We start from the raw sequence: 57,671 nt of genomic DNA on the forward strand, positions 1-57,671 counted from the left end.
ATCCCGGCTGCTGGGATTGGGGTTTACGAAAACCTTTTTCAAGGTTGATTTGCCTTTGATCAAGGGCGCTGTGTTCACAGGCTGTATTTTGGCTTTTATGGAAATTGTCAAAGAGCTGCCTCTTACTCTGCTTCTTCGGCCTTTTAATTTTGACACATTAGCCACAAAAGCCTACCAATACGCCAGTGACGAACAAATTCACCAAGCCTCCATTCCATCCTTATTCATTATAGCCGTCGGTATGATCTCGGTTTATTTCTATTACTGGTTAGGAGAGAGAAATTCAGAATGACTTTTTTTGAAATGAATGCTGTCTCTTTTCACTATGTCAAAGGCAATGAGAGTGTGCTTGATGATTTCTCTATGCACTTGGAGCAAGGCGAGGTGGTTGGTATCCTCGGTCAAAGCGGTTGCGGGAAAAGCACTCTGCTTAGGCTTATATCCGGGCTGGAGGTACCCTCCTCAGGAAGCATTGTGATCGATGGTAAAACAATGGTAAGCGAACGGTTATTCGTCCAACCTGAAGCCCGCGGCGTCGGGATGGTTTTTCAGGAATATGCCCTATTTCCCCATTTAACTGTAGAGCAAAATATTATGTTCGGGCTGCACCGTTTATCCAGAGCCGAACGCAAGCAGCGGCTGCAGGCAATGCTAGAGCTTGTACACCTGGAGAGCTATGGGAAACGGTATCCGCACGAGCTTAGCGGAGGGCAGCAGCAGCGTGTTGCTTTTGCCCGTGCTTTGGCGCCGGAACCAGCTATACTCCTCATGGATGAGCCTTTCAGTAATTTAGACGCCGGACTGAAGGGGAAAATTCGGGAGGAGCTGCGCCAATTACTGCGAACCGCCAACATGACCTCGATTCTCGTCACCCATGATAAGGAAGATGCGGTTGCCATATGTGATCGGATTGTTCATATGACTAACGCAGAATTAGCGTCCTAGCCTTGGTTCGTGTCGGGTGTGCTGTTTACTTAGTAAAGTTCAAGGGGCTGTCCCAAAAGTCATTTGAGACAACCCCTCCACCATTTTATCCTGAATAGATGGTTGCAAAAGAGCCCTCAATTCCACTTTCATAGTTGAAGGCTTTTTTGCATATTCTTGTGTATTCTTAGTGATGAATAAGATGAGGTCGCTTTCCAGCGCGTACTCAACGCGGGTATCGGGTTCGTGTTTCATGGTTCGGTTACGGCATTGCATGGCAGTCTGGCGCACTCCGAGCAATTATCAGGAAAATGTCAAGTTAGTTACTCCGAAAATAGCGTTCCAAGTCTTATAGCTGGAATTCCTCATGCTAATTCTACGTATTTTGGCTGATATCCACCATTTCACCTCTATTAGAGTTAGTTTTTCCAGTTAGTTTGATTTCAGGTGATATCCACGCTGGATTAGCGTTACAATTTCCATCTATTTTCTTTCCTTCCGCAGCGGCCCCGACAAATCATGGTCTCCTCTAGATTGAAAGCAGCCTTTGAACATCGCTTCTCGCCCCATCACTTAAGTAACATCCAAAAAGCGGCCGGACTCATTTTTGGATTTTCGAATCCCCACTCTGATGGGAATTTCCCTACAAAAAAGACGCTTCCATTTCCGCTTACATGGTGGTTTTGGAGGCGTCTTTGTACATAGTTTGGGACTGATTCATTCACTGATACCCTTTTGGGACAGCCTCTTTTGGCGTATAGGGCCTGAGTAATCATTATTCTTCACTATACAAGGTCAACAAAGTGGGCAGGATCAGGGTTAGGCATGCAAGGACTGCAATTCCGACCGCTCCCCTATAGTTTCTCTGCCGCCACAGTTGCGGGGCGAGGCTTCCGACATAAACGCTGGACCAAAGGGAAATGGCAGCTAATATTCCAAACTTTGCTATTTGTTGAATCATTGCATTTTATCCCCCTCGATAGCGGGTCCAACTTGATCACCATGGCGGCGCATTTTAAAGCTGATTTCCACGTTATAATCAATATCCTTCATATGATCTTTCCACTTAAAAGCATACCATTCCTTTAGTGTGGAAAAAGTTGATTTGAGACGGTTGTTGATGCTGAAACAATCGACTTGCCATTGATGAAGCGTCTTGTTGAGCAGCTTGATCGACTCGGAATGAAGCTGATTTTGTATGGATTGTTCGAGTTTTTTTGTGTTTTCCGGATTTGTATAGTCAACAACTGTTTGAACACCGATCAAATCTCCTTCCATTTTAACGCTAAAGGTTACAGTGACTTTGTCATTCTTTCGGGTTACTTTCATCTGAGCTTTTTTTTGAGCTCTCATATTGATGGTAAGATTCAGTTTGCTTTCTGAAGGATCCCGGAACCCCCACGTCGTTCCAAAAAATTCACCGCGAAGTACATTTAAAATCTTTGTTTCCTCGCCGGTAAGAAACCCTGCCAGAGTACCGTCCTGATAAATGGCACTGCCAAAAAACTCGACAGGAACCTCTCCGGATCTTCGTAAACTCCCTGCGATTTGTTTACCTACTAACGGCTGCTTGGTTTTGGAGTCAGAATGTTCGTTCTCTGTGGACAACTGGGCAGTAACCTTTTTTATATCAGGTCTGGGTGCAGCCAAGATGGTTGTGGCGCCGGTTCCGACGTTTTCAATATCCATGATAAAGTCGTGGAACCGGGAGTTCATCGGTACGATGCCTCCCATATTATGGGGGTCTAATTCCAGTTCAAACCATAAGTTGATATCTTTCTCTGTGGTTGGTTGAATGTGCTGGATAAAGGTTTCCGCTTTCCCGCGCGTCGTAATAACATTTACAGTTCGCCGAAATTCACGATTGCGTACAACCTCTCCCAATATAGGCATCACTCCCTTACGGGCCATACCTTCACCCAAAATAAACGCTTTGGAATGGATAAGGGTTAACCTGCGGGCAACAAAGCTTTGGCTTGCAAGCAGCGCGGTAGCAATATCCGAGCTCTGCTCGGAATGTACAGAAACGATTTTTTTCTGGCTATCATTTGAGCTTTGTCCTCCGCCGTTCGTTTTGGGAACGGCAATGGCGAAAGTGAATATATAATCATTTTTGGGACCAGAATCAACCCCAACGGCAATGATAAAAGCCATATTTTCAGGATCCAGCCGATCCCAGCAGCCAGTCAGCAGAGGCAGCGACACTAGGAGAGCCAATAAAGCTCGGGAAGTACGGATGAACAGGCTCACGGTTGCCTCCACTTTCTGCGCACAGTTCCTGCGAGCCATGTCGCCATCGGAAGGCATACAGAAATGAGGGAACCATAGGTTCGCAGAATATCCCGATCCCACGCGACTGCAGCCATCTCGCTGGCTGGTAATAACGCGAAGCTGTATATGATAATGGAGAGTGGAATGATCAGAGGCTGAGTTCTGGGCAACCTCAGCATTTGCGATAAAGTAGACGCACAGCAATATATGGCTATGGAGAGCTTGATTACGGCACATAAAAGCCAAACGATCAGGAAAAGGCTCTCCACTCGTTGAATCCATCGCCCAAAAATAATAATCCGGCTGATTTCGAACATCGGAACATTTAACCGTGTAGCGGTCGGGTAGGGAACTACGTAAAGATAGACGATGGTTGTACTGAACAGGACTATGGAGCTGATTGCCATGCACCACCAAGCCGCTTTTCCCCACTCTTCCGTTTTCCGCATTCTGGGGACGAGGAAGCCGAGTACAAGCAGCTCTGAAAATAAGGAGCTCTTCACAATTCCCATTGTAAGAACATGGGTTCTGCCGGTGCCCCAAAAAGGTGATAACGCATTCGGCTCCGAATGGGTCATTAATCCGCCGACAAGTGTTATGAACACGCTTGCAATGATTAAACCGATGGTTAACCAGCATAGCCGTCCCATAGCTTCGATACCTGAATAAGCCACTATGGCGGCAGTAATAAGCAGGGAAAGCAAGATAACTTTTAACGGGGTTCTTAACAAAATATCTGAAGTCAACAGCTCCGAGAACTCGCGAAGCACGGTAAACGTGATGATGAAGAAAAGGCTGAAATAAGCCAGATTCACCATGCTGCCCAAATAGGGTCCCCATATCTCTTCAGTCGCAGTAATGAGTGTTGAGCCCTGTGTTCCGTTCCTGAGGACTCCTCTCACTCCCCACCAGATCAACGGACAGAGCAATCCGGCTATGAGAATGATGATCCAAGCAGCTGTGCCCCCATTATCTGTCAACAACCGCTGCAAAGGAAGGAATATCTTCGTAATGATAAAAATTATTCCTATGGAGGCCACTTCACGAACCCCGATGTGATGCGTTCTCACTTTTTCGCCTCCTCTTGTTGGTTGAATGGGGGGGTCATTTTTTCATTGTCGCTTGGCATCTTCTTCTTTCTTTGGGGGTGAATCGAAAAAGGTCGATATTTCTGTTTTAGAATCGGTCCTCTTATGATCGTATCGCTGCTTTGGTGATATGGGGTAATGGGGGATAAGATCGGTACACCCAAAGATTTGTTGGCGACCCATTGAGATAAGAATATAATTGACACTAAGACAATCCCGATCAGACCGAGAAAAGAAGCGCTAATCAAGTAAACAAAACGGAGAATCCGTGTTGCAAACTGCATGTTGTAGTTGGGAATCGTATAAGAAGCCAAAGCCGTAGTGGCCGTGATAATGACCACGATAGGGCTTACAATGTTGGCTTGAACGGCAGCCTGGCCCAGAATTAACGCTCCAACGATTCCGATAGTAGGACCGATGACGCTCGGTATCCGGATGCCAGCCTCACGAATTAGTTCAAACATGGACTCCAGCATTAAAGCCTCCGCCGCTACAGGAAGAGGCACAGCTTCACGAGTACCAGCAATGGCGAGAATGAGCGTTGTTGGAATCATTTCCTGATGATAATTGGCGATCCCGACATAAAGGGCGGGCAGGTACATCGACAAAAAGAACCCGAATGTTCGGATGATACGAAGAAAGGTGCTGTAAGGCCATCTTAAATTAGCGTCTTCCGCTGTTTGCAGGAAGAGAGGAAAATGAGCAGGAACGATCAGTCCATAGGGGGAGTTGTTCACGATGATGCCGATATAGCCCTCCGCAATTTGAGCTGCAAACCGATCGGGTCGTTCTGTGCTCAAAACAGTTGGATATATGGAATTGGGTTGCTCCTCGATCAATTGCTCGATCATTCCGCTATCGCCAATATAATCGATTTGGATGGCTGCTATACGCTTACGAACTTCACCGACAAGCTCGGTATTGGCAATCGATTTTAAATAAACGACAGCAATCTCCGTCCGAGACAGAACTCCTACATATCCCGATTCGAATATAAGATCGGGTGTGAGAAGCCTGCGTCTAATCATAGACAGGTTCGTTTGGATATCCTCCGTAAAGCCCTCTTGTGAACCTCTAACCACGGTTTCGGTTTTGGGACTATCGATGGCTCTTTTCTCCCATCCTTTAACATCAACCATCACCGCTGTGTCTAAACCGTCCACTAGTACGGCTGCCGAACCGATCAAAATATCGTTTACGATATTCTGGAACTTATCATTTGCGCATACCTGACCTTCCGTTAAGATTTCCTCCATAAGCGTATCGGCATCCAGCAATATATCGTCCGATATACTCATCGAAATCAATGGCACGAGTACGGTTCGATTCAAATGCTCCCAATCAACTTGCGAGTTAAGGTAGACTACGGCACCTTGTAAAGACGAGTGACCGATCAAAAACTGACGGATGATGAGTCCGCTGTTTTGAGGATACGAAAAATGCTGTTTGAGCCACTCAATATTGGTATTAAGCTGGGGCGATATAAGGCCGTGGTCCTCAATTAGAGTATCAATCTGTGGCATGCTTTCGGATCCTTCAACTGAAGTTCTATCAATGAGTTTTTCCTCCCAATGCCCCAAGGAAAAAGTTTGCTTGTCCGTTGACAAATCCGCAACAAAATATTTCTTGAGTGCACTCCAATTACCCATTGGTTCAATCTCCTTAGATGCGAGCTTTCAAAAAACAGTTGTATAATATTGCTATATTTATATTGAGCATAGTGTTTACCGTTGCAGAATTTTTATTCTACATTTAAGGAAAAGGGCATGGTTTAGCAAACGCAATTGTTGATGATGCAATAGGTTTGGACATGGCAAAAGCCACCCCGTAGGATGGCTTGACTGGATAAAGAATGGCTCGCTGAACGGCCTTAAATAAGGTTGTGGGTTTCGCATCGTACCGTATCGCTATTTGCTCGCAAAAATCCGCATAGACGAGCGATCCGCTCCATAATTGAACTGGATCTCTTTAAAGCTGGCAGCGGTGAGCATCAGCTCAAATTCATTCTGATAGAACCATCGGAGACGAATAGTATCCTCATGCGTTTCGATCAGCTCTCCATCTTTAAATACCTCATATTTATTGAAATTGGTTTTTAGCTGCTCCCAAAAATCAAGCTCAACTCGCTCACTAAGTCTAATTACAGCCCCATCATCTCTGTTCACCTCGGCCAGCATGCGCCACGCTTCGGGTTGTTCGTTCCTAATGTAGGCCTTGGGAATCGTTAGTGTGAGCAGCAGTTGGCCTCCATCAGCCAAATGCAAGTACAGACGGCTCAAGGCTGTGGTCGAATCCTCGCGGTCTGTGAGCAGATTGAAGGTATTGCCTGGTATGTAAATCGTCTTGTACTTCCGAGGCAGCTCCAGACGCTGCATGGCTTGGTGATAAAGTGCAGGATGTAGACCAAGCCGCTTAGCTTTGCTTGAACAAATATTTAGCATATCCTCAGAGTAATCAACCCCATCGACATCCAGGCCGTCTCGTATTAAAGCATTCAGCAGCCGCCCTGTACCGCACCCAATCTCTACGGCCGGTCCTCTATTATGGATGATGTGCTGCTTATAAAAATCTTGCTCAACTGAATTTCCTGACTCACTGAACCATAAATCGTAATGCTGTGCAACAAACCCCTGAAAGTCCCCATGAGTAACTCTGATCTCATTGCTCATCAACAGCTTCCCGCCTTTTGTATATTAGGATGTGATTCGAAGAACCGGTCCTAGTAGTGGTATAGTTTCAATTATAAGTTATGAATGAGTGATGCGAATAAACTTTTTTTTCATTAAGTGCAGTGTTTCTATGTGGGCGGTTCGTCTATTGTTACGGAGAGGAGGGGGAGGACGATTACAGAGGAATCAGAGTGGATCGAACGAATTATCGCCGGCGATAAGCAAGTGTTCCGCTTGCTGATGGATAAGTACAATTCTTATTTGTTTCATGCCGTTTACTCGGTGCTAAGATCAACTAAAGATGCCGAAGATGTAACACAGGAAGCGCTGCTGAAAATCTATGCGTCTCTCCCCCAATACCAGCACCAGGGGTTGAAAACGTGGATGACCCGTATCGCGGTTAACAAAGCGATAGATCACAAACGGGCGCTGGATCGAAAACGGGAGCAGCTGACTTCAGACATTGAAGAGCTGCTTCCGGCTGATGCCGTCCATACCGTGGAAGAGGAAGTGCTCGATAAGCAGAGAAAGCAGCAGCTCAGGCAATATTTAGATGACATCCCTGCTAATTACCGTGAAGTTGTGGTTGCTTACTATATTGAAGAAAAAAGCTATTTGGAGATAGCGGCGGAACAAGGAGTTACTTTGAAAACCGTTGAGTCGAAGCTGTACCGCGCTAAGCAATGGATTCGCAGACATTGGAAGGAGGAAGAATGGGGATGAAACATTATACGTTAGAGCAATGGGATCTTTATGCTGGTGAGCTGCTCTCGGATGAGGATAGATTAGCTTATGAAACGCATCTCAGCTCATGTGATTCATGTCTTGATTTGTATATGCAAAGCTTGGAGCGGTCTGCCGGTTCGTATCCAGTACTTCAGTCTGCTGATGAATTGGCGGAAGCTGTAATGGGGCGAATAATCTTGGAAGAATCGATGGCATCCTCTGATCCTGCTTCCGTCCCTTCGAAATGGATTGAATCCAGAACAGCTCGCAGATCACCGGCATTTACAAGGCATCCTCTGTTTCACTATGCGATCGCGGCCGCCATTACCTTCATCTTAATGAGCTCGGGAGCTTTTCAGTCCTTGACGGAACGAATAGGCCACTTGGATGCTGCGGCAGAAGCTGTGGAGCAGGAGCCGGATCTAGAGCCGGAACAAACGGTCAAAATAAATGGGCACGCATCCGTTTCCTATAGAATTATGGAAAAAACAATCGTCATGTTAGATTCCATTCAACCCAAACAAGCAAAAGGAGGAGCCCGCTAATGCAAAACAAGAACGCGATAACAGCCCTTCTGTTATCTTTTATTCCAGGCCTGGGCCACTTGTATTTGAACCGCAAAATCAGAGCCTTCCTGTATGGAGCCGGTTTTTTCGGACCCTTAGCGCTCATTTTTTTGATAGGGATATCAGGTAAAATGAATCGTTTAGAGGAGTTTGCCATTTTCCTTTTGTTTGTAGCGTTTGCCATCGCCGCTATCAATCTGATTGATATGGTATTCGGGCTTGTGAAAAGGCGTGAGCCTTCCGGTGAGTTCGTATCGCAGCCGATTTCCCATCCGCAAGAGGCGGCTTACTATGAACCGCAGCATCGCAGCAATGAAAGCGAACGGATTTTTACGGTGCTGCTGTCGTTTATACCGGGGCTCGGTCATTTTCAGCTGGGTTTAATGCAGCGGGGCTTGACCTTTATGATTGCTTTTTTCGGATCAGCCGTGATGATTTTCTTTGTTGCCTTACTGACGCATAAAGATGGATTTTTCGTTTTTCTCGGTGCGTTGCCAATCATTTGGATTTATTGCCTGTTCGACTGCATTCAGCAGCTAAACCGTAAACAGCGGGGGGAATTGCTGACGGATCGAACGATTTTTGAGGATTTTCAAGAAACCCGCGAAGACGGCAAAAAAAATAAGATGATAGCTACCTTTCTATCTATTGTCCCTGGAGCGGGCCACATGTACCTTGGCTTGCAAAAAAGAGGCTTGCAGCTGATGGCCGCCTTTTTGTTCTGCATCTACATTATGGATGTGCTGAGACTTTCCTTTTTCTTATTTCTGATTCCCATTCTGTGGTTTTACAGCTTCTTCGACGCTCTGCAGCAAATTTCAAGGCAGGATCGCGAGGAAGAGCTGAAGGACACTCCGTTTGTAGATTGGCTGGTTAATCATCAAAAATGGGTCGGAATTGTGCTGCTCGGACTGGGTCTGTACTATTTAACAGATGAGGTTGTGCTAACAGCGCTTGATCGATTATTTCCGAAAGAACGTATTTCGATGCTGTTCCATCAATATTTCCAAACATTCGTCGTTTCGGTCATCCTCATAGGGGGCGGTTTACGGCTGCTGCTAGGAAGTAAAAGAAAGAAGGATGAAAGATGAAGAAGTGGCGCGTGGGTACGCTTTCGATGGGAATAACACTGGTGCTGCTGGGGGTGGTTTTGTTTATTTCCCAGTGGAAGGGGCAGCAGACTTTTGATGCGTTTATTACGTGGTGGCCGATCGTTTTTGTATTGCTGGGTTTGGAAATCGTCCTCTATTTATCCTTTTCCAAAAAAGAAAACAGCATCATCTCCTATGATGTAATGAGCATCCTATTCGTCGGCGTGCTTTGTATAGGTTGTCTTGGGTTCACAATGCTCGCTTCAGTCGGTCTGATGGGTGAAGTAAGGTCGATGATAGGGGCGATTGATGAAACGAAGGATTTGCCTGCAGTGAAGGAAACGGTAGCCGAAGGGGTGAAGAAGGTTATCGTACAATCACAGGACCAAACGGTAAAGGTAGATAAATCGCAGGAGCGGTCACTTCAAGTGTTCGGTACTTACCGCAGCCGCACTAACCTGGGCGAGGCAATCCAACCTTTGGAGAAGGAGCAGTTCATAGCTGTACGTACCGTTGGGGATACGATGTATGTGCAAGTTAAGCGGTTGCCCCAAAGGAGGGGTTTCGATTCCTACTACCCGTGGATGACGGTTACCGTTGTTCTTCCGCAGGATGTGCAGACTGAGGTGCGCGGAGCGAATAATCAGATGATTGAATAAGTAAACGATGGAATCGTACGGGGATATCATAATCCGATAACTAAGGAGGTCATGCCTATGAGAACATTCATAGTAGGTATGATAATAGTGATGGTGTTAGGGTTGACGGGATGCTCCAGCCCCATAGAGTTTAATGGAAAAAGCGAGAACTGGAGCGTCACCTGTTCGGTCGACCAATCAGCTAATGTAAAATCATTCTTGATACGATATACCGGTAAAGAAAATCAACCTGTTAAAGATACTAGCTATTCCTTTGTGGATAGCAAAAATTTTAACAATAGCGGCAAAAGCGAAGCTTCATCGGCAACTTTGAAAATTAGCGGGAAGTCTACTATGGATACGCCGTATGTAGATGAAGCCGCGTTTAAGCTGCATATAAAATGGAATGGCAAAGAAGAGACCATAGATTTAGCAAGGGATTAGTCCGAGCTGCTTCTTATGATTTTCCCCGCAGTCTGCGAAAAAACTGCGTCAGCATCGAGCTGCATTCCTCCTGAAGCACTCCGCTTACTACATCCACCCTGTGATTGAACCGCTCCTCTTGAAGCAAATTCATCAATGTTCCTGCACAACCCGCTTTTGGATCTGTCGTGCCATAGATGACTTGGGGAATGCGAGACTGAACTATCGCTCCTGCGCACATAGGGCAGGGCTCCAGCGTCACAAATAGCTGGCAATCCAGCAATCGCCAAGCTTGCAGATAGTCACTAGCCTGTTTAATAGCAATAAGCTCGGCATGAGCCAGTGGATCCAAAGTGGTTTCGCGAAGATTATGGCCGCGTCCAATAATTTGATTGTTCCAAACGACTACTGCGCCGATTGGCACCTCCAGCAGCGCTTCCGCTTTTCGTGCCTCGGCTATGGCTTCGTTCATATAAGGAATATAATCTTGCAAGGTACACCTCTTTTGTTCCGAAAATGGGGTGGAGAACGAACAAGTATTCGTTTTGTTAACATGCTGTGGATAACATTGTGGATAACGCAGTTATTGTTCACATTCCATTATAAAGCTCTGGGGATAAATGAGCAAAGCCCCTCAGTTTATACCAACAGATATCCCCATATGTGGATATAGGTCAAGAAGTAAAGCATCACAGATTTGCTGCTAACCGATAAATTTGCGTTTTACGTTCTCGGTCGGCATCATACAGCTGTCATACTTACCGAACAGCTTATAACGGCGCTTTGCAATCCATCGATATACGGCATCACGGAGGGGTCTGGGAACAGCTGTGAATAAATAGAATAGAGCCCAGTAGCGGCCCAATCGTTTGAAAATGTGCAAAACTGCCGAGGAACGAGTATAGACGACCCCTTTTTCAACCAAAATAACAGAATCCGGAGCTGTATCAGCCGAACGGGTTGAATCGAGCAAGGACTGTGCATAATCAGATTGAATGGGTGAAAACCGAAACACATCGGCTTTATCTTGGCGAATGAGAAACTGCACCCAACCGTTACAAAATCGACACACACCATCAAAAAGAACAATAGAGTAGCTATTCGTATCGGAATGTTCGTGTTTAGGGAATTTTTCGTCGATCATGAGACCACCTTCTATGATTTTTTTAATTTTTAGTTAAAAATTTCTTTGATTTACTATAAATTAATATTTAAATGTGACTTAAATCACGAATTAGATGATTGATTCTCATTGCCCCTAGAGCGTATAATAAAAATATGAAACGTTTAGGTCAATTTACCTAACATGAATGGTATTTTCTAACCAGATTGTTCAAGGCAAACTTGCTGAAAAGCAAGGACGCAAAGCTTAGGGTCTAAGGTCCAACGTCAAGGACTATGACAGCCTGGCCGCCGATTATTTTGTATGACAACGGTGTGCTAAGGCTGTTTCTCTCACGGAGGAGACAGTCTTTTTTTATGCAAGAAAAGCAGCAGCTTAGACACGAATGGATCTTCATCGAAAGAGCTTCGATCAGAAGCTTTTCTAATTGTAACATAGATAAAATAATCGGCGGGAGTGAATAAGATGACTAGATCTGCAGCTGCGAGCCTAAATTATGACTACAAAGATGAGAAGTATAAAAGTCCTGCAGGAATATTGATTCACAGCCGAACCGTTGTTGAAAAAGATGGGTTTGTATCAACCGGACTTCTTACTTATGCTGAAGGTGACATTATCGAAGTGGAAATACCCGAATACAAGGTTTTTAACCTTGGGGATTCTGTGAAAATAACCGTGTACTCACCTGGAGGCATTTATACCTTCTTGTCTACAATAGTGGCAAAGCATAATGGGGCTTTGATCATCATTAACCCTCCTCAAAATCAACGTCGGTTCGTGGAGAAGCGGGAGAGCCCGAGAGTTCAGGTTAACCAAAAAGGCTCATTGCACGCGGTTACCTGGCTTCATACCGATGGAAAACAAAACCTGACGGACACCATAGGTTTAACCGTCCAAAACATAAGTGTTAGCGGGATTGGATTCGCCTTGAACGATGATGACTTCGACCTCAGCAAAGCTTTCGCGATTGAGGTTGAATTGGATTTGGGCTTTAAGCTGCCTGTTGTGGCTGAAATCATACGGCGCGAAACTTTATTTGAAGGTTACTATTATGGCGCGAGGTATGTGGATATGGAATCAGAAAAAGCTACCTCCATCCGTGCATTTGTGTTGAAAATGCAAGTGGAGTCGTATTTTAAAGAGAAGGAATTAAGAGAGCTTAAGCGAGCTTTCAAATAGAGAATATATATAATCACATCCGCCTAAGGGCGGTTTTTTTGTTTTTTTAAGATAAGTTTGAACCGGCGGCTTTACCTTTCATAACCTCTTGCTGCACATTAAAATAATCCTTGTTTGCTATCAAATATTACCTTATTTCTAAGAATCCAAATTTGTTATAATGGTCAAACACTTCTAAATAAAATCGGATGGATAGGAAAGGTGAACCGGATGTACAAGCGCAGCTTGTTTGTCAAATTGCTGGTGTGGACGCTGCTGGCTACGGCGATTCCTTTTATATGCTCCAACCTGATTTCATACCGGTCTACTTCCGCTTCGCTGCAGGAGAACATGATCGAGCTGAACCAGAAAACGATGAACATTGGCATGGAAAATATGAAAAAATATTTGCAGGAGCTCAATCAGCTGTCGGTGTCCTGGTATTATGACCCTAACATGCTCAGCTATCTTTGGCTGGAGAAACCAAGCTTTGATCAGGATACGTATATCGACCGTCAGCTTTCATATTTGTTTTCAAGTCGGTCGGAGATTAAGCTGGTCAATTTCTACAGCGGGATGAGCGGACAGAAATACACCAAATTCAACTATTCCGTATTCAGCGCGGTCCCGAGACAGGTGCTCCCAACTGAACGCAAGGAAGATTGGACGAGCGTGCCCGAATATGAAATGAAGCAGGTGAACGGCGAGCGGTTTTTGACAATTAACAAAAAGATGATCGATTATCCGAAGCCTAACGTACTGGGGCTGCTGTCGATTTATTTTTCCTTGGATGAAATCGAGCGTCTTGGCAGGCAGCTGTTGGATCCGAGTCATGAAACCGTTTTTTTGTTCATGAACAATAACAAGGAGCTTCTTTATACATCCAGCGGTTTGCCGGATATTCGGAATATGCTGGAGGATGAGAAGCCCGATTTGAGAATGACCGGGGAGCGGCAAGGTTACTGGTACGGGCAATTGGATGGGAAAAAGGGCGTATTCATCACGGTAGCTGACCAATATCTCAATGTTCCACTGACGATGATTAAGTTCATTCCTTCGGATTTTATTAATCAGGCTGCTCGGCGGACGTTGGACCAGTCTATGGCGATCCAGATTATTGCGTTCGCTGTTATCATTTTGTTTACGTTCATCTTATCATACTCCACTATCGCACCGATTAAACGGCTTATCCGCAATATGACCCGGGTGGAAATCGGTCAATTCGACGTGGAGCAGTTTAAGACAAGAGAAGACGAGATTGGGATACTAGAACTTCGTTTTCAGACGATGGTACGTAATTTGAAAGATATGATTTTCCGGGAGTATCAGCAGCGCATCGAGATTTCCACAGCTCAGCTCAAAATGCTGCAAGCGCAAATTAACCCCCATTTTCTATACAATACGCTGCAATCTATTGGAACGATCGCGCTCCGCCACAGGGTAGATGAAATTAGCGACAAAATATCGCAGCTCGGGGCGATTTTGAGATACAGTATGGATTTCCATACCGAAACCGTCTATTTGCAAAAGGAAATCGAGCATATCGAGCATTATCTTTCCCTTCAGGAAAGCCGTTTCAAGAGCAAATTGTTTTACAGCATTGAATGCGAGCCGGCTGCGCTGAAGGTGATGGTCCCGAAAATGATTCTTCAGCCTTTAGTGGAAAACAGCATCATTCATGGAATTGAAAACGGGCTGGGTGCGGGGACCGTTCATCTGGACATTCATCTGGACCGCACGCTCACGATACGGATTATCGATAACGGTAAGGGAATGGATTATAACGAAATTGAACAGGTAAAGCTGCGATTTGCCGAACCGCAAGCCTATAAGCAGGATGCCGGTGGTATTGGATTAATTAATGTGCTGCAGCGGCTGCGGCTTAAATATGGCGATTCTTTTACGTGGCAAATTAGCAGCAAGCCCTATGAAAAAACAGAGATTGCTTTCATCATTCCCATTCAGGAGGAATCATAGTAATGAAAGTATTGATTGTAGATGACGAAGCGCATGTAAGAGAAGGAATCGATTTGTCCGTTGATTGGGAGAAGTTTGGCGTTACTGACAGATACATGGCCGAGAATGGCATACAGGCGCTCGAAAGCTTGAAAAATTACAAGCCCGCAGTCATGTTCTGTGATATGAAAATGCCGGTTATGAACGGAATAGAGCTGCTTCAAAAAATTCGTGAGGAAGGGCTCGACACCCACGTGATCGTCATCAGCGGGTATGATGATTTTGAATATACACGGGCTACGATCAAAGCCAATGGCATCGATTATATATTGAAGCCTTTCCGTAGAAAAGACGTTGAGGATGCGCTGCAGAAGGCAGTTCAGGCTTGGAAGGAACAGTCGGAGACAAGGCAGACCGATGCGGAACGGGAATATGTGGTGCGCAAAGCCGATGAGATGCTTGATGAGAAGAAGCTTGCTTCGTATTTCCGCGGTGAAATACAGCTTTCGTCTTCGGTGAGGAGAATTTTTGAGAAATACGGTATGCCCGGGCATGCTCTCAAAATCGCGCTGATCCTTCCGAAAAACCGGATGAGGGTGCTGGATCAGCGCTTTATGATGGATGACGAGCTGTTCTCTTTTGCTTTTCGAAATATTGCTCAATACGCCATTGGCCATCAAACCGGACATTATATATGTAGGCTGGATGACTACCAGTGGCTGCTGCTGCTAAAAGGGGGAGCCTACGGTCCTAGCGAGGCGGATTACAAGTTTTACTTGGAGCGGCTGAAGCGTGCACTGCAGCAAACGCTGAAATTGGAGGTGCTGATCGGGACTGGCGCCGGGGTCTCCGATCTTCCGCGTCTTCCTTCGGTAATTGGCGAAGCAAGAAATGCGTTGTTGAACGGCGATGTACTGTCTGATGAGACGCACACGCCAGGGATAACGTCTGCCGAGCTGCCGGCATTGATGAATCAGCAGTTTTTGCTGCAAAAGGCTATCGAAACGGGCAACAAGCCGTTCGCCACAGATATTCTTAGGAAGCATGTAAACGCTTTAAGACAAAAGGGCAAGCTGCAGCTGAAGGAGCTTCAGGTTTGCACGATGGAGGCTAACTTGCTGCTCGGCCGCTGGAAGCAGCTGGCGCAGGATCAGAAGGGCGATGCGCAGACTCCTTTTTTACCGTTGTGGATCAACGATCTGGATGAGTGGGAGCAGATGCTTATTCATCAAGTTCATTTGGTGATCGATTCCATGAACCCGCATGCATCATCCGGTCGCGGCATAGAGCAAATCAAAGACTATTTGGACAAGTCTTTTCATGAGGATACGTCATTGACATGGTTAGCCGAGCATTTTCATTTCAGTCCGCAGTACATTTCCAAAAGATTTAAGGAAGTGTATCATACGACGATTGTTGCGTATTTGACCGATTTGAAAATGGAAAAAGCGAAGGCGCTCTTGAAGGGTACCGCTCTTTCGATCGCAGACATTGCCAATCAGCTCGGCTACGAGGATGAAAATTACTTCAGCAAGGTGTTCAAAAAACAAGTGGGCCTGTCCCCGTTTCCATACCGCAAGGAGCATGAGATTAAATAATTCCTTTTTTCAGCGAGTATATTCCATGCCTGTAAACGGTTTAATTCTCTACAATACTTGTATAGCAACAACAATTAGAAGCACTTTAGGAGGGTCCCAAATGAAAAAGTGGATGTCGATGACGAGCGTGGCGGTATTGACGGTTTCTATTCTGGCAGGCTGTGCTGGAGGTCAGGAAGCGCCAAAATCAAGCGCGCCAGCGCCGCAAGGCGGGAAAGAAGCGCCGAAGGTTACACTAAAGCTGATTCAAAATAAAGTAGAGGTTACGGAGCAAGTCAAGCAAATGGCAGCCGATTACACCAAGGAAAATCCGAATGTTACGATCGATGCCCAAGTAGTGCGTGATCTGGATACGATGCTGAAAACAAGATTTGCTTCCGGGGATGAGCCGGACATCTTTTTCGCCAAAAGCTACAGCGGCGTTCAAGATTGGAGCGACAGGCTGCTTGATTTGTCCAATGAGCCGTGGATGAGCAAGGTAGACCCATCGGCATTGCCGGGCATGACGGTGAAAGGGAAAAAATTAGGATTTCCTTCTGCCATGGAAGGATATGGGCTTGTTTACAATAAAGACCTTTTCAAAAAAGCGGGCATCGATAAAATTCCGGTGACGATCACCGAACTGAAGCAGGCAAACGAGAAGTTAAAAGCTGCCGGCATTGCTTCTTATGCGGAAGGGTATAAAGAAAATTTCATTTTAGGCCGCAATTTGTTTAATTTACCATTTGCCTATATGCCGGATTCAACAGAAATGATCGCTAAAATTAGCGCTGGAACGGCCAAGGTACAAGATGTTCCTTTGATGAAAAATTTCTTTGAAGTGCTCGATATGACGGTCAAATATGGTAAAGGCGTTGAATCGGTAGGCATCAGCTACGACAACCAGGTCGCAGACTTCTCGTCAGGCAAAACGGCGATGATGCAGCAAGGGGTTTGGACTATCGACTTGATCAAAAAGGTCAATCCGAATCTGAACATCGGGCTGTTCGCGGTTCCGCTTACCGACGATCCGAACGATACGAAGCTTCCGGTAGGCATCCCGGCTTACTATGTCATTAATAAAGATTCCAAGCAAGTGGAGGAAGCGAAAAAATTCCTCGTGTGGCTTCACAAGAACGGCCAGAAGCATTTAGTAGATCAAATGCATTTCATTCCGGGCTTCACGGATTTGAAAGCAACGAACGAATTGGGACCTCTGGCTGCTGATATGAACGTGTATTTGGAGAAAAAACAGACGATTCCATGGTCTTACTTGCTGTGGCCGGCTGGAATGGACGCTCAATTCACGAAACCGCTGCAAGCTTATGTCGGCGGACAGCTGAATAAAGATCAAGCGATCGAAGAAGTACAAAAAATGTGGAATACTGCTGTGAAAAAATAATTGACATTCAATGGATCAGCCAATGCGTCGCTTCCCGACTGTTCCGGAAACGGTGCATTGGCTGATTGTGTGTAACAAAGGAAAGGAGAGCCATCATGTCACGAAGCAAAACAAGAAAAATATGGATATATATTGCCTTTGTCTCTCCGGCCGTCCTTTTTTTCGCCCTGTTTATCATGCTGCCCTTTTTTAGGGCGATTATCTTCTCGTTCCAGGATTGGAACGGAATCAGCCGTGATATCAAGTGGGCCGGATTAAGCAACTACAAGCGTCTGCTGCATGACATCGACCATATAAAATCATTTGTATTTACGATTAAATACGTAGTGGTCAGTACGATTTTGGTCAACTTGGCCGGATTTGCCCTAGCATTTGTGCTTAATATGGCGCTCAAGACGAAAAACGCGTTAAGAACCGTCTTCTTTCTGCCTCATGTTATCGGCTCGCTTATTATCGGTTTTATTTGGCAGTTTATTATTACGCGGGGGTTTCCGCAAATTGCAAGTGTAACGGGCATTTCGATTTTCGAGAAAAACTGGCTCAGCTTACCGGATTATGCGTTCTGGGCGCTTGTTCTGGTGAACGTATGGCACTATGCAGGGTACTTGATGATTATTTATCTTGCAGCGCTTCAAGGTATTCCAAGCGATTTATTGGAAGCAGCGCAAATCGATGGCGCCAACCGTTGGCACAGGCTGCGGTCCATTATTATTCCTCTGATAATGCCGGCGATCACAGTTTGTTTGTTCCTTGCTATTTCTCATGGCTTTAAAGTATTCGATCTAAACTTTGTCCTGACCCACGGGGGACCCTTTGGATCGACGGAATCGCTCGCGCTGCATATTTATTTGGACGCTTTTACGAAAAATGAATATACGTACGCATCGGCCAAGTCCGTTGTGTTTTTCCTCATATTGGCCTCGGTTACAGTCATTCAAGTGTTCTTGCTGAAACGCAAGGAGGTGGAAATGTAATGAAGGATCGTTATGATTCCGGCAAGCTCGTGATCGAGCTGGTGATGATTTTGCTTGGCATTCTATTTTTTATTCCACTGTATTTAACATTCATCAATGCATTTAAAAGGTATGACGAGGTGCTCGCATCGACATCATCGCTGCCAAGCGTCTGGCAGTTCGAAAATTTCACAACGGTGTGGAGTCAGATTCAATTTCCGGGCGTTTTTATGAACTCACTTATTATTACAGTAGGCAGCGTAGTAGGCATATTACTGATTAGTTCGGCTGCTGCTTATCAGCTCGTGCGCAATCCGGGGATATGGAGCAACATCATTTTTATGGTCATCTTATCGTCCTTGGTTATTCCATTTCAAACGATGATGATTCCACTTGTAAAAGTAGCGAAGGATTTTCATCTGATTAACTCACTGCACGGCATGATTATTATGTATCTCGGATTTGGCGTACCGCTCGCATTATTTTTATACCACGGATTTGTAAAAGGAATTCCCGTTGAGTTGGAAGAAGCGGCTACGATTGACGGCTGCGGGACAGTCGGTGTGTTCTTCCGGATTTTGCTGCCACTGCTGGCACCGATTACGACTACGATTGCGATTTTGCATACGTTATGGATATGGAATGACTTCCTGCTGCCGTTTATTATGCTGACGTCCAAAGCGAATCGGACCATTCCTCTCGCAACCTACGTTTATTTCGGGGAATATGCGAACCAATGGAATTTGGCGCTAGCGGCTTTGACGATGGCGATCCTTCCGGTTATTGCTTTTTTCCTGGCTATGCAAAGGTACATTATTCAAGGTATTACGGCCGGTGCTGTAAAAGGCTAAGGCTGGACGGAACCGACAACAGATGGAGGCAACTACATGACAACTTTGAAAATCGGCGTAATCGGCTGTGGCTCGATTGCGAGAAAAAGACATTTACCGGAGTACGCTTTGCTTCCGAACGTGGAAATTGCGGCTGTCTGCGACCCAAATGAAGAGCGGGCTAACGAAATGGCAACCCTGTACGGAGCTGCAGCCTATACGGATTACCGCGAGCTGCTGCGGCACGAAGGCTTGGACGCTGTGAGCGTGTGTACGCCTAATGCGCTGCACGCACCGATCAGTATTGCCGCATTAGAGGCGGGCAAGCACGTATTGTGCGAAAAGCCGATGGCGGTATCGGCTGAGGAAGGGGAAGCGATGATCGCAGCTGCGGAGAAAGCCGGCAAATGGCTTATGATCGGGCATAATCAGCGACTCATGCTGCCTCATAGAAAAGCAAAAGAGATTTTGGCAAGCGGTGTCCTTGGACGTATTCTCACATTCCGCAGTGCGTTTGGCCACGGCGGTCCGGAGACATGGAGCATCGAGGGCGCAGAAGGCTGGTTTTTCAAAAAAGAGCTTGCCTTTATTGGTGCTATGGGCGACCTAGGTGTTCATAAAGCGGATTTGCTCCGGTATTTGCTAGGAGAGGAAATTATCGAGGTAGGCGGGTTTGTCGGTACGCTGCACAAGCAGAACACGGACGTTGACGATAACGCAGTATGCGTGCTCAAAACCGAGAGCGGAGTGATCGGGACGCTTGCAGCTAGCTGGACTTACAAGGCTAAGGAAGACAACAGCACCACATTGTACTGTGAACACGGTATTTTGAGGCTAATCGAAGACACGACCTACAATGTGATTGTTGATCATAATAACGGTGAAAGAACGCTCCACCAAATGGGCAAAGTCGCTACAAACGAAAAGCAGACGGAAAGCGGCATCGTTCGCGAATTTGTCGGGCATATATCAGCGGATGCTAAGCCCACCATTTCCGGTGAAGAAGGCTTGAAGTCGCTCAAGGTCATTCTTGCAGCGCTGAAATCGGCGGAAACCGGGCAAATCGTACAGGTAAAATAACGGCATTACGCTGATGGTAAAAAAATTCCAACTTTTATAAGGGAGCTTGATAACGATGAAAACAAAACCGGTTCTTGGCATAACATTAGGGGATGCAACAGGCATCGGCTCGGAATTAGCGGTCAAAGCGCTGCAAATGGCCGACATTCGCAAGCTGGCGACTTGGGTCATTATTGGCGACGAACGGGTTCTAGGCCAAGGACAATCTATAACAGGCGAAACCCTTCCTTACCGTAAAATTGAAAGCACAGAGCAAATCGATAATGTGGACGATGTATATTTTATCGATTTGAATAACTTGTCTCCGGATGAATATACGCTTGGTCAATTATCGGCCGTATCAGGCAAAGCAACAGGTGAAACGTTGGAGTACGTCGTCAAGCTGGCACAGGATAAGCATTTGGACGGTTTCGTTTTTGCACCGATCAACAAGGGAGCTTTGCACAACGGGGGCTATCATTTCCAGGATGAGCTGCACTTCTTCGCATCGCTTCTGAACTGCAAGGAAGGCTTTAGCGAAATTAACGTAATGGACGATCTGTGGTTTACTCGCGTAACGTCCCACATACCGCTGAAGCAGGTCAGCGATTTCATTAAAAAAGAACGCGTCGGCCGCATTATCCGATTTGCTCACGACACGTTAACGAAGGTCGGCTTTGAAAATCCGCGCATCGTCGTAGCGGCATTAAATCCGCATGCCGGCGACAGCGGTCTGCTTGGAATGGAAGAAATCGAGGAAATTACACCGGCGATTAAGGAAGCTCAGGAGCAAGGCATTAACGTAGATGGACCTTTCCCGGCGGACACCATCTTTTTACGGTTGAATACACAGCCTTTTGATAGCTTGGTCAGCATGTATCATGACCAGGCGCAGACTGGGATGAAGCTGCTCGGCTTTAACAAAGGGGTTACGGTCAGCGGAGGCTTGCCTGTTGTTATTACAACACCGGCACACGGAACGGCTTTTGATATTGCAGGACAAGGCCGTGCTAACCCGGGTGCGATGGAGCATGCCATGAAATTGGCTGTTAAATTGGCGGGATATTGATCCGAAAGGGGATTTCAGCATGAAACTGCCACGGATGGTTCAAGTGCGACAGCATTTTACCGGACCAACGGTTGAAGATATCGAAGAAGAGGTTTGGAAGCAGCTGTCTCTCATCGGTCTGGAATCGAAGGTGATTCCTGGTGCGAGGATCGCATTAACCGCAGGAAGCCGGGGTATCGCGAATATTGCCAAGATCATCAAAGCGACGGTGGCGAAGTTAAAATCGCTTGGCGCCGATCCGTTCATTATCCCTGCCATGGGAAGCCATGGCGGGGCCACGGCGGAAGGTCAGGTAAAGGTGCTTGCGAGTCTCGGAGTCACCGAAGAGTACTGCGGTGCTCCGATTCTCTCGTCGATGGAAGTCGTGCAGATCGGGGAGACGGAGCGGGGCATTCCCGTTTATGTGGATCGTCATGCATCCGAAGGCGATGGCATTATTTTGATCGGACGGGTGAAGGTGCATACGGACTTCAAATCTCCTATCGGAATCGAAAGCGGGATAATGAAAATGTCGGCGATTGGCCTCGGCAAACATAAGCAGGCGCTTGCCATTCACAATTACGGGGTGGAAGGTATCCGCGATTTTATGCCGGAGGTAGCGCGTGTTGTGCTGCAAAAAGCGAACATCCTATGCGGACTTGCCATCGTTGAAAATGCGTATGAGCATACCGCGATGATCGAGGCCATCCCTACGGATCAGATTGAGGAGCGGGAACGCGAAATTCTTAAGTTTTCCGCGTCGTTAATGCCCAAGCTGCCTGTCGATCGGCTCGATGTGCTGCATGTTGATGAGATCGGCAAAAATTTTAGCGGAACCGGCATGGATACGAACATTATCGGCAGAATGCGCATCCTGGGCGTTGAGGAACCGGCGTCTCCGGCCATCAAATACGTCATCGCCGGAGACTTGAGCGAGGAATGCGGGGGCAATGCATTGGGTATAGGCCTTGCCGATTTAACGACCCGCAGACTATTTGAAAAAATCGATTATGTTAAAACAAATGAAAACGTCATTACGAGCACATTCCTTCAACGTGCCATGATTCCGATCATCTTGGAAAATGACCGGGAAGCGATGAGTACAGCGCTTCGCTGCAGCTGGGGGGTCAATCCCGAGCAGGCTCGCGTAATGCGCATATCGAGTACGCTGCATTTGGAGCATCTGTATGTATCGGAAGCACTGCTTCCCGAAATTGAGGCGTTGGGCCATGTAGAAATCGTTGGCGAGTTAGAGGAAATGCAGTTCGATGCGGACGGATTTTTTATATAGATAAGCTTACGAAGCAAGTTTTCTTACGAAAACTCAGATGATGCTTACGATGTTAGTTTTGCTAAAGCAAAACTTTTAGGAGGAATAACCATGGATAAAATTCGGGTCATACAAGTTGGAGCGGGCAGGTTCGGACAATCGTGGATGAAAGTGCTATGCGAATACGAGCAGGTGGAATTGGCGGCTGTCGTCGATGTCGTACCGGATAATCTCGCTACAGCTAAGTCGATTACCAATCTGCCGGACTCCCGGCTGTTCAGCAGTCTGGAAAGTGCCGTTCAAGCGGTGCAGGCGGATATGGCGTTGATCGTCACCCCTCCCCAAACGCATAAGAAAATCGCGATGGATGCGCTTCGGCTAGGCTTGCATGTCGTGCTGGAGAAGCCTTTGACGCATACATTCGATGAAGCCGTCGAGCTGTATGAGGAAAGCAAGAAATACGACAAGCACGTCATGATCAGCCAAAATTACCGCTGGAGACCATGCATCCAAACGTTGAAAAGATTGTTGAAGGAAGAAGTAGTCGGCCGTGTAGGATACATCGAATACGATTTCAGAAAAGTGATCAATGTCGGCGGCTGGCGCAACGAGATGCACGAGATACTGCTGGAAGACATGTCTTTGCATCATTTTGACATTATGAGATACGTACTTGGCAAAGAGCCCGTGGAAGTGTACGCGCAAAGCTTCAAGCCGCATTGGAGCTGGTTTAACGGCAATCCGACGGCTGGAGCGATGATTCAATTCGAAGACGATATCCGCGTTAATTATTTCGGTAGCTGGGTCAACCGGGGCAGAGAAACGACATGGAACGGGAACATCCGGGTGTGCGGAGATCTAGGAGCCATAGAAATGATCGATGATGAAATTTTGATCTGGAAAGAAGGAGAGGGCACAGAGCCTGCTTCCGTGGAGCTGGATGAAGCGCAGTATGGGGACAGAATGTCTTCGCTTCATAACTTTGTTCAATCGATTCGCACGAACACAGCGCCACTCACTACCATTACAGATAACATTAGAAGCTTCGCGCTTACGTGTGGAGCCATTCAATCGACAGAGCAGCAGCAAAAAGTGAAGCTGGACGATTTTTATAAAGAGAACGGTGCCCTATGGTAGAAATGAATAAAAAACAAGTTAACGTTGGCATGGTCGGATATAAATTTATGGGTAAGGCGCACAGCAATGCTTACAGCCGGGTCAACATGTTTTTTCCTAATGCCCCGGCAGCTCCGGTCATGAAGCTGATTTGCGGAAGAGATCGGGAAGGTGTCGAGCAGGCTGCCAAGCAATTCGGCTGGGAGGGCTTTGTTACGGATTGGCGCGAGCTGCTTAGCGGGGATGATATCGATCTGGTCGATATTAACGCTCCAAGCAATGCCCATAAAGAGATCGCCATGGCCGCAGCCAGAGCAGGCAAGCATATTTTTTGCGAAAAGCCATTGGCGTTGAATTTAGCTGATTCCCGCGAGATGCTGGAAGCTGCGGAAGAAGCCGGAATTAAACATATGGTCGGCTTTAATTACCGCTTTGCACCGGCCGTTCAATTAGCCAAAAAAATCATTAGCGAAGGCAGGCTGGGTACCCTTTATCATTTCCGCGCATGGTTTTTGCAGGATTGGATTCTCGATCCGGAATTCCCTTTGGTGTGGAGATTGCAGAAGGATGTTGCGGGATCCGGCTCACATGGCGATTTGGGAGCGCATCTGATTGATTTGGCGCACTATTTGGTAGGTGACATGTCTGAGGTGGTCGGGATGAGCGAAACCTTCATCAAGGACCGCCCGATGCCGACTTCGATGACCGGTTTAAGCGCAAAAGGAAGTGCAGATGCCCCTAGAGGTAAGGTTGATGTCGACGATGCTACTTTGTTTTTGGCGCGATTTGCGAATGGCGCTTTGGGCAGCTTCGAGGCGAGCCGATTTGCCGCAGGCCACCGCTGTACGAACTCTTTTGAAATCAACGGCAGCAAAGGCTCCATTAAATTCGATTTTGAGCGGTTAAACGAGCTGGAGGTTTATTTTACAGATGATGCAGCCGATGTTCAAGGCTTTCGTCGGGTGCTGGCGACCGATCCGGCCCACGCTTATATGGACGCTTGGTGGCCTCCAGGTCATACGATCGGCTACGAGCATACGTTTGTGCATGAAATGCTGGAAATGATGCAGGCGATCCACGAGGACCGTCAACCGGAGCCGAATTTCACGGATGGAGTTAAATGCCAGCAGGTGCTGGAAGCCGTAGAACTTTCTGTATCGGAACGACGGTGGGTAAAGGTGAACGAGCTTTAAGTATTGAAAAGCAAAAAGTGAAATGGAGAGTGAGCGCTGTGCAACTAGGCGTATTTCTAAAATTATTTCGTACCCGTTCGTTGGAAGACGCGCTGGCGCACGCAGCCAGTCAAGGCATCCAATCCGTGGAGATCGCTACGGGCGGCTATGTGGGCAACCATCATTTGAAGCCGAAGGATGTGCTTGGAAATCAGCAGGAGATCGATAAAATCAAACGTGCGGTCGAGCAAAACGGGCTTACGATCAGCGCATTAAGCTGTCATGGCAATCCTCTGCATCCGAATGCGGCTATCGCGCAGGAGCATCATGAGGACTTTATCAACTCGATCCTCTTGGCGAAGGAGCTGGGCGTGGACACGGTAGTCAATTTTTCAGGCTGTCCAGGTGAATCCGAAACATCGCAGCGTTCCGTCTGGATTACATGTCCTTGGCCGACTGATTTCTTGGAAACATTGACCTGGCAGTGGGAGGAGAAGGTGATTCCTTACTGGGAGAAGATGGGGCAATTTGCCAGAGAGCAAGGCATTAAAATCGCGGTTGAGCCTCATCCGGGCTTTGTTGTTTACAATACGGAGACGGCGATCAGGCTATGTGAGGCTGCGGGGGATAATGTCGGAGTGAATTTCGATCCGAGCCATTTGTTCTGGCAAGGTATGGACCCTGTGCTTTCGATCTTGCATCTGGGCAGCCGGATTTATCATTTTCACGCTAAAGATACATCGATTTACAAGCATAATAATGACCTGAACGGAGTGCTTGATACCAAATCGTACCGCGATATTGCGAACCGTTCCTGGGCGTTCCGTACAGTCGGCTACGGCCATGGGGCGGAATTGTGGAAAGAAATCGTTAGCGCACTGCGAACGGTAGGTTATGACGGTGCGATCAGCATCGAGCACGAGGATGGTCTGATGTCGACGCAGGAAGGCTTCAGCAAAGCGGTTCACTTTCTAAAAGATGTGTTGATCACCGAGGATTCGGGAGAAATGTATTGGGCCAGATAAATAGCTGCTCTAAACATACAACTGCTTCGGGAGAGTTCATTTCATTCAGGGCATTTAGTTGGGGGGATAAAATTGACGATTTCAGACAACGCGTACCGGGCCATCATGATGAAAAAGATGGATAACGTCGCTACAGCATTAGGAGATATTCCGGCGGGCACTGTGGTGGAGCTGCTGGTTGAGGATCTCAGCTTAAGCGTTGCTTTGCTGGATCCGATTCCATTTGGCCATAAGTTTGCTGTCAATCCGATTGCCGAAGAGGAAGATATTCTGAAATACGGCGAAGTGATCGGCATGGCCAATCGCATTATCAAGCCGGGAGAGCATGTGCACGTTCATAATTTAGACGGAAAAAGAGGCAGAGGTGATCGAGTTGGAGCTTAACACGAAATTTTGGGGATACCGCCGTTCGGATGGGACGGTAGGCGTCCGTAATCATGTCTTGATTTTACCTACTATTGTTTGCGCTACGCAATCCGCAATGCGCATTACGGAGCTCGTACAGGGGACGGTATCATTTGTTCATCAGCATGGCTGCGCTCAGGTTGGCGTTGACTATGATCAAACCTTCCGCACGTATGTCGGCATCGGATGCAATCCGAATGTGTATGGAGTCGTCGTGCTTGGTCTTGGCTGCGAAACGCATCAAGGGCGTAGCGTGGCCGATGCAATTGCCAAACGGACGGGAAAGCCGGTTGAGCTCGTTTCGATTCAGGACAATGGTGGCACCTTAATGACAATTGCCAGAGGTGCGCAAGTGGCGGCTCGGATGGTTCAGGACGCATCCATGCAGCGCAGGGAAGAGTGCGATATCAGCGAGCTAATCGTCGCTACGGAATGCGGCGGCTCGGATGCTTGTTCCGGTCTGTCGGCGAACCCGGCGGTTGGCGTTGTCAGCGACATGATCGTAGACGGCGGGGGTACGGCAATTTTGGCGGAAACATCGGAGATTATCGGAGCGGAGCATTTGCTTGCAGACCGGGCGGTGGACGACAAGGTAGCCAAGCGTGTTTATGAAGTTATTGAAGCGATGGAGCAGAAAGCTATATTCATGGGTGTCGATATCCGTACAGGCAATCCGACTCCAGGTAACATTAAAGGCGGTTTAAGCTCGCTCGAAGAAAAATCACTCGGAGCTGCGGCGAAGGCTGGTTCCCGTCCGCTGCAGGAGCTGATCAATTACGCGGAAAATCCGACGAAGAAAGGTTTAGTCTGGATGGACACGCCGGGTCAAGACATTGAACAGCTCACCGGCATGGTTGCGGGCGGGGCGCAGGTCGTTTTATTCACTAGCGGACGCGGAACGCCGACAGGCTCGCCGATTGCTCCCGTTATCAAAATCGCTACAAACACCCGGATGTTCGAGAATATGTCCGACAATATGGATATGAACGCCGGAACGATTATTGAAGGCAAGGAATCGGTGCAGGACGTAGGTCAGCGAATTTACGACGAAGTGCTGCAGGTCGCTACCGGTAAATGGACGAAAGCGGAAATTTTGAAGCAATATGACTTCGGAATTAACCGAATCGGCCCTACGTTCTAAAGATCGCTGCAGAAAGGAGAACGTACATGAATAAGATCAAGGCAGCCATATTGGGCTCAGGAAATATAGGTACGGATTTAATGTATAAGCTGGAGCGCAGCGACTTTCTGGAGCTGACTGCCGTTATTGGCATCGATCCAGAGTCAGACGGGTTGAAGAGAGCCGCTTCCAGAGGGTATGCGACCTTTGCTAACGGAATTCAAGCTGTAGTCGAAAATCCTGACATAGCCGACATTGTATTCGATGCGACTTCCGCCAAAGCGCATGTACGGCATGCTAAGGTTTTGAAGGAATTGGGCAAAATGGCGATCGATCTGACTCCAGCTGCCCGTGGGCCTTTTTTGAGCCCTGCCGTTAATTTCATGGACCATCTGGACGCACCTAACGTCAATATGATCACATGCGGCGGCCAAGCGACGATTCCGATCGTCTATGCGATTAATCAGGTGGCAGATGTCGCTTATGCAGAAATCGTTGCCACCATTTCCAGTAAAAGCGCCGGGCCCGGTACCCGGGCTAACATCGACGAATTTACGTCAACGACCCGTCGCGGGTTGGAGGAGGTTGGGGGCGCAGATTGCGGAAAAGCTCTGATTATATTAAATCCGGCAAACCCGCCGATTATGATGAGAAATACGGTGTACTGCGAAGTTCGGAATATGAATCAAGAAGCGATCACCCGGGCGGTCCATAGCATGGTAGATCAAGTTAAGCAATATGTGCCGGGTTATCGGCTGAAGCAGGATGTTTTGTTCGATGAAGAAAAAGTAACGATTCTCCTGGAGGTTGAAGGAGCTGGCGACTATTTCGAGCCGTATGCGGGCAACCTTGATATCATGACCGCTGCCGCAGTGCGGATCGGAGAGCAGTTCGCGCGTCATAAGCTGTCTTTAGCATCAGACGGGGAAGGAGTGAGCTTGAAGTGATGCCCAACAATACAGTACCGGTACGTGTAACGGAAGTATGTCTCAGAGACGGCAGCCATGCTGTCGCCCATCAATTTACAGTGGAGCAGGTTCGGGCAGTGACACGCGCATTGGACGATGCAGGCATGCATTATATTGAGGTCAGCCACGGCGATGGACTGGGCGGCTCTACGCTTCAGTATGGTCGTTCACTTGTCGATGAAATGAAGCTGATCGAAGCTGCGGTAGAGGAGTGCAGGCAGTCCAAAATTGCCGTGCTGCTCATCCCCGGCATTGGTACCGTACAGGAGCTGAAGCAGGCGCATTCGCTTGGAGCCAAGCTGGTGCGGGTCGCGACGCACATCACGGAAGCCGACGTATCGGCACAGCACCTCCAAGTTGCCCGTGAGCTTGGGATGGAGGCGCTTGGCTTTCTGATGATGGCGCATTCTGCGCCTGTCGATGTGTTGGTAGAGCAAGCGAAGCTGATGGAGAGCTATGGCGCTCAGGCCGTCTATGTAACCGACTCGGCGGGCACTTTGCTGCCGGAGCAGGTCCAAGAGCGTGTTCGCGCGCTTCGCAATGCCCTATCCTGCGAAATTGGCTTTCACGCTCACAACAACCTATCGCTAGCCGTGGCGAATACGCTCATTGCCATTCAGGAAGGCGCCACACGAATTGACAGCAGCGTCAGATGCCTCGGTGCGGGCTCGGGAAATACGCAAACGGAGGCGTTGCTCGCTGTGCTTGAGCGGCGTGGCGTCGACCTTGGCATCGATTTATTTAAAATGATGGATCTCGCCGAAGACATCGTTGCTCCGATTATGCACCGCGTACCGGAGGTCAACAAAGGCAGCTTGGCGATGGGCTTTGCCGGTGTCTATTCCAGCTTTCTGCTTCACGCAGAGCGCGCCGGAAAACGCTTTGGCGTTGATCCGCGCAACATTCTCATTGAACTTGGACGCCGCAAAGCGGTCGGCGGCCAAGAAGACATGATTGTCGATGTTGCCGCCGAATTGGCGAAACAAAAATAAACAAGCAGGGATTGAATGTTTAGATCCCCCCAAAAAAAGGCCGTTTCTCGTCCCTTCATGCCTTATAGGCCAGGGAAGAAACGGTCTTTTTATTGTTTCTAGCGTCCCTCAGCGCCTCTTTGAAGGAAATCCGTGTTCTCTAGAGCGCCACGCTACTAGTAGCGCAAGGATCAGTAGAATAAACAATGCCCACGGGAAGGAGCTGACACCAAGTGTTTCGATAAGAATACCGCCTATCACACCGCCACCGCCGATGGCTAGGTTCCATGCCGTCACCAGCATCGACTGGGCCACATTTGCACTTTCGCCAGCAGCTTCAGCAACTGCTGTTTGTAGTAGAGTTGCCGCACCCCCGAACGTCAATCCCCACACAACAACCACTAGGTAGATTACGACGGGCTGGCTGCTACTTATGCCTAGCACGACGGACACCAAGGCAAAAGCAGTGAGGCTAATTATAACCAATGGCCGCAGTTTGCGGTCGATCAACACACCAATAACCCAGATGCCAACAAGCGCTGTAATACCGAAAACAAGCAGTACTAAGTCAACGTGCTTGATAAGCCCAGCCTGTTCAAGATACGGTGCAATATAGGTATAAAGGATATTATGGGCTAGCACCCAGGCCAGAACTACAAATAGTACGGGCCGTACCCCCGGAATAACAAAGACCTTATAGAGAGGGAGCTGCTTATCGGCGGCCTCTCCTGGATAGTCCGGTAGCTTACAAAGCACCCAAGCAACCAGCATCAGAGCCAACAGCGACATGATTCCAAAGACAGAGCGCCAGCCCACAAGGGCACCGAGAAATGTTCCAGCAGGGACACCGAGTGCAAGGGCGAGAGGCGTCCCGACCATCGCCACCGCCATAGCTCGTCCCTTGAGCGACTCCGGCACCATGCGCCGGGCATAGCCTGCTATCATGCCCCATAATATACCAGCGGATACACCCGCGAAGAATCGAGCTGCCAGCGTCAGTGTATAGCTGGAAGAAAGAGTGGTGATGGTGTTGAATACTAGAAAGCCAAGGATGCACACTAGTAGCAGTGGTCGCCGCCGCCATCCGCGCGTAGCGGTCGTTAAGGGAAACGCGGCCAATAGTGAGCCAAGGGCGTACAAGGTAACGAGTTGACCCGCTAGAGCTTCCGAAACTCCAAGCCCTTCACCTATCTGGAGTAGCAAACCGGCGGGAATCGTTTCGGTAAGGATACAGATAAAACCTGTCATTGCAAGGGCGAGTAATCCAGCCCATGGGAGACGATCGGAAGAGAGGGTGCTGGAGACACTTTTTGTGGCAGAAGTTGTGTTAAGACTCATTTCAGAAGTACCTCTCTTTTATTAATTGTAGATTATATGATCTACTGCCAAAGCGATTAATGACTAACAGAATTAAGTTAGGTTTTGTTATAGATTCTAATAACTACTCCTACAGTATCGTGTTACACAAGAGCCTTCGTCGGTTCGTGCCGAACCAAGGCTCTCGTGTTCGTTCACTATTTCTTGATTCTGTCATAAACGGCTTCACAAAGGTCAATAGTAAACTGGCCTGACATGCCTTCCAGTGCAGTATTGGTGAACGCAACAACGCTAAGCCGCTGCTTAGGATCGACGAACCATGAATGACCATAGGTACCGCCCATGCGCCATGTACCCGGGGATTCCGGAGTTTCCGCGACGACAGGATCCTTGAGCAGCGTAATCCCTAAGCCGAAGCTTCGGCCTGGCCAAAAAGCCATCGGCAGATCACCGATCTGGTTGGTAGTCATTTCGCGAACCAGAGACTCCGGGAGCAGGGGAGCACCGCCCTTGCGTAATGTTTCCAGCAGATTCAAAAAGTCTCCTGCGCTACCAACCATGCCGGCTCCCCCAGAAGGATAGGCTGAGCCGTCAAGTGCCCGGCCAGGGGCCAGCCGGAAGCCCGCCGTGCCCTCCACAAAGGCAATGCTGTCGGGATCATGCATAGGCCGTGGCTCTAGAACATCATTAGCGTAGGCCGTGGCTAGTCGCTCTGGATCGACTGCAATAAAACCGGTGTCGCTCATGCCAAGCGGCTTTGTCACCAGCGAATGTATAGCCTCGCTGAGCGATGTTTCTGTGACCTTTGCAATTACTGCTCCCAACACATCTGTCGCAATGGAATATTTCCACTCGGTGCCTGGCGTATAGAGGAGCGGAACAGAGGCAATACGACGCAGGTTCTCTTCTAAAGTAATCCCGGGTTGATCCATGCCATCCGATACCCCGGCTTGTTGATAGGAACCGTTCTTTTCTTGAAAGAAGCGGTAAGTCAGACCCGCGGTGTGCGTCATCAGATGACGAATCGTCAATGTCGCGAACTCACCGTTCTGCAAACGTGGCCGAAATTCTGGAAGCCAACGATCAACACGGTCGTCCAACTGTAAACGACCTTGCGCAACTAGTACTAGGGCGGCCGTTGAAACGATAGGTTTGGTAACCGAAGCAAGCCTGAATAAGGCATCTTCTCGCATGGGCCGGTTCATCTCGCGGTCTGCAAGACCGGCAGCTCGGCTATAAACCAATACCCCATCTATTGCCACTTTAATGACAGCGCCAACCAGTCGCTTGTCTGCAAGCGTTCGATTGATTACTTCATCGATGCGATCTGGTAAACACTCTGGATTCATTTTGTTTGTATATAACATACCCAACAGTCTTCATCCTTTCGGAATAGTTAAAGTTTTTTTCACTTTACTATTGTAAGTTTATTATATAAAATTAGTTATATCGATTACATAAGGTAATTAAGTTAAATTGGCCATGTAACGATTGATTACAAGCTAGTTTATAGACAATACCTTAAATTTAAAGGAGTCGATTTCAATGGACCATGTTGATAAGCAAATCCTTTTCCATCTACAAAGCCAAGCGAGAATTTCAATGACAGAACTGGGGAAATGTGTTGGTTTATCACAACCCGCAGTAACGGAAAGAGTTAGGCGTATGGAGGAAAAAGGGGTCATCAGCGAGTATCGCACCATCATTTCTCCCGAAAAAATTGGAAAAAACGCTGCTGCTTACATGCTGTTTCATTCAAGGGATTGTAACGCATTCCTAGAATTCTGCCGCTCAACTCCCGATGTGGTCGAATGTTACCGTATTAGTGGAGAACATAATTACTTATTAAAAGTAATGACCGAATCCACACGAGCCCTTGAGGAGTTCGGAAATCAATGTGATAAATACGGGACCTACACGATTCTGATCGTAATGTCATCGCCAATCGATCATAAATTTCTTATACCTTCACTTGAAGAAGCAAATTTAAATATGCTGAATTAGATAGATGTAGTAAAAGCAATATAAAAAATGGCGCACCCAGTCAGTCTACAACTTTATTTACTTTTAACACTTGGGATAAGATAGCCGCGTGCGTTAGTTGGTTTTTTGCATAACCTATAGTAAATGTTGTGAAAAACAGACGGGAAGGTGACAACGGGCCTGTTTTTGCGATATAATACCTATTTAGGGATATTGAATAATGATTACTAAGGAGTTGTCCTATAAATGGCTTTAAAAGCGGGGATCGTGGGTTTGCCGAACGTGGGAAAATCCACTTTATTTAATGCAATTACGCAAGCGGGCGCCGAATCGGCGAACTACCCTTTTTGCACGATAGATCCGAATGTGGGCGTAGTAGAGGTGCCGGACGAGCGGCTTGTTAAGCTGACTGAGCTTGTGGTTCCAAAAAGTGTGGTGCCTACCGCATTTGAATTCATTGATATCGCCGGTATAGTTAAGGGCGCCAGCAAGGGAGAAGGACTTGGCAACAAGTTTCTTGCGCATATTAGAGAAGTAGACGCTATCGTGCATGTTGTGCGTTGCTTTCAAGACGAGAATATTACGCATGTATCCGGTACGGTCAACCCCATTAGTGATATCGAGACGATTAATCTGGAGCTTATTTTGGCTGATGTGGAGTCAGTTGAGAAGCGGATTGACCGTTCCCGTAAAAATATGAAGGGCGGCGACAAAAAGTACGCGGCGGAAGTCGAATGCCTGGAACGTGTGAAGGATGCTTTGTACAACGATAAGCCTGCACGCAGCGTTGATTTGAGCGAAGATGAGAAGCTCTTGATTCGCGATCTGCATTTGTTGACGATGAAGCCGATGCTGTATGCAGCCAACGTTAGCGAAGAAGAAGTAGCATCCGCTGAAGACAATCCTTTTGTGTTAAAAGTGCGCGAGTACGCGGCGCTGGAAGGTGCGGAAGTAGTTCCGATCAGTGCGAAGGTGGAGTCGGAGATTGCCGAGCTGGAAGGCGAAGACAAAGCAATGTTCCTTGAGGAGCTGGGCCTACAGGAATCCGGCTTGAATCGTTTGATTAAAGCGGCCTATAAGCTGCTAGGGCTTTACACTTATTTTACTGCAGGCGTACAGGAAGTTCGCGCATGGACGATTCGCATGGGTACGAAAGCCCCGCAAGCCGCGGGAGTTATTCATACAGATTTTGAACGTGGTTTTATCCGTGCGGAAGTGGTTGCCTATGAGGACTTGGTCAATGCCGGTTCAATGAATGCGGCGAAGGAAAAAGGCCAGGTTCGTTTGGAAGGTAAAGAATACGTTGTAAAAGATGGCGATGTCATGCATTTCCGATTCAACGTATAGCGTTGCTTTCGGATGAAAATAGATCTGCAAGTTAGAGCGGACGAATTCATAATCAGTCGGTTAAAAGCGTAGGGCGGAGTTGCCCCGGCAGGGGTTAGCACGTTTCCTGCGGGTGGCATCTCGGCCCTTCTCGGCGAGATGAGCATTACCGAATACAAATTTCAGTACAAGGGGTGAATTATTGTGTTAGACAGATTACAATCACTGGCGGACCGCTATGAAAAATTAAGCGAGCTACTTTGCGATCCCGATGTTACAAGCGATACGAAAAAGCTGCGGGAATATTCCAAGGAGCAATCGGACTTGCAGGAATCCTATGAAGCTTACACGGAATATAAGAGCGTTGTGGAGCAGCATGATGCCGCTCGAGCTATGCAGAATGAGAAGCTGGATGACGAAATGCGTGAGCTTGTGAAAATGGAGCTTGATGAGCTTTCGCAGCGCAAGGAGGAGCTGGAGGCGCGCATTAATATTTTGATGCTGCCGAAGGATCCGAATGATGACAAGAACGTAATCGTGGAAATTCGTGGAGCAGCTGGCGGAGATGAAGCGGCGTTGTTCGCCTCCGACCTTTACCGTATGTATACCAAATATGCTGACGTACAAGGCTGGCGGACCGAAATCATGGATGTTAACATGAATGATTTGGGCGGATTTAAAGAGATTATTTTTATGGTTAACGGAAAAGGCGCATACAGCAAGCTGAAATACGAAAGCGGCGCGCATCGCGTGCAACGGATTCCTACAACGGAATCGGGCGGCAGAATCCATACCTCAACTTCAACGGTGGCCGTTATGCCGGAGATGGAAGAATTCGATATCGAAATTCACGATAGCGACATTCGAGTGGATACGTTTTGTTCCAGCGGTGCTGGCGGACAGTCCGTTAATACGACCAAATCAGCGGTTCGTGTAACGCATGTACCGACGGGCATTGTTGCTACGTGTCAGGATGGCAAATCGCAGAACTCCAATAAAGACAAGGCACTGCAGGTGCTTCGGGCGCGGATTTTTGACAAGTTCCAGCAGGAGGAAATGTCCAAATATGCTGGTGACCGGAAAAGCAAGGTCGGTACCGGTGACCGCAGTGAACGAATTCGGACTTACAACTTCCCGCAAAGCCGGGTAACAGATCACCGTATTGGGTTGACGCTGCATCGACTTGATGCTGTTCTGAACGGCGATATGGGAGAGATTGTTTCCGCATTGACGATTGCCGCGCAATCGGATTTGATGGATAAAGGAGATCAAGAATAAACCGATGACCGCTGAACAGCAGTTGACGATACGTGAAGCCTATGTTGAGGCTTCTTCTTTTTTGCAGGGGCATCAAGTGCAGGAGGCGGCTAACTGCGCGGATTTGCTTTTACAGCATGTGCTTGGTTTTACGCGCAGCGAGCTGCTTTTACGTTGGCAAGAAATGTTCCCCGTAGAACAATTGGAGCTGTGGCAGCAGCTGTTGAAGCGTAAGGCAGCAGGGGAACCGGTACAATATATTATCGGGGAGCAGGAGTTTTATGGGCTCCCTTTTACGGTGAATCCTGCGGTGCTGATCCCGCGGCCAGAGACGGAGCTGCTGGTGGAGCAGGTGGTGCTGCTCGGGAAACGGCTGTGGCCGGAACTGGCAGAGAGCGGAGCAGATCAGGAGCGGGAGGCAGGAGCGGGCCCGCTGATCGCGGACATCGGCGCAGGAAGCGGGGCGATCGCAGTGAGCCTCGCCGTGCAATGCCCGCAATGGCGCATCATGAGCTCCGACATCTCGCCGGCTGCGCTGGCGGTAGCTGGAGCGAATGCGGAGCGCCACGGTGTTAGCGAGCGGGTCGACTTCACAGAAGGAGACTTGCTCGTGCCTTATATCGAGCGCGGCCTGCGGCTCGATGCAGTGGTGTCTAATCCGCCGTATATTCCGGAGGCGGATGAAGAGGGGCTGCAGCCTGAGGTGCGGCTGTATGAGCCTCGCACCGCGCTGTATGGCGGGGCGGATGGGCTTGTGCTGTACCGGCGGTTAGCTGCACAGCTCAAAGAGCTGCCGGCGATGCCGGCGCTGGTCGGGCTTGAGGTGGGGCTTGGCCAAGCTCAGGCGGTAGCGAAGCTGCTCAGTGATGCCGCCGAATGGGATCAAATCCGGATTATACCGGATTTGGCTGGTATAGAACGGCATGTTATTGCTGTTCGTTATACCCGATAAGTAAGCAATCTATTAACTTAGTAACCTTTAAATTTAATAGATTGCTAGGTTTAAACTCTCTCGCATAGGACCATACTAGGACTATGATATCGATTAGCAGCGATGCGGGAGAGGCGGCTTGGCTATGGTAAAACGGACTTCATGGAAACGTTATGTTTATATTGTTTTTGCACTTATTCTATTAATTACTTGCTGGGAAGCGAATCGTGAGCAAGGGGTAGTTTTGGCATCGGGGGTAAACCAAGCTTCAGAAGGCTCTGGCGAAGTTATTCCACAGCAATCGATTAGACTGCGTATTTTGGCCAATTCCGACTCGCCTGCCGACCAATGGATCAAGCGCGAGGTGCGCGATGCTATTGTTGAACAGATGAACGAATGGGTTGATGAGCCTCAAGGTATTGAGGAAGCACGTGTGATAGTACGCAACCATTTGTCGGAGTTAAACGAATTGGTAGGGAAAACGCTGCGCCAGAATGGGTTTTCCTATTCTTATGAGGCGGAGCTCGGAGTAGTTCCTTTTCCGGCCAAAATGTATGGAAATCAAATATACCCGGCTGGCGATTATGAAGCACTTCGTGTATCCATTGGGACGGCGGAAGGGCAAAATTGGTGGTGCGTGTTGTTCCCCCCGCTGTGCTTTGTGAATTCGGAAGCGATTGTTAAGAAAACGAATGCTGCAGACGCTGAGCTCAATGCTTCTGTTAATAAAGAAAATAGTTCATCACAGGATAAAAAGATGCAAACGGGCAAGGGAAATAAAACAGAAGCAGCAGATGGCGCAATAGATAAAAAAGCAACGGCCAAAGTAAGCGTAAAAGACGGTCATGCACAAGCTGCTAATGGAATCCAAACGTCAGCTGAGCAGCCGGAAGTCCGATTCTTTCTTTGGGACATGTTGAAAAAGTTAGGTTCTTTATTCGCCTAATGCGCCTAATTATGAGGGTTCATAAAGTCTATTTCATGACAAGGATGGGGCTTTGAAGATGACAGTGAATTGGAAGGTTTCGGCAGTTTCGCCGCAGCCAGCGGAATTAGCAGAGGCGGCGAGGGTACTTCGCGAAGGCGGTGTTGTTGCTTTCCCTACTGAAACCGTCTATGGACTGGGTGCGGATGCACGGCAAACTGACGCGGTAATGAAGATTTTTTCAGCTAAAGGAAGACCATCGGATAATCCGTTAATTGTACATATAGCCAATCGGTCTCAAATCGAAGAGCTGGCCGCTCCTCCCGATGAGGCCGTTTCGCGTTTGTTGGACGCCTTCTGGCCCGGGCCCTTGACTGTAGTGCTGCCAGTCTTGCCCGGCGCACTTTCCCAGGTGGTGACCGCGGGGCTTAGCACAGTCGGGCTGCGCATGCCCGACCATCCCGTGGCGCTGCAGCTCCTTGCCGCTGCAGGCTGTCCCGTAGCCGCCCCGAGCGCCAATCGCTCGGGTAGACCGAGCCCAACACTTGCTGCGCATGTGTTGGAGGATCTGGGCGGCCGCATCGACGGCATCGTCGATGGAGGGCCGACAGGCGTCGGGCTCGAGTCGACGGTCGTGGAGTACATCCCTGCAGCCGCTGGCAGCGGAGGCGGAGGCGTACTCCACGTCCTGCGGCCCGGGGGCGTCACGGCAGCCCAGCTGCGCCGGGTGCTGCCTGAAGCAGAGGTGCGCGAGGCCTCCGCGCACCATGAACCCGCCCAGGCGCCGCGTGCGCCGGGCATGAAGTACACGCATTACGCGCCGCGCGGCGTAATGACCCTCGTTCAGGGCGATGCCTCTGAACGGGTGCTCGCTCGCTTGCAGCGCGAGCTCGATGAAGCCCACGCGCGCGGCGAACGCACAGGCGTGCTCACGTATCGCGAGCACGCTGATGCGCTGCGCGCGGACCATGTCGTCGCCTGCGGCAGCCTTGGCGACCTGGAAAGCGTGGCGCACGAGCTGTACGCCGCGCTGCGTGGTTTCGATGAAGCTGGCGTTGGCTTCATCGTTGCCGAAGCATGCCCCGAAACAGGGCTCGGGGCCGCTATTATGAACCGGCTTCGCAAAGCAGCCGGTGACCGTGTCATTCATGTATAAGCTGATTTTTGCCGAAGAAAAGCCGTTATAATTGGCTTGTGTTCTGCATGCACTCATTTTCCGAACGCCATCTCAGGTATGTTTACCTCCTTGTCCGCATATGTTGATTAGGAATGGGACAGGGGGTAGAGGGGAAGATGGAGTGGGCATCGCCGTTGATGATAGGCCAACTGATTACTCTGTTGATAATGGCTGTCGCCTTGGGGCTGGACGCGCTATCGCTCGGAATTGGGATCGGGATGAGGGGAATCCGCAAGCTGCATATCATAAAGCTTAGCCTCCTGATTGCGTTGTTTCATATGGTCATGCCTTTGGTGGGTATGCTTACTGGGGGCTATGTAGGTTTGCTTCTGGGAGGAGTAGCTACGAAGGCCGGTGGTATTCTTCTCGTGCTTCTTGGTGTACATATGGTGTACAGCTCTTTAAAAGGTGAACATGCAATCTCCATAGATCACAAAACGACGTGGGGAATGGTCTTATTTGCTCTCAGCGTTAGCATTGACTCGTTTTCCGTCGGAGTATCTCTCGGCATGTTTGCAGGGGATATGATTTTGACCGTAATATTGTTTGGTGCGGTTGGCGGGTTAATGTCTATATTCGGATTGATGTTGGGCCGCAAGGTAGGACATTGGGTAGGTGAATACGGCGAGGCTATGGGTGGTGTGATCCTGCTGGCATTTGGAATCAACTTTCTGCTATAGGGGCTGTTCAAAATTGAATTTTGACTACGAACTGCCGCCTCAATCTGCAACACTCTTGAACAAGCAGTCTAAGAAGATCTCACATAAAAATTGCTGAGGATTCCATAAAACAATTCATTTGAGGTACAATAAGGGTGAGGCTCATGGCAGCCCATCTTGATGAAGAAGGCAGGGATTTCCGATGAATCGAATTTTGTTCGTTTGTACCGGCAACACCTGCCGTAGTCCGATGGCGGAAGGAATACTGCGCCGAATGTTGGAAGAACACGGTTTGCAGCATATAGAGGTCCGTTCGGCGGGAGTGGCGGCCTATGATGGGTCACCCGTATCCGGGAATGCGGCAGCCATTTTGAAGGAAAAAGGCTTTAACGAATCGTTGACTTCTTCCTCCTTAAAGGGAGCGCTGCTCGATTGGGCCGATGTGGTGCTTACAATGACATCCGGTCATAAGCAGCATGCTATTCAGCGGTTTCCTCAGTTCGTCGATAAAATTTACACGTTAAAAGAATTCGTAGATGACTCGGAAGCGGCAGACCGGCTTGTCGAGCTGGAGAGTCTGGTTGCAGAGCTTGAAGTGAAGCGGGCATTGTCTCAGCCAGTGACTGAGGAAGAGCGTGCAAGGTTACAGCTGTTGGAGCGTGGGCTTCCCGATTATGATATTGCGGACCCTTTTGGCGGCTCGGTGATGCTGTATCGGCAGTGTGCCGAAGAGATTGAGGGCTGTTTGGTCAAGCTGATTCGTAAGTTAAGCTAAGCTTCTTGTTTAAGGTGAATGGCGATTTGCATTATTTCATGATTTTATCGATCTTTCCGGGCTACGAAAGTTTAGTTGCAGGCCCCTATGGGGGTTAGTATGTAACAACATGACTGGATGAGTTTCGGCGTATTTACCGGTCGTTTCACGGATATTTTGGGCTTTACAGAGAAAGTTATTTCCGCTATGATATAGCTTATATAGAGGGACCCGATGTAACTGGCGACGAGTGGGATTAACCACAGTGGAGCATCGGGACATACGGCCGGTCGCCTGGGCAAAGAGCATTGTTGTGCTGTACATAGCACGCAGTATGCTCTTTTTTCGTTTTTCCGACAGATTTCGGTTATAATGAAATCAACAACAATCAGGAGGCGAATTGCTTTGAAAATTGCAATTGGAGCAGATCACGCAGGAGTTCGTTTAAAAGATGAGTTGATTGGATTTATTGAGTCATTGGGTCATCAAGTGTCGGATCTTGGCTGTAATTGTACAGATTCCGTTGATTATCCGGACTATGCGATCGCTGTATGCGATCAGGTTGTATCCGGTGCAGCAGACAAAGGATTTCTTATTTGCGGAACCGGCATTGGGATGACGATTGCTGCCAATAAAGTGCCGGGTATTCGCTGTGCGTTGGTGCATGATTTATTCTCCGCAAAAGCGACCAGAGAGCATAACGATACGAATGTGTTGGCCATGGGGGAACGTGTGGTTGGACCCGGCGTTGCACAGGAAATCGTGAAAATATGGCTGGAAACGGAGTTCTCTAATGGAGAGCGTCACCGTAACCGCATTGGCAAGGTAAAAGCGTTGGAAGATAAATATGCGATTCATCCGTAATCGGTCAGCCCGATGAAAGAGGTGGAGTCAATGAGCCAGACAGATCAATCAGCCGGCACTATGGATCAGGCAATTGGATTGGATTTGAGCCAAATCCGGCCTTTGGCTGAGCAAGTACTGCGTGAGCTAGCTCACGTCGGAAAGCTTGAAGCGGGGCAGCTTGTTGTTATTGGGACAAGCACAAGTGAGGTGTTGGGTCATCATATTGGCACCTCCGGTACGGAAGAGGTGGCTTCGCACCTGTTCGCCGCTGTTGAGGCCGTGCGAGCCGAGTTCGGATTTTACCCCGCTTTTCAATGCTGCGAGCATCTGAATCGGGCATTGGTTGTGGAGCGGGAAGCGATGCGAGAGTACCGGTTGGAGCAGGTATCTGTTGTTCCGGTACCACGGGCAGGGGGATCAATGGCATCCTATGCCTATAAAAACCTTCAACAGGCTTGCGTGGTGGAGTCGATACAGGCGCATGCAGGAGTGGATATCGGTGGGACTCTGATCGGTATGCATCTGAAGCCTGTAGCCGTTCCAGTACGTCCTTCCATCCGTATGATTGGCCATGCTGCTGTACAGATGGCTTATACAAGACCGAAACTAATCGGCGGAGCTCGGGCTGTCTACACGGCGGTTGCTGAAGATTCGAAGGCCCATTCGGGCAGTGCTACGAATATCGATACTTGCAGCTGACTCTTGCAGTTGAATATCTGGATCCGAGTAACGTACTTATACAATTCAAATATAATCAAGTTTACATCCTAAGGAGGAATTTATTGTGGAACAATTACGTAAGCAGGATCCTAAAATCGTTGAGGCTATGAATTTGGAGATTGGTCGTCAACGGGACAAAATTGAATTAATCGCTTCCGAAAACTTCGTGAGTGAAGCTGTATTGCAAGCAATGGGTACGGTATTAACTAATAAATATGCCGAAGGCTATCCAGGAAAGCGTTACTATGGCGGTTGTGAGCATGTTGATATCGTTGAAGATATTGCTCGTGACCGTGCCAAAGAATTGTTCGGTGCTGAGCACGCGAACGTACAGCCCCATTCAGGCGCGCAAGCGAACATGGCGGTATATTTGGCAGCTTTGCAGCCTGGCGATACGGTTCTAGGTATGAACCTTGCGCATGGCGGTCACTTAACCCACGGAAGCCCAGTGAATGCATCCGGTATCTTGTATAACTTTGTTGCATATGGCGTTAGAGAAAGCGATGCTCATATCGATTATAATGAAGTTCGCAAATTGGCATTCAAGCATAAGCCTCGTATGATCGTGGCAGGCGCGAGCGCATACCCTCGTACTATCGATTTTGAAGCTTTGGCTTCCATCGCTAATGATGTAGGCGCCTTGTTGTTTGTTGATATGGCCCATATTGCCGGTCTTGTTGCAGCAGGCTTGCACCCGAACCCGGTTCCATACGCACATTTTGTAACAACTACTACACACAAAACGCTTCGCGGTCCTCGCGGCGGTATGATCCTTTGCCGCAAGCCGTGGGCAGCTGCTATTGATAAAGCTGTGTTCCCGGGTACTCAAGGCGGTCCTTTGATGCATGTTATTGCAGCCAAAGCGGTTTCCTTCGGTGAAGCTTTGCAGCCGGAATTCAAAACGTATGCACAAAATGTTGTAAATAACGCTAAAACTTTGTCCGAGGCTTTGACAGCAGAAGGCATTGACCTGGTATCCGGCGGTACTGACAACCATTTAATGCTGATTGACCTTCGCAACTTGAACATCAGTGGAAAAGACGCTGAGCATCTGTTGGATGAAGTAGGTGTTACCGTGAACAAAAACGCTATTCCTTTTGATCCAGCTAAGCCAATGATTACAAGCGGCATTCGTATTGGTACGCCTGCTGCAACTTCCCGTGGCATGGATCAAGAAGCGATGAAAGTCATTGCCAAAATCATCGCGTTGACATTAAAGAACCCATCCGATGAAGCTGTACATGAAAAAGTACGCGGCATGGTTAAGGATTTGACAGCTCAATTCCCGCTGTATCCTGGTTTGAGTTATTAATTGACGTTGTAATAAATAGGGCCGGCGCAAATGCGTCGGCTTTTTTCTACAAAGAACAGGAGAGAGAAGGATACACGGCTAAGGAGGGTGTGACTATGATATGTATCGGTTTAGCAGGATGGGGAGATCATGATGGGCTTTATGAGAAGGGTGCCGTCAAGCCAGAGGATAAATTGAAGGTATATAGCAGGCATTTTTCCGTAGTTGAAGTGGATAGTTCTTTTTATGCAGTGCTGCAGGAGAAGACATTCAGCCGTTGGGTGAATGAAACAGCGCAGGATTTTTCCTTTATTGTCAAAGCTTATCAAGGTATGACAGGACATCTGAGAGGGAAGAACCCGTTCACGGATGATGATTCGATGTACAAGGCTTTTTGCGAGTCGATTCGTCCAGTTAAGGAGAGCGGGAAGTTAAAAGCTGTGCTGTTTCAATACCCTCCCTGGTTTGACTGCTCACGAAGCAATGTGGATATACTTCGAGGTGTAAGGGAGCGTATGAAGAACTATCCGGTTGCCCTCGAATTTCGGAATCAAAGCTGGTTTACCGAAGAAACAAGAGAGAAGACGCTTGCCTTCATGCACCGAGAGCAATGGGTTCACAGTATTTGTGACGAACCCCAAGCTGGGATTGGATCAGTGCCTGCTGTGCTTGTTCCAACAAGCCCGAGGCAGACTATCGTGCGTATGCATGGCAGGAATGCTTCCGGATGGAATCAAAATGGCAATCCCAATTGGAGAGCAACACGGTACTTGTATCGATATAACGAGCAGGAGCTTACAGAGTGGAGAGATAACCTGCTGCGTCTTAGTGAGCAGACCGAAGAGCTCTACGTTATTTTTAACAATAACTCGGGTGGCGATGCTGCTGAGAATGCCAAGGAGCTCATGAAGCTTCTAGGGATGAATCCCGAAGGGCTTGCCCCGCGCCAGCTGGAACTATTCGAATAATTCGGTTTTGAAACTTGCTAGGATAACAAAGGACAATTGTGGTATAATACATAAGATTTGGCGTAAAGGGGAATGAATAATGGGAAAAGTATATGTGTGTGACCACCCGCTTATTCAGCATAAGCTGACTTACATACGGGATGAAGCCACAACAACCAAAGATTTTCGCGAGCTTGTTGATGAAGTGGCAACACTGATGGCATATGAGATTACAAGAGATATTCCTTTGCAAAAGGTGCAGGTTAAAACCCCTGTCGCTACAGCTGAGTGCAAGGTGATTTCGGGGCGAATGCTCGGACTAATTCCTATTCTGCGCGCGGGTCTTGGCATGGTTGACGGGATATTGAACCTCGTGCCGGCAGCTAAAGTAGGGCATATCGGATTGTATCGCGATCCGGAAACCTTGCAGCCTATTGAATATTATGCCAAGCTGCCTACCGATGTGCAGGAGCGGGAATTAATTGTTATTGATCCGATGCTCGCCACTGGCGGTTCGGCCAATGCGGCAATTGCTGCGTTAAAGGCGAGGAACTGCACACAGCTGAAGCTGATGTGTCTGATTGCAGCTCCTGAAGGCATTCAAGCGGTACAAAAAGAGCACCCGGACGTGGATATATATGTGGCAGCTATAGACGACTATTTGGATGACCACGGTTACATCATACCTGGTTTGGGTGACGCGGGAGACCGCTTGTTCGGAACCAAGTAGTAAATATGCCGTATAACTTACTGTTTAAGTGATTATGAAGTAGGGGGGAAGAGGGACTTTGAATACAAACAAGATTAAAGTCTTAACGATCTTCGGCACACGGCCAGAAGCAACGAAGATGGCTCCGCTTGTTAAAGAGTTGGAAAAGCACTCGGATCAGATCGAATCGATCGTTTGCGTAACGGCACAGCACAGGCAACTGCTCGACACGGTGCTCGAATTTTTCGAAATTAAACCGCAATATGATCTGGATGTTATGAAGGACGGGCAAACATTAAGTGAGGTTTCGGTTCGCGTTCTGCAGGGACTCAATCCGGTATTGAAAGAAGCGAAGCCGGATTTGATTCTGGTTCACGGCGATACCTCGACGACATTTCTCGCCAGCTATGCCGCATTTATTTTGCAAATAAAAATTGGACATGTGGAAGCGGGGCTTCGTACCTGGAACAAGATGTCTCCATATCCCGAAGAAATGAACCGTCAATTGACCGGTGTTATGAGCGATCTGCACTTCTCGCCGACAGATTTATCGGCGGACAACCTCCGCAGGGAGAATAAGCCCGAAGAAGGCATCTTTATTACAGGGAATACGGCTGTCGATCTGCTGTCTTATACAGTTCGAGACAACTACTCGCATCCTGTACTCGAATGGGCCAAAGGTAAACGCCTGATTCTGATGACGGCGCATCGCCGGGAATCTCAGGGCGAACCGCACCGTCAGGTTTTCCGTGCAGTAAAGCGGTTGGCCGATGAGTTTGAAGACATCGCCATCGTGTATCCTGTTCACCCAAGCCCGGCTGTGAAAGGCCCGGCATACGAATACCTGGATGGACATCCACGCATTAAATTGATTGACCCGCTGGATGTTGTTGATTTGCACAATCTGTATCCGCATACGCATATGATTCTGACCGACTCCGGAGGCTTGCAGGAAGAAGCTCCTTCGTTTGGGGTTCCAGTGCTGGTGCTTCGGGAAACAACGGAGCGTCCTGAAGGTATTGATGCAGGCACGTTGGAGCTTGTAGGGACGGATGAAGATCATGTGTTCGAGCGTGCTCGCACGCTGCTAACCGATGCCTCCTTGTACGAAAAAATGAGCCAATCGGCGAACCCGTACGGAGACGGAAAAGCGTCTGAACGTATCGTTCAAGCCATCCTTTTCCATTTCGGAAAGGGTGCTTCAAGACCGGATCCGTTCCAACCGTGACAATCCTATGACAAACGTCATAGCATACAGTTACACTGTTTGGTTTGAAAGTGAAAAAAACGTTGATGTGACAGCGTTTTTTGAGATTTTCATACACAGTTGTTTGGAGAGAACCACAATTGACAAACATCGCGTTGCTTCGTTACAATAAGTGAGGATTATCAGGAGGGTGTCTATGAAACAGCCAAACCGCAATGATAATCCATGGAAAGCCGCTGCATTAACGAGCGCTATCGGTATCGACCTTGTCGTATGCTTACTGGCCGGGTATTGGCTCGGAGATTGGTTAAGCCATATGCTAGGCGGTCAGTTGTGGCTGCTAGGAGGCTTTCTGTTGGGGCTTGTGTCAGCTATTATTAGCATTTATTTTATGATCAAGCAATACGGAGGGCTATGATGGATGATTTTTCGGCCCATCTGAAAACGGTTCAAAATGTCTTTCTTTTCTTCTTATCCTTTTGTCTGGTGTCTTGGGCAATTTTCGAGGATTTTCGACCCTATTCTGCAGGGTTAATGCTGGGCTCGATTGCCAGTATGATTAATGCGAGGTATCTTGCATGGAAAATACTCAGGCTTTCCGAAAAAGTTATCAAAGCTTCACTTGAGCAACAGGTTCCTCGCAAGGCAACCATAGGCTTTCTGACTAGGGCGGCAATTGCGGGCTTGGCTGGGCTTATTGCGGTCCGGTATCCGGAGCATATCGCTTTACCCACAACCATTGCCGGATACTTTTTCGCTCAATTGGCAACACTCGTATTGGGTATTCTTTCTATTAAAAGATCCAAGAAGTAAATCCATTCGTGGAAAGGGGTGAAAAGGGAAAACATGGAACATAAAGTACCGGGGATAGAGTTATTTGGTCTCCACTTCGATCTGTCAGCACTTCTTATGATCGCAGTGACCAGTATTTTCGTATTAATACTTGCCATATCCGGAGCTAGTAAGGGGTCCGTTACGAATCCGTCGAAGCTGCAAAACTTTATGGAGTGGGTTGTAGAGTTTGTGGAAGGAATCGTAGGAAGCACTATTGGTTCTAAGCATGGAAAACCGTTTATCGCGTTAGGGCTAACGCTTATCATGTACATTTTTATTGGCAACATGTTAGGACTTCCGTTCTCAATCGTTACTTCAGATCACGTTTCCTGGTGGAAATCGCCGACGGCGGATATTGCTGTAACAGGCGGTCTTACTGTTATCGTTATTGGACTTAGCCACTACTTAGGTATAACTCGAAATACCAAGCATTACTTTGCTCATTACTTCGAGTACAAAGGGGCTATGCTTCCACTGCATTTAATTGAAGTGGTATCTAAGCCGCTGACACTTGCTTTTCGTCTATACGGTAATATTTATGCAGGTGAAATAATGATTTCTGTCATCTTGGGGGCAAGCTGGTTTGGAATTGCGCCTCTGTTTGTATGGCAGGGCTTCAGTGTGTTCGTAGGTGCGATTCAAGCATTCGTATTTACGATGCTGACGATGGTTTATATTTCACAAACATTGATCCACGAAGAGGGTCACTAAAAAGCAAGACTTACCTCGGGTAGTCTCGAGTCACTTTATAAATACAAAAAACTTTACGAAATTAAGGGAGGATTTTCTCAATGGGAGCTTTAGCATTAGTAGCAGCAGCAATCGTATTCGGTTTGGGAGCACTTGGTGCAGGTATTGGTAACGGTTTGATCGTAGGTCGCGCTTTGGAAGGTATTTCCCGTCAGCCTGAACTTCGTGGTACTTTGCAAACAACTATGTTTATCGGTGTAGGTTTGGTTGAGGCTATGCCCGTTGTAGCTTTGGTTCTTGCGTTCATCTTGATGGGCCAAGCTTAAGAATAATTCGTTTGGCGGGGATGGCGCAGTAGCCTCCACGCCTTCGTTTTGCCCACGTTATCAGAAGGGAGTGACGTTACTTGCATATTGAATGGACAACGTTTTTTATTCAAATCATAGCCTTCTTGATTTTGTACCTTTTGCTGCAAAAACTTGCGTTCGGTCCTTTGTTTGGAATGATGGAAAAACGCAGACAGCTTGTTAAGGATCAAATTCAAACAGCTGAAAATAACCGTAAACAATCCGAGCAACTGTTAGAGGAGCAAAAACAAGCTCTACAGGCAACTCGTAAAGAAGCACATGATATTATTGAACAAGCTAAACAAACAAGCTCCAAGCAAGCTGATGACATTATTGCTGCAGCTCGCGTAGAGGCGACTCGCGTGAAAGAAGAAGCGATTCGTGATATCGAAAGTGAGAAAAATAAGGCGGTTGCCGCCCTTCGCAGTCAAGTCAGCGCGATGTCCGTGCTGATTGCTTCCAAAATTATTGAGAAGCAAATTGATGAGAAGTCCCAGGAACAGTTGGTTGAGCATTACCTGAAAGAGGTAGGAGGCAATCAATGAGCCAGGATACCGTTGTAGCCAAAAGATATGCGAGAGCTCTGTTTGAGCTCGCTCAAGAGCAAAATAAGATCGCTGCGGTTGAAGAAGAATTGAAAGCCGTAGTTTCAGTAATGCAGGATAATACGGACTTTGAGAAACTAATCAAACATCCGGGGCTTGGTGCGGAATCAAAAACAGCGTTGTTGAAAAATGTCTTCGAAAGTCAGCTTTCGGAGATCACGTTCAACACCCTGCTGCTTCTTGTCGAAAAAGGTAGAGAAGACTTACTGGAAGCACTCGTGAATTATTATGTTACGATTGCAAGTGATGCTCTTGGCCAAGCACAAGCGACTGTTTACACACCGGTGGAATTGTCTGAAGCGGATCTAAGTCACATTTCCGCAACGTTCAGCAATTTAACAGGTAAACAAATCCGTGTTGTATCGGTTCTCGATAAAAGCTTGCTTGGCGGAATTAAAGTCCGCATCGGCGACCGTCTGTATGACGGAAGCTTGTCCGGCAAGCTTGAGCGGTTAGAAAAAACGTTGAATCAAACTCAAGCACTGTAGATAGGGGTGAGGAAAGTTGAGTATCAGACCGGAAGAAATCAGCACGCTGATTAAACAGCAGATTGAACAATATAAATCGGACATTCAAGTAGTGGACGTAGGTACGGTCATTACAGTCGGTGACGGGGTTGCCCGTGCACACGGTCTTGAGAATGTTATGGCAGGGGAACTACTTGAGTTTCCGAACGGCGTATTGGGATACGCCTTTAACTTGGAAGAAAGCAACGTAGGTATCGTTATTTTGGGACCTTTCACGGATATTCGTGAAGGCGACCAAGTGAAACGTACTGGCCGCATTATGGAAGTACCTGTAGGTGAAGAATTGATCGGACGCGTAGTTAATGCGCTTGGTCAACCGGTTGACGGCAACGGCCCGCTTAACACGACGAGTTCTCGTCCTGTTGAATCTCCGGCACCTGGTGTTATGGCTCGTAAATCCGTTTTCGAACCTATGCAAACAGGAATTAAAGCAATTGACGCAATGATTCCAGTTGGTCGTGGTCAACGTGAGTTGATCATCGGTGACCGTCAAACTGGTAAAACTGCGATTGCTATCGATACCATCATCAACCAAAAAGGTAACGGCGTGAAATGTATTTACGTTGCTATCGGTCAAAAGCAATCCACTGTAGTTAACGTGGTTGAAACCTTGCGTCGTGCTGGAGCTATGGATTATACAATCGTCGTAACGGCGAGTGCTTCCGAGCCTGCTCCGATGCTATGGCTTGCTCCTTATGCAGGCTGCGCAATGGGTGAATACTTCATGTACAAAGGCGAGCACGTTCTAATCATCTACGATGACTTGTCCAAACAAGCGGCTGCATACCGTGAGTTGTCCTTGTTGCTTCGTCGCCCACCGGGTCGGGAAGCTTATCCAGGGGACGTTTTCTACTTGCATTCCCGTTTGCTGGAGCGTTCAGCGAAATTGAGCGATGAGCTTGGCGGCGGTTCTATTACGGCGCTTCCGTTCATCGAAACACAAGCTGGGGACGTATCAGCTTATATTCCGACAAACGTAATCTCGATTACGGATGGTCAAATCTTCTTGGAGTCGGACCTGTTCTATTCCGGTCAACGTCCGGCGGTTAACGTCGGTATCTCCGTATCCCGGGTAGGTAGCTCCGCTCAAATTAAAGCGATGAAAAAGGTTGCCGGTACGCTCAAGACTGACCTTGCTCAATACCGTGAGTTAGCTGCGTTCGCAGCGTTCGGTTCCGATTTGGATAAAGCAACGCAAACTCGTTTGAACCGTGGTTTGCGCACATTGGAAATTTTGAAACAAGGTGTTCACCAACCGCTATCCGTTGAGAAACAAGTAGTTTCCATCTATACGGTTGTAAGAGGACATCTGGACGAAACTCCTGTACAGGATATTCGTCGTTTCGAAGCTGAATTCTTGGCATTCTTGGATTCCAACCGTCCTGAAATTTTCCAAAGCATCCGCGACACGAAAGATTTGACTGCGGATAATGAGAAAGCTTTGAAAGACGCGATTGCGCAATTCCAAAAAAGCTTCGCAACATCAGCAGAATAGTATTAATTAAAGACCTCGAGCTTCTTTGTTTAGAAGCTCGAGGTTCATATAGTGGAATATAAGGGATTAGTTATTTATCAGGCTTTTCGAGTGAAGGCTTTTCTAAGCAGAAAAGCTTCGAGAGAGAGGTGAGCAAGCATGGCAAAAGGGATGCGCGAAATTAAGCGCCAAATCAAGTCCGTACAGAACACGAAGCAAATCACCAAGGCAATGGAAATGGTGGCTGCATCGAGGCTAAGAAGAGCCCAAGCATCCGCTGAGGCTGCACGTCCTTACGCCGATAAGCTGAAGGAAGTGGTAGGCAGCATTGCAGCAGGAACTAAGGGTGTTAAGCATCCAATGCTGCAAACTCGCGAGGTTAAGAAGACGGGTTATCTCGTTGTTACTTCAGATCGGGGATTGGCTGGCGGTTACAATGCCAACGTACTTCGTAGAGTAATGCAGGAGATCAAAGAAAATCACAAATCACCTAGTGAATATGCGATTTTTGTAATCGGGCGTAAAGGCAGAGACTACTTCCGCAATCGTAATATTGCAATTGTTGAAGAGGTAACTGGTATTCCGGATTCTCCTAGCTTCTCGGATATAAAAGCAATAGCTGCTTCTGCAGTGAAAAAGTTCGAGGATGGTTCTTACGACAAGCTGTATCTGGTTTATAACAGATTTGTTAATGCAATCACCCAAGAACCAACGTTAAAGCAGCTTTTACCAATGGCAGATATGGGTGGAACAGCAGTATCTAACTATGAGTATGAACCTTCAGCAGAAGGAGTACTTGAAGTGCTGCTGCCTAAATATGCAGAAACATTGATCTATAGCGCGGTATTGGAAGGCAAAGCTAGTGAGTTCGGTGCGAGAATGACGGCTATGAACAATGCTACGAAAAATGCGACGAAGATGATTAGCTCGTTGACTCTGGTTTACAACCGGGCTCGTCAGGCTTCCATCACACAGGAAATTTCGGAGATTGTTGCCGGTGCGAACGCACAAAGCTAAGATCTGAGAATCGCTTACGAAGCGGCTATATTCATGAACTGAGCATAGTATCGCTTACGAAGGTAGTTTTGCTTAAAGCAAAACTCGAAGGAGGAGAAAACAGTGAGCAAAGGACGCGTTGTTAATATAACAGGTCCGGTTGTCGACATTGAGTTTGAACGTGGACAATTACCTGAAATTTTAAATGCGATTAAAATTGAAAGAAAAGCTGAAAAAGCTGGCGAACAAGACATTCAACTAACAGTTGAAGCTGCGGTACATTTGGGCGACAACCTAGTTCGTTGCGTAGCTATGTCGACAACTGACGGTTTGGTGCGTGGTACGGAAGCAGTAGATACAGGAGCAGCTATTTCTGTACCTGTAGGTGCAGCTACACTTGGTCGTGTATTTAACGTATTGGGTAATCCAATCGACGGTAATACAGAAGTGGATCGCACTTTGACGAGCCCTATTCACAAAAGCGCACCTGCGTTCGAGAACTTGTCGACGCAAGCGGAAATTTTGGAAACAGGTATCAAGGTTATCGACTTGATGGCTCCTTATGTTAAAGGCGGTAAAATTGGTTTGTTCGGTGGTGCCGGTGTAGGTAAAACCGTAACGATGCAAGAATTGATTCACAATATCGCATCCGAGCACGGCGGTATCTCCGTATTTGCTGGTGTTGGTGAGAGAACACGTGAAGGTAATGACTTGTATCATGAGATGAAAGAGTCCGGCGTTATTGAAAAAACAGCGATGGTTTTCGGTCAAATGAACGAACCTCCAGGCGCTCGTCTTCGTGTAGCTTTGTCGGGTCTGACTATGGCGGAATATTTCCGTGATGAAGAAGGCCGTGACGTGCTATTGTTTATCGATAACATCTTCCGCTTTACACAAGCGGGCTCCGAGGTATCCGCGCTTCTTGGCCGTATGCCTTCCGCGGTAGGTTACCAGCCAACGCTGGCAACTGAGATGGGTCAATTGCAAGAGCGTATCACATCAACGAAAAAAGGTTCCGTAACGTCGATTCAAGCGATCTACGTTCCTGCGGATGACTATACGGATCCGGCTCCTGCTACGGCGTTTGCCCACTTGGATGCAACGACGAACTTGGAGCGTGGTATCGCAGCTATGGGTATTTTCCCGGCGGTTGATCCACTTGCTTCTTCTTCCCGTATTTTGACTCCGGAAGTTGTTGGCGAAGAGCACTACGCAGTAGCACAAGGTGTTAAGAAAACTTTGCAGCGCTATAAAGAGCTGCTTGATATTATCGCGATCCTTGGTATGGACGAGTTGTCCGAGGAAGACAAACAAACGGTTTACCGCGCTAGACGTATTCAATTGTTCTTTGCCCAACCGCTTCACGTGGCAGAGGCGTTTAACGGTATTCCTGGTCTATTCGTACCAATCAAAGAAACGGTTCGCAGCTTCAAAGAAATTCTTGAAGGCAAGCATGACAACCTTCCAGAACCAGCATTCCATAACGTGGGTGCAATCGAACAAGCTATTGAGAAAGCAAAAACAATGTAATATATAGAATCAGGTCGCCGGCCGTTCTGCGCGAATGTCCGGCGAACTTATGCTTACACCATGCAGGCTTTCCTTATGGAGAGCTCAGCAAATGCTTACGAAGTTAAGCTTTCTAACGAAAGCTCTTAGGAGGAGTCCAAGTGAGTACTTTCCTACTGGAGATTGTTACCCCTGAACGTAAAGTGTACGCCGAACAGGTGAACATGATTAGTGTAAAGGGATCAGAAGGAGAGCTTGGTATTCTGCCGAACCACATTCCTTTAGTTACTCCATTAAAAGTCGCACCGGTTATCGTGAAACAGAACGGTCAAGCACATTATATCGCGGTGAACGGTGGATTTATGGAAGTCCGCAAGGATAAAGTGGTTATTCTGGCGGAAAGCGCCGAGCTACCGGAACAAATAGATGTTGATCGCGCCAAAGAGGCGAAATCTCGTGCTGAAAAGCGGATAGCATCGAAACAGAGTGAAACTGATCTCAAACGCGCCGAGTTAGCTTTATTAAAAGCTGTGAATCGGATTGAAGTTTCTGGGAGAAAATAAGCTTTGGAACAGAAGAAATGACGAGGGAACTCAGGTTCCTTCGTCTTTTTTCTTTGAATAGAAAATAAAAGCTCGCATGCTTGGATTGAGACATTTGTTATTAAAGGAAATATTAGACACTCCAACGGCCTTTTGATATAATTGTGGAGGTATAAATAACTTAAGATGTGTGATTGAATAGGGTTTGTTCATCCAGGAAATATGAGCAAATGTAACTTGGGCACGCTTACACGTTTTCAAGCTTACAGGGTATTGCCTTCTCCTCACCAAAGCCCATCATCACATCTCGAGTACAGAACATATTCTTCAATATTATGGGAGGAGATTCGTTCACGATGTACATGAACAATTACGTGGTCGTATCCATTTTTCTCATCTTGGGCGTATTGCTTCCCATCGTAGCGCTTACATTTGGACGTCTACTACGTCCTCACAAGCCAGTGGAAGAGAAATACACCACCTATGAAAGCGGTAATGAGCCTGTTGGCGATAGCCATGTACGGTTTAATATCCGTTATTATTTGTTTGCTTTGATGTTCGTAATATTCGATGTTGAAACTGTATTTTTGTATCCGTGGGCCGTTGCATATAAGCAACTCGGCTTGTTTGCGCTTGTTGAGATGTGTATATTTGTGGGGCTTTTAGTGGTTGGACTAATCTACGCTTGGAAAAAGAAGGTGCTGCAATGGACTTCAATCTAGAGTCAATTTCCCCTGAAGAACGACAAGAACTAGAACGTAACGTTTTTATGACCACGTTGGAGCAGGTTAAGGGTTGGGCAAGAAGCAACTCATTGTGGCCATTGACGTTCGGTTTGGCTTGCTGTGCCATAGAGATGATGGGCACTGGGGGTTCCCATTATGATTTAGACAGATTCGGAGTCATATTCCGGACCTCACCGCGGCAATCAGACGTAATGATTGTTGCAGGTACCGTTACGAAGAAGATGGCGCCGTTGCTTAGACGTCTGTATGACCAAATGCCAGAGCCTAAATGGGTAATAGCTATGGGATCCTGTGCTACCGCGGGCGGGCCTTATGTTAAATCTTATGCAGTAGTTAAGGGAGTCGATCAGGTTGTGCCGGTCGATGTCTATATTCCAGGCTGTCCGCCAAATCCGGCCGCACTGATCTATGGGATTAACAAGCTTCAGGAAAAAATTCGTTATGAAGCGAAAACCGGTAAGCAGGTGACCAATCGATGAGCGAAGAATCAAAAAAGGATGACTCTCAGCAGCCGACTGAGGTAACAGCCGAAACTGCGGCTGTACCTTCCGTTGAAGAAAAGTCTGCTGCTGCCGATAAAGCAGTGCCTACGGATGAGGAAAAGGAAGCTAAGGCCAAGGCCGCTGCGGAAGCGCGTGCGGCAAGGGCCAGTGCAAGAGCAAAGAAACCCGAAGCCGATGAGGATGCTGCTCCGAAAGAACCTTCACCACTTCAGCCGAGGCTGGATTATTTCGTGAAGCTTATTAAAGAAGCTATGGGAGACGACACGGTTCAGGAAGCTTTCATCAATGAGAAAGATGCCCACCTGCCTTGCGTTGTGCTTAAGAACGAAAGTTGGTTTGAAACAGCCGAGCTCCTCAAGAGCCATAGTGAACTAAAGTTAAATTACATGCGGAATGTATCAGGTGTCGATTATGAGACCTATATGGAAGTTGTATACCATTTGCTGTCACTGGAGACCAAGCACGAATATTGCGTCAAAATTAAAACAGATCGCGAGGCTCCGAGCGTTCCATCCGTGACATCCGTATGGCAGACAGCCGATTGGAATGAGCGGGAAATTTACGATTTATTAGGTATTGACTTCCCGGGACATCCGGACTTGAGAAGAATCATGATGTCTGACGATTGGGTCGGCCATCCTTTGCGCAAAGACTATGAACCGCTTGACCCGGAGGTGTAGAGTCTCTTGATAAGAACTGAAGAACTGTTATTGAACGTAGGGCCTCAGCATCCTAGTACTCATGGAGTATTTCGGATTGTGGTCAAGCTGGATGGAGAAATCATCACGCATGCCGATCCTGTCATGGGCTATTTGCACAGAGGAACTGAAAAGTTAGCGGAAAATTTAAATTACACGCAAATTATTCCTTACACGGACCGTATGGATTATGTATCCGCTATGACGAATAATTACGTGCTCGTTCATGCAGTTGAGAAGCTGATGGGCTTGGAAATTCCAGAGCGTGCCGACTTTTTGCGTTTAATTGTCATGGAACTGCAACGAGTCGCTAGTCATTTGGTATGGTGGGGTACATATTTATTAGATATCGGTGCCATGAGCCCGTTTCTATTCGCCTTCCGCGACAGGGAAATCATCATTGATCTATTCAATGAGCTGTGCGGCGCACGCCTTACTTATAATTACATGCGCGTAGGCGGAGTGAAATGGGATGCACCGGAAGGCTGGATTGAGAAGGTTCGCAAGTTCGTACCGTATATGCGCAGCAAATTAGACGAGTATACCAATTTGGTTAGCGGGAATGAAATATTTTTGGCAAGGATTAGAGGAATCGGAAAGTACGATGCGGAAACGGCAATTGCTTATGGCTTAAGTGGCGCCAACCTACGTTGTACTGGAGTCAATTGGGATATCCGGAAGGATCAGCCATACAGCTTGTACAGCCGTTTCGATTTTGATGTACCGGTAGGTGTGAATGGCGATTGCTACGAGCGTTACTTGCTTCGCTTTGAAGAAATGAGACAATCCTTGCGTATACTCGAGCAAGCAGTCGAACAGTTCCCGGCTGAGGGAGAAACGATGGGCAAAGTGCCTCGTGTGCTTCGGGCGCCTGAGGGCGAAGTTTATGCACGTATTGAATCGCCGCGCGGCGAGATTGGCTGTTACATCGTTTCCAAAGGGAAAGATAAGCCGTATCGCTTGAAGTTCCGCAGACCTTCGTTTGTCAATTTGCAAATTTTACCGAAGCTGCTGGTCGGAGAAACGATGACGAATATGATTACAATACTCGGAGGCATTGATATTGTCGTCGGGGAGGTGGACTGCTGATGGGTGGCTTTTTGCAGGAGCAGTTAACATGGATGAATTTCGGTATATTTTTCGCATGGGGCGTAGTAATGTTGTTGGTCGTATTAGGTTTTGTTACGTATGCGATCTACTTCGAGCGTAAAGTTATCGGATGGATGCAGATGCGTATCGGGCCGAACCGGGTTGGGCCGCTGGGGCTATTGCAAAGTGTAGCGGACGTTACCAAGCTTCTAATTAAAGAGGATACCATTCCTAAGAAGGCGGAAAGAGAGCTGTTCATGCTGGCTCCGATTATTACTTTTATTCCGGCCTTTGCGGTTATTGCCGTTATACCTTTTAGCCAAAGCTTGATCAGTACGAATATGAACGCAGGCTTGCTCTATTATGTTGCACTATCTGGCATTTCAACGATAGGTATCATACTTGGCGGATGGGCTTCCAATAATAAATATGCTTTAATAGGCGGGATGCGTTCCGCGGCACAGATGATCAGCTATGAAATTCCACTGGTTATTTCGGTTATAGGGGTTATCATGACGACGGGAAGCCTAAACCTTAACGTCATTGCGAACGCGCAAGCAGGAGGATTCTGGCATTGGAACTTCCTTCCCCAAATCATCGGATTTGTTGTATTCGTAATAGCAGGGGTATCCGAGCTTAACCGGACGCCATTTGACTTGCCTGAGGCCGAGTCGGAGCTGGTTGCAGGTTACCATGTAGAGTATAGCGGCTTTCGCTTTGCATTCTTTATGCTGGCGGAGTATGTATATGTATTTGCTATTGCGGGGCTAACGACCACTTTATTTTTGGGCAGCTGGCATTCGCCGTTCCCGTTCCTTGATTTTATACCAGGGCTAGTATGGTTCCTGCTGAAATTTTCAGCGATCGTATTTTTCTTGTTCTGGATTCGCGCCACATTACCTAGAATACGTGTTGACCAGCTTATGGGTTTCGGATGGAAGGTTCTGCTTCCGTTGTCGTTGATTAATATTTTTGTTACAGCGATTTATATGAGTATTGGACCGATGTTGTCCGTTTACTTTTTAAAATGACAATCCGCATCACTCATCTGAAGTAATGGTTGCACTGTAAATAATGCTTGGGAAAGGGAGAGAAAACATGAAAGGTATAGTCAAAGGTCTCGGTGTTACCCTCAAAAGCATGACCCAGAAAAAAGTGACCTACGCATATCCAGACGTACCTATGCAGATGCCGGACCGTTTCCGGGGTATTCAGTACTTTGACCCGGATAAGTGCATTGTGTGTAACCAGTGTGCGCGTATATGTCCGACGGAATGTATTACCTTGACAGGAAAAGCGAATCCCGACCCCGAGAAAAAGGGCAAGGTTATCGACACGTACGATATCAACTTTGAGTTATGCATATTATGTGACCTGTGCACGGAGGTTTGTCCGACGGAAGCTATTGTAATGACCAATAACTTCGAATTGAGTACGTACAGCCGTGATGATTTGTTCAAAAATATGGAATGGCTAAGCGAAAATACTGCGAATATACGGAAAGAAAATAACT

General features: G+C 47.7%; 61 protein-coding genes and 2 riboswitches (2 of these 63 cut by a window edge). Of the genes, 53 read left to right on the forward strand and 8 right to left on the reverse strand.

What is annotated here, in order from left to right; genetic code table 11:
• Together NV381_RS13755 and NV381_RS13760 are read left to right on the forward strand one after the other, a co-directional pair.
• Positions 1 to 292, forward strand: partial view of an ABC transporter permease gene (locus NV381_RS13755; RefSeq protein WP_258213868.1) — the 3' portion only. The gene continues 1,361 nt to the left of window position 1, outside the view; 292 of the gene's 1,653 nt are visible here — the last part of the coding sequence; the start codon falls outside the window, past its left edge; the stop codon is at positions 290 to 292.
• Positions 289 to 945 carry an ABC transporter ATP-binding protein gene (locus tag NV381_RS13760; RefSeq protein WP_258213869.1) on the forward strand — a complete coding sequence of 219 codons (657 nt, stop codon included), beginning with the start codon at positions 289 to 291 and terminating at the stop codon, positions 943 to 945. Before NV381_RS13755 ends, NV381_RS13760 begins: the two co-directional genes overlap by 4 nt.
• 936 nt (positions 946 to 1,881) lie before the next feature.
• Here the strand turns inward: NV381_RS13760 and NV381_RS13765 are convergent.
• The 4 genes from NV381_RS13765 to NV381_RS13780 form a co-directional block, all read right to left on the reverse strand.
• Positions 1,882 to 3,174, reverse strand: coding sequence for a Ger(x)C family spore germination protein (locus NV381_RS13765; protein WP_258213870.1), 1,293 nt, complete (start codon positions 3,172 to 3,174; stop codon positions 1,882 to 1,884).
• Complete coding sequence (locus tag NV381_RS13770; protein ID WP_258213871.1) at positions 3,171 to 4,265, reverse strand: GerAB/ArcD/ProY family transporter; 1,095 nt, start codon at positions 4,263 to 4,265, stop codon at positions 3,171 to 3,173. The genes NV381_RS13765 and NV381_RS13770 overlap by 4 nt, the downstream gene beginning before the upstream one ends.
• A complete protein-coding gene (locus NV381_RS13775; protein WP_258213872.1) occupies positions 4,262 to 5,932 on the reverse strand; it encodes a spore germination protein in 1,671 nt (556 codons plus the stop codon). Before NV381_RS13775 ends, NV381_RS13770 begins: the two co-directional genes overlap by 4 nt.
• Before the next feature lie 258 nt (positions 5,933 to 6,190).
• Entirely contained in the window at positions 6,191 to 6,952 is a 762-nt protein-coding gene (locus NV381_RS13780; protein ID WP_258213873.1) for a class I SAM-dependent DNA methyltransferase, read from the reverse strand.
• A gap of 132 nt (positions 6,953 to 7,084) precedes the next feature.
• Here NV381_RS13780 and NV381_RS13785 point away from each other — a divergent pair, with 132 nt between their 5' ends.
• Genes NV381_RS13785 through NV381_RS13805 form a run of 5 tightly spaced genes read left to right on the forward strand, consistent with a single transcriptional unit; the run spans position 7,085 to position 10,417 of the window.
• Positions 7,085 to 7,675: an RNA polymerase sigma factor gene (locus NV381_RS13785; RefSeq protein WP_258213874.1), complete on the forward strand. Its 591-nt coding sequence runs from the start codon at positions 7,085 to 7,087 to the stop codon at positions 7,673 to 7,675.
• Positions 7,672 to 8,223 (forward strand): hypothetical protein, encoded by a 552-nt coding sequence (locus NV381_RS13790; RefSeq protein WP_258213875.1) that lies wholly within the window; start codon positions 7,672 to 7,674, stop codon positions 8,221 to 8,223. The genes NV381_RS13785 and NV381_RS13790 overlap by 4 nt, the downstream gene beginning before the upstream one ends.
• Positions 8,223 to 9,335, forward strand: coding sequence for a hypothetical protein (locus NV381_RS13795; RefSeq protein ID WP_258213876.1), 1,113 nt, complete (start codon positions 8,223 to 8,225; stop codon positions 9,333 to 9,335). The genes NV381_RS13790 and NV381_RS13795 overlap by 1 nt, the downstream gene beginning before the upstream one ends.
• Positions 9,332 to 9,994 (forward strand): LiaF transmembrane domain-containing protein, encoded by a 663-nt coding sequence (locus tag NV381_RS13800; RefSeq protein WP_258213877.1) that lies wholly within the window; start codon positions 9,332 to 9,334, stop codon positions 9,992 to 9,994. The genes NV381_RS13795 and NV381_RS13800 overlap by 4 nt, the downstream gene beginning before the upstream one ends.
• A gap of 57 nt (positions 9,995 to 10,051) precedes the next feature.
• Positions 10,052 to 10,417, forward strand: coding sequence for a hypothetical protein (locus tag NV381_RS13805; RefSeq protein ID WP_258213878.1), 366 nt, complete (start codon positions 10,052 to 10,054; stop codon positions 10,415 to 10,417).
• 13 nt (positions 10,418 to 10,430) lie between these two features.
• On the opposite strand, the gene tadA is transcribed toward NV381_RS13805, so the two are convergent.
• Both tadA and NV381_RS13815 read right to left on the reverse strand, forming a co-directional pair.
• Positions 10,431 to 10,868 carry a tRNA adenosine(34) deaminase TadA gene (gene tadA, locus NV381_RS13810; protein WP_258214052.1) on the reverse strand — a complete coding sequence of 146 codons (438 nt, stop codon included), beginning with the start codon at positions 10,866 to 10,868 and terminating at the stop codon, positions 10,431 to 10,433.
• A 231-nt stretch (positions 10,869 to 11,099) separates the two neighbouring features.
• The gene (locus NV381_RS13815; RefSeq protein WP_258213879.1) at positions 11,100 to 11,540 is read right to left on the reverse strand and encodes a thiol-disulfide oxidoreductase DCC family protein; all 441 of its coding nucleotides are present in this window, start codon (positions 11,538 to 11,540) and stop codon (positions 11,100 to 11,102) included.
• A gap of 183 nt (positions 11,541 to 11,723) precedes the next feature.
• A riboswitch (cyclic di-GMP riboswitch) is annotated at positions 11,724 to 11,814 on the forward strand.
• A 170-nt stretch (positions 11,815 to 11,984) separates the two neighbouring features.
• Between NV381_RS13815 and NV381_RS13820 the strand changes: the two genes are divergently transcribed.
• The 16 genes from NV381_RS13820 (at position 11,985) to dmpG (ending at position 29,570) form a co-directional block, all read left to right on the forward strand.
• The gene (locus NV381_RS13820; RefSeq protein ID WP_258213880.1) at positions 11,985 to 12,698 is read left to right on the forward strand and encodes a PilZ domain-containing protein; all 714 of its coding nucleotides are present in this window, start codon (positions 11,985 to 11,987) and stop codon (positions 12,696 to 12,698) included.
• Between the two features lie 210 nt (positions 12,699 to 12,908).
• Entirely contained in the window at positions 12,909 to 14,654 is a 1,746-nt protein-coding gene (locus tag NV381_RS13825) for a sensor histidine kinase (RefSeq protein WP_258213881.1), read from the forward strand.
• 2 nt (positions 14,655 to 14,656) lie between these two features.
• Positions 14,657 to 16,231, forward strand: a complete 1,575-nt coding sequence (locus NV381_RS13830) for a response regulator transcription factor (RefSeq protein WP_258213882.1) — start codon at positions 14,657 to 14,659, stop codon at positions 16,229 to 16,231.
• A 100-nt stretch (positions 16,232 to 16,331) separates the two neighbouring features.
• Positions 16,332 to 17,612, forward strand: a complete 1,281-nt coding sequence (locus NV381_RS13835; protein WP_258213883.1) for an ABC transporter substrate-binding protein — start codon at positions 16,332 to 16,334, stop codon at positions 17,610 to 17,612.
• Between the two features lie 95 nt (positions 17,613 to 17,707).
• On the forward strand, positions 17,708 to 18,586 hold the full coding sequence (locus NV381_RS13840; RefSeq protein WP_258213884.1) for a carbohydrate ABC transporter permease: 879 nt from the start codon (positions 17,708 to 17,710) through the stop codon (positions 18,584 to 18,586).
• Complete coding sequence (locus NV381_RS13845) at positions 18,586 to 19,416, forward strand: carbohydrate ABC transporter permease (RefSeq protein ID WP_258213885.1); 831 nt, start codon at positions 18,586 to 18,588, stop codon at positions 19,414 to 19,416. The genes NV381_RS13840 and NV381_RS13845 overlap by 1 nt, the downstream gene beginning before the upstream one ends.
• 36 nt (positions 19,417 to 19,452) lie before the next feature.
• Positions 19,453 to 20,475 carry a Gfo/Idh/MocA family protein gene (locus NV381_RS13850; protein ID WP_258213886.1) on the forward strand — a complete coding sequence of 341 codons (1,023 nt, stop codon included), beginning with the start codon at positions 19,453 to 19,455 and terminating at the stop codon, positions 20,473 to 20,475.
• Between the two features lie 55 nt (positions 20,476 to 20,530).
• The gene (locus NV381_RS13855) at positions 20,531 to 21,523 is read left to right on the forward strand and encodes a PdxA family dehydrogenase (protein WP_258213887.1); all 993 of its coding nucleotides are present in this window, start codon (positions 20,531 to 20,533) and stop codon (positions 21,521 to 21,523) included.
• A 19-nt stretch (positions 21,524 to 21,542) separates the two neighbouring features.
• A complete protein-coding gene (locus NV381_RS13860) occupies positions 21,543 to 22,793 on the forward strand; it encodes a nickel-dependent lactate racemase (protein WP_258213888.1) in 1,251 nt (416 codons plus the stop codon).
• A gap of 90 nt (positions 22,794 to 22,883) precedes the next feature.
• Positions 22,884 to 23,909, forward strand: a complete 1,026-nt coding sequence (locus NV381_RS13865) for a Gfo/Idh/MocA family protein (RefSeq protein ID WP_258213889.1) — start codon at positions 22,884 to 22,886, stop codon at positions 23,907 to 23,909.
• On the forward strand, positions 23,903 to 25,081 hold the full coding sequence (locus tag NV381_RS13870) for a Gfo/Idh/MocA family protein (protein ID WP_258213890.1): 1,179 nt from the start codon (positions 23,903 to 23,905) through the stop codon (positions 25,079 to 25,081). The genes NV381_RS13865 and NV381_RS13870 overlap by 7 nt, the downstream gene beginning before the upstream one ends.
• Before the next feature lie 38 nt (positions 25,082 to 25,119).
• Positions 25,120 to 26,085, forward strand: a complete 966-nt coding sequence (locus NV381_RS13875; protein ID WP_258213891.1) for a sugar phosphate isomerase/epimerase family protein — start codon at positions 25,120 to 25,122, stop codon at positions 26,083 to 26,085.
• 78 nt (positions 26,086 to 26,163) lie between these two features.
• The gene (locus NV381_RS13880) at positions 26,164 to 26,469 is read left to right on the forward strand and encodes a UxaA family hydrolase (protein WP_258214053.1); all 306 of its coding nucleotides are present in this window, start codon (positions 26,164 to 26,166) and stop codon (positions 26,467 to 26,469) included.
• Positions 26,453 to 27,631 carry a UxaA family hydrolase gene (locus NV381_RS13885; RefSeq protein ID WP_379371891.1) on the forward strand — a complete coding sequence of 393 codons (1,179 nt, stop codon included), beginning with the start codon at positions 26,453 to 26,455 and terminating at the stop codon, positions 27,629 to 27,631. The genes NV381_RS13880 and NV381_RS13885 overlap by 17 nt, the downstream gene beginning before the upstream one ends.
• Positions 27,632 to 27,657: 26 nt before the next feature.
• On the forward strand, positions 27,658 to 28,557 hold the full coding sequence (locus NV381_RS13890) for an acetaldehyde dehydrogenase (acetylating) (RefSeq protein WP_258213892.1): 900 nt from the start codon (positions 27,658 to 27,660) through the stop codon (positions 28,555 to 28,557).
• Positions 28,557 to 29,570, forward strand: coding sequence for a 4-hydroxy-2-oxovalerate aldolase (gene dmpG, locus NV381_RS13895; protein WP_258214055.1), 1,014 nt, complete (start codon positions 28,557 to 28,559; stop codon positions 29,568 to 29,570). The genes NV381_RS13890 and dmpG overlap by 1 nt, the downstream gene beginning before the upstream one ends.
• A 108-nt stretch (positions 29,571 to 29,678) precedes the next feature.
• Here dmpG and NV381_RS13900 read toward each other — a convergent pair whose 3' ends face one another.
• A complete protein-coding gene (locus tag NV381_RS13900; RefSeq protein ID WP_258213893.1) occupies positions 29,679 to 30,887 on the reverse strand; it encodes an MFS transporter in 1,209 nt (402 codons plus the stop codon).
• A gap of 176 nt (positions 30,888 to 31,063) precedes the next feature.
• Positions 31,064 to 32,233 (reverse strand): serine hydrolase domain-containing protein, encoded by a 1,170-nt coding sequence (locus tag NV381_RS13905; RefSeq protein WP_258214056.1) that lies wholly within the window; start codon positions 32,231 to 32,233, stop codon positions 31,064 to 31,066.
• A 178-nt stretch (positions 32,234 to 32,411) separates the two neighbouring features.
• Here NV381_RS13905 and NV381_RS13910 point away from each other — a divergent pair, with 178 nt between their 5' ends.
• From NV381_RS13910 to nuoI, 30 genes are all read left to right on the forward strand, one after another.
• Complete coding sequence (locus tag NV381_RS13910; protein ID WP_258213894.1) at positions 32,412 to 32,870, forward strand: Lrp/AsnC family transcriptional regulator; 459 nt, start codon at positions 32,412 to 32,414, stop codon at positions 32,868 to 32,870.
• Between the two features lie 225 nt (positions 32,871 to 33,095).
• Positions 33,096 to 34,196, forward strand: a complete 1,101-nt coding sequence (gene ychF / locus NV381_RS13915) for a redox-regulated ATPase YchF (protein WP_258213895.1) — start codon at positions 33,096 to 33,098, stop codon at positions 34,194 to 34,196.
• A gap of 183 nt (positions 34,197 to 34,379) precedes the next feature.
• Positions 34,380 to 35,453: a peptide chain release factor 1 gene (prfA, locus tag NV381_RS13920; protein ID WP_258213896.1), complete on the forward strand. Its 1,074-nt coding sequence runs from the start codon at positions 34,380 to 34,382 to the stop codon at positions 35,451 to 35,453.
• Positions 35,454 to 35,457: 4 nt separating this feature from the next.
• The gene (prmC, locus tag NV381_RS13925; protein ID WP_258213897.1) at positions 35,458 to 36,384 is read left to right on the forward strand and encodes a peptide chain release factor N(5)-glutamine methyltransferase; all 927 of its coding nucleotides are present in this window, start codon (positions 35,458 to 35,460) and stop codon (positions 36,382 to 36,384) included.
• 124 nt (positions 36,385 to 36,508) lie between these two features.
• Positions 36,509 to 37,309, forward strand: coding sequence for a stage II sporulation protein R (spoIIR, locus tag NV381_RS13930; RefSeq protein WP_258213898.1), 801 nt, complete (start codon positions 36,509 to 36,511; stop codon positions 37,307 to 37,309).
• Between the two features lie 58 nt (positions 37,310 to 37,367).
• Positions 37,368 to 38,444 (forward strand): L-threonylcarbamoyladenylate synthase, encoded by a 1,077-nt coding sequence (locus NV381_RS13935; protein ID WP_258213899.1) that lies wholly within the window; start codon positions 37,368 to 37,370, stop codon positions 38,442 to 38,444.
• A gap of 137 nt (positions 38,445 to 38,581) precedes the next feature.
• Positions 38,582 to 39,145 (forward strand): manganese efflux pump MntP family protein, encoded by a 564-nt coding sequence (locus NV381_RS13940; protein WP_258213900.1) that lies wholly within the window; start codon positions 38,582 to 38,584, stop codon positions 39,143 to 39,145.
• Positions 39,146 to 39,326: 181 nt separating this feature from the next.
• Positions 39,327 to 39,899 (forward strand): low molecular weight protein arginine phosphatase, encoded by a 573-nt coding sequence (locus NV381_RS13945; RefSeq protein WP_258213901.1) that lies wholly within the window; start codon positions 39,327 to 39,329, stop codon positions 39,897 to 39,899.
• A 205-nt stretch (positions 39,900 to 40,104) separates the two neighbouring features.
• Positions 40,105 to 40,185: riboswitch (ZMP/ZTP riboswitch) on the forward strand.
• A 98-nt stretch (positions 40,186 to 40,283) separates the two neighbouring features.
• A complete protein-coding gene (gene rpiB / locus NV381_RS13950) occupies positions 40,284 to 40,742 on the forward strand; it encodes a ribose 5-phosphate isomerase B (protein ID WP_258213902.1) in 459 nt (152 codons plus the stop codon).
• A gap of 60 nt (positions 40,743 to 40,802) precedes the next feature.
• Entirely contained in the window at positions 40,803 to 41,423 is a 621-nt protein-coding gene (locus NV381_RS13955; RefSeq protein WP_258214057.1) for a TIGR01440 family protein, read from the forward strand.
• An 85-nt stretch (positions 41,424 to 41,508) separates the two neighbouring features.
• On the forward strand, positions 41,509 to 42,756 hold the full coding sequence (gene glyA, locus NV381_RS13960; RefSeq protein ID WP_258213903.1) for a serine hydroxymethyltransferase: 1,248 nt from the start codon (positions 41,509 to 41,511) through the stop codon (positions 42,754 to 42,756).
• 95 nt (positions 42,757 to 42,851) lie between these two features.
• The gene (locus NV381_RS13965; protein WP_258213904.1) at positions 42,852 to 43,703 is read left to right on the forward strand and encodes a DUF72 domain-containing protein; all 852 of its coding nucleotides are present in this window, start codon (positions 42,852 to 42,854) and stop codon (positions 43,701 to 43,703) included.
• Positions 43,704 to 43,782: 79 nt separating this feature from the next.
• Complete coding sequence (gene upp, locus NV381_RS13970; protein ID WP_258213905.1) at positions 43,783 to 44,412, forward strand: uracil phosphoribosyltransferase; 630 nt, start codon at positions 43,783 to 43,785, stop codon at positions 44,410 to 44,412.
• A 58-nt stretch (positions 44,413 to 44,470) separates the two neighbouring features.
• Positions 44,471 to 45,619: a non-hydrolyzing UDP-N-acetylglucosamine 2-epimerase gene (wecB, locus tag NV381_RS13975; RefSeq protein ID WP_258213906.1), complete on the forward strand. Its 1,149-nt coding sequence runs from the start codon at positions 44,471 to 44,473 to the stop codon at positions 45,617 to 45,619.
• A gap of 175 nt (positions 45,620 to 45,794) precedes the next feature.
• Entirely contained in the window at positions 45,795 to 46,016 is a 222-nt protein-coding gene (locus NV381_RS13980) for an AtpZ/AtpI family protein (RefSeq protein WP_258213907.1), read from the forward strand.
• A complete protein-coding gene (locus tag NV381_RS13985) occupies positions 46,016 to 46,411 on the forward strand; it encodes an ATP synthase subunit I (protein ID WP_258213908.1) in 396 nt (131 codons plus the stop codon). The genes NV381_RS13980 and NV381_RS13985 overlap by 1 nt, the downstream gene beginning before the upstream one ends.
• A gap of 33 nt (positions 46,412 to 46,444) precedes the next feature.
• Positions 46,445 to 47,143 (forward strand): F0F1 ATP synthase subunit A, encoded by a 699-nt coding sequence (gene atpB / locus NV381_RS13990; RefSeq protein WP_258213909.1) that lies wholly within the window; start codon positions 46,445 to 46,447, stop codon positions 47,141 to 47,143.
• Positions 47,144 to 47,223: 80 nt separating this feature from the next.
• The gene (atpE, locus tag NV381_RS13995; RefSeq protein WP_028550954.1) at positions 47,224 to 47,448 is read left to right on the forward strand and encodes a F0F1 ATP synthase subunit C; all 225 of its coding nucleotides are present in this window, start codon (positions 47,224 to 47,226) and stop codon (positions 47,446 to 47,448) included.
• Positions 47,449 to 47,528: 80 nt separating this feature from the next.
• Positions 47,529 to 48,014: a F0F1 ATP synthase subunit B gene (gene atpF, locus NV381_RS14000; RefSeq protein WP_258213910.1), complete on the forward strand. Its 486-nt coding sequence runs from the start codon at positions 47,529 to 47,531 to the stop codon at positions 48,012 to 48,014.
• Positions 48,011 to 48,562 (forward strand): F0F1 ATP synthase subunit delta, encoded by a 552-nt coding sequence (locus tag NV381_RS14005; protein WP_258213911.1) that lies wholly within the window; start codon positions 48,011 to 48,013, stop codon positions 48,560 to 48,562. The genes atpF and NV381_RS14005 overlap by 4 nt, the downstream gene beginning before the upstream one ends.
• A gap of 16 nt (positions 48,563 to 48,578) precedes the next feature.
• The gene (gene atpA / locus NV381_RS14010) at positions 48,579 to 50,096 is read left to right on the forward strand and encodes a F0F1 ATP synthase subunit alpha (protein WP_258213912.1); all 1,518 of its coding nucleotides are present in this window, start codon (positions 48,579 to 48,581) and stop codon (positions 50,094 to 50,096) included.
• A gap of 138 nt (positions 50,097 to 50,234) precedes the next feature.
• Positions 50,235 to 51,092 carry an ATP synthase F1 subunit gamma gene (gene atpG, locus NV381_RS14015; RefSeq protein ID WP_258213913.1) on the forward strand — a complete coding sequence of 286 codons (858 nt, stop codon included), beginning with the start codon at positions 50,235 to 50,237 and terminating at the stop codon, positions 51,090 to 51,092.
• Positions 51,093 to 51,194: 102 nt separating this feature from the next.
• Complete coding sequence (gene atpD, locus NV381_RS14020; RefSeq protein WP_258213914.1) at positions 51,195 to 52,601, forward strand: F0F1 ATP synthase subunit beta; 1,407 nt, start codon at positions 51,195 to 51,197, stop codon at positions 52,599 to 52,601.
• A gap of 140 nt (positions 52,602 to 52,741) precedes the next feature.
• Positions 52,742 to 53,143 carry a F0F1 ATP synthase subunit epsilon gene (locus NV381_RS14025; protein ID WP_258213915.1) on the forward strand — a complete coding sequence of 134 codons (402 nt, stop codon included), beginning with the start codon at positions 52,742 to 52,744 and terminating at the stop codon, positions 53,141 to 53,143.
• Between the two features lie 335 nt (positions 53,144 to 53,478).
• Complete coding sequence (locus NV381_RS14030; RefSeq protein WP_258213916.1) at positions 53,479 to 53,844, forward strand: NADH-quinone oxidoreductase subunit A; 366 nt, start codon at positions 53,479 to 53,481, stop codon at positions 53,842 to 53,844.
• Positions 53,829 to 54,347 carry a NuoB/complex I 20 kDa subunit family protein gene (locus NV381_RS14035; protein WP_258213917.1) on the forward strand — a complete coding sequence of 173 codons (519 nt, stop codon included), beginning with the start codon at positions 53,829 to 53,831 and terminating at the stop codon, positions 54,345 to 54,347. Before NV381_RS14030 ends, NV381_RS14035 begins: the two co-directional genes overlap by 16 nt.
• A complete protein-coding gene (locus tag NV381_RS14040; RefSeq protein ID WP_258213918.1) occupies positions 54,344 to 55,051 on the forward strand; it encodes an NADH-quinone oxidoreductase subunit C in 708 nt (235 codons plus the stop codon). Before NV381_RS14035 ends, NV381_RS14040 begins: the two co-directional genes overlap by 4 nt.
• A gap of 6 nt (positions 55,052 to 55,057) precedes the next feature.
• Positions 55,058 to 56,158 (forward strand): NADH-quinone oxidoreductase subunit D, encoded by a 1,101-nt coding sequence (locus tag NV381_RS14045; RefSeq protein WP_258213919.1) that lies wholly within the window; start codon positions 55,058 to 55,060, stop codon positions 56,156 to 56,158.
• Positions 56,158 to 57,189: an NADH-quinone oxidoreductase subunit NuoH gene (nuoH, locus tag NV381_RS14050; RefSeq protein ID WP_258213920.1), complete on the forward strand. Its 1,032-nt coding sequence runs from the start codon at positions 56,158 to 56,160 to the stop codon at positions 57,187 to 57,189. The genes NV381_RS14045 and nuoH overlap by 1 nt, the downstream gene beginning before the upstream one ends.
• 67 nt (positions 57,190 to 57,256) lie before the next feature.
• Positions 57,257 to 57,671 carry the 5' portion of an NADH-quinone oxidoreductase subunit NuoI gene (nuoI, locus tag NV381_RS14055; RefSeq protein WP_258213921.1) on the forward strand. 29 nt of this gene lie beyond the right edge of the window, so 415 of the gene's 444 nt are visible here — the first part of the coding sequence; its start codon is at positions 57,257 to 57,259; its stop codon lies off the right edge, out of view.

This window comes from Paenibacillus radicis (ex Xue et al. 2023), from assembly GCF_024722015.1.
Classification (GTDB): domain Bacteria; phylum Bacillota; class Bacilli; order Paenibacillales; family NBRC-103111; genus Paenibacillus_S.

Coding starts and splice junctions, on each gene's coding strand:
- NV381_RS13760 (WP_258213869.1), top strand. CDS start 289: ATGACTTTTTTTGAAATGAATGCTGTCTCTTTTCACTATGTCAAAGGC.
- NV381_RS13775 (WP_258213872.1), bottom strand. CDS start 5,932: ATGGGTAATTGGAGTGCACTCAAGAAATATTTTGTTGCGGATTTGTCA.
- NV381_RS13780 (WP_258213873.1), bottom strand. CDS start 6,952: ATGAGCAATGAGATCAGAGTTACTCATGGGGACTTTCAGGGGTTTGTT.
- NV381_RS13790 (WP_258213875.1), top strand. CDS start 7,672: ATGAAACATTATACGTTAGAGCAATGGGATCTTTATGCTGGTGAGCTG.
- NV381_RS13795 (WP_258213876.1), top strand. CDS start 8,223: ATGCAAAACAAGAACGCGATAACAGCCCTTCTGTTATCTTTTATTCCA.
- NV381_RS13800 (WP_258213877.1), top strand. CDS start 9,332: ATGAAGAAGTGGCGCGTGGGTACGCTTTCGATGGGAATAACACTGGTG.
- NV381_RS13805 (WP_258213878.1), top strand. CDS start 10,052: ATGAGAACATTCATAGTAGGTATGATAATAGTGATGGTGTTAGGGTTG.
- tadA (WP_258214052.1), bottom strand. CDS start 10,868: ATGAACGAAGCCATAGCCGAGGCACGAAAAGCGGAAGCGCTGCTGGAG.
- NV381_RS13815 (WP_258213879.1), bottom strand. CDS start 11,540: ATGATCGACGAAAAATTCCCTAAACACGAACATTCCGATACGAATAGC.
- NV381_RS13820 (WP_258213880.1), top strand. CDS start 11,985: ATGACTAGATCTGCAGCTGCGAGCCTAAATTATGACTACAAAGATGAG.
- NV381_RS13825 (WP_258213881.1), top strand. CDS start 12,909: ATGTACAAGCGCAGCTTGTTTGTCAAATTGCTGGTGTGGACGCTGCTG.
- NV381_RS13830 (WP_258213882.1), top strand. CDS start 14,657: ATGAAAGTATTGATTGTAGATGACGAAGCGCATGTAAGAGAAGGAATC.
- NV381_RS13835 (WP_258213883.1), top strand. CDS start 16,332: ATGAAAAAGTGGATGTCGATGACGAGCGTGGCGGTATTGACGGTTTCT.
- NV381_RS13840 (WP_258213884.1), top strand. CDS start 17,708: ATGTCACGAAGCAAAACAAGAAAAATATGGATATATATTGCCTTTGTC.
- NV381_RS13845 (WP_258213885.1), top strand. CDS start 18,586: ATGAAGGATCGTTATGATTCCGGCAAGCTCGTGATCGAGCTGGTGATG.
- NV381_RS13850 (WP_258213886.1), top strand. CDS start 19,453: ATGACAACTTTGAAAATCGGCGTAATCGGCTGTGGCTCGATTGCGAGA.
- NV381_RS13855 (WP_258213887.1), top strand. CDS start 20,531: ATGAAAACAAAACCGGTTCTTGGCATAACATTAGGGGATGCAACAGGC.
- NV381_RS13860 (WP_258213888.1), top strand. CDS start 21,543: ATGAAACTGCCACGGATGGTTCAAGTGCGACAGCATTTTACCGGACCA.
- NV381_RS13865 (WP_258213889.1), top strand. CDS start 22,884: ATGGATAAAATTCGGGTCATACAAGTTGGAGCGGGCAGGTTCGGACAA.
- NV381_RS13870 (WP_258213890.1), top strand. CDS start 23,903: ATGGTAGAAATGAATAAAAAACAAGTTAACGTTGGCATGGTCGGATAT.
- NV381_RS13890 (WP_258213892.1), top strand. CDS start 27,658: ATGAATAAGATCAAGGCAGCCATATTGGGCTCAGGAAATATAGGTACG.
- dmpG (WP_258214055.1), top strand. CDS start 28,557: ATGCCCAACAATACAGTACCGGTACGTGTAACGGAAGTATGTCTCAGA.
- NV381_RS13900 (WP_258213893.1), bottom strand. CDS start 30,887: ATGAGTCTTAACACAACTTCTGCCACAAAAAGTGTCTCCAGCACCCTC.
- NV381_RS13905 (WP_258214056.1), bottom strand. CDS start 32,233: ATGTTATATACAAACAAAATGAATCCAGAGTGTTTACCAGATCGCATC.
- NV381_RS13910 (WP_258213894.1), top strand. CDS start 32,412: ATGGACCATGTTGATAAGCAAATCCTTTTCCATCTACAAAGCCAAGCG.
- ychF (WP_258213895.1), top strand. CDS start 33,096: ATGGCTTTAAAAGCGGGGATCGTGGGTTTGCCGAACGTGGGAAAATCC.
- prmC (WP_258213897.1), top strand. CDS start 35,458: ATGACCGCTGAACAGCAGTTGACGATACGTGAAGCCTATGTTGAGGCT.
- spoIIR (WP_258213898.1), top strand. CDS start 36,509: ATGGTAAAACGGACTTCATGGAAACGTTATGTTTATATTGTTTTTGCA.
- NV381_RS13935 (WP_258213899.1), top strand. CDS start 37,368: ATGACAGTGAATTGGAAGGTTTCGGCAGTTTCGCCGCAGCCAGCGGAA.
- NV381_RS13940 (WP_258213900.1), top strand. CDS start 38,582: ATGGAGTGGGCATCGCCGTTGATGATAGGCCAACTGATTACTCTGTTG.
- NV381_RS13945 (WP_258213901.1), top strand. CDS start 39,327: ATGAATCGAATTTTGTTCGTTTGTACCGGCAACACCTGCCGTAGTCCG.
- NV381_RS13955 (WP_258214057.1), top strand. CDS start 40,803: ATGGATCAGGCAATTGGATTGGATTTGAGCCAAATCCGGCCTTTGGCT.
- NV381_RS13965 (WP_258213904.1), top strand. CDS start 42,852: ATGATATGTATCGGTTTAGCAGGATGGGGAGATCATGATGGGCTTTAT.
- upp (WP_258213905.1), top strand. CDS start 43,783: ATGGGAAAAGTATATGTGTGTGACCACCCGCTTATTCAGCATAAGCTG.
- NV381_RS13980 (WP_258213907.1), top strand. CDS start 45,795: ATGAAACAGCCAAACCGCAATGATAATCCATGGAAAGCCGCTGCATTA.
- NV381_RS13985 (WP_258213908.1), top strand. CDS start 46,016: ATGGATGATTTTTCGGCCCATCTGAAAACGGTTCAAAATGTCTTTCTT.
- atpB (WP_258213909.1), top strand. CDS start 46,445: ATGGAACATAAAGTACCGGGGATAGAGTTATTTGGTCTCCACTTCGAT.
- atpE (WP_028550954.1), top strand. CDS start 47,224: ATGGGAGCTTTAGCATTAGTAGCAGCAGCAATCGTATTCGGTTTGGGA.
- NV381_RS14005 (WP_258213911.1), top strand. CDS start 48,011: ATGAGCCAGGATACCGTTGTAGCCAAAAGATATGCGAGAGCTCTGTTT.
- atpG (WP_258213913.1), top strand. CDS start 50,235: ATGGCAAAAGGGATGCGCGAAATTAAGCGCCAAATCAAGTCCGTACAG.
- NV381_RS14030 (WP_258213916.1), top strand. CDS start 53,479: ATGTACATGAACAATTACGTGGTCGTATCCATTTTTCTCATCTTGGGC.
- NV381_RS14035 (WP_258213917.1), top strand. CDS start 53,829: ATGGACTTCAATCTAGAGTCAATTTCCCCTGAAGAACGACAAGAACTA.
- NV381_RS14040 (WP_258213918.1), top strand. CDS start 54,344: ATGAGCGAAGAATCAAAAAAGGATGACTCTCAGCAGCCGACTGAGGTA.
- nuoH (WP_258213920.1), top strand. CDS start 56,158: ATGGGTGGCTTTTTGCAGGAGCAGTTAACATGGATGAATTTCGGTATA.